Origin of the sequence: Pontibacter silvestris (genome assembly GCF_020907275.1) — a bacterium.
Lineage (GTDB): Bacteria > Bacteroidota > Bacteroidia > Cytophagales > Hymenobacteraceae > Pontibacter > Pontibacter silvestris.
On the sequence record NZ_JAJJWI010000005.1, the window covers coordinates 1 to 57,671 of the forward strand.

General features: G+C 42.6%; 50 protein-coding genes (1 of these 50 running past the window's edge). 22 read left to right on the forward strand and 28 right to left on the reverse strand.

Annotated features, from left to right (window positions below):
- Window positions 1–23 precede the first annotated feature (23 nt).
- Complete coding sequence (locus tag LN995_RS05730) at window positions 24–566, reverse strand: NUDIX domain-containing protein (protein WP_229959296.1); 543 nt, start codon at window positions 564–566, stop codon at window positions 24–26.
- A 196-nt stretch (window positions 567–762) separates the two neighbouring features.
- Between LN995_RS05730 and LN995_RS05735 the strand changes: the two genes are divergently transcribed.
- Window positions 763–1,062, forward strand: a complete 300-nt coding sequence (locus tag LN995_RS05735; protein WP_229959298.1) for a hypothetical protein — start codon at window positions 763–765, stop codon at window positions 1,060–1,062.
- A 70-nt stretch (window positions 1,063–1,132) separates the two neighbouring features.
- Here LN995_RS05735 and LN995_RS05740 read toward each other — a convergent pair whose 3' ends face one another.
- The 4 genes from LN995_RS05740 to LN995_RS05755 form a co-directional block, all read right to left on the reverse strand.
- Window positions 1,133–1,456, reverse strand: a complete 324-nt coding sequence (locus LN995_RS05740; RefSeq protein WP_229959301.1) for a 2Fe-2S iron-sulfur cluster-binding protein — start codon at window positions 1,454–1,456, stop codon at window positions 1,133–1,135.
- 2 nt (window positions 1,457–1,458) lie between these two features.
- On the reverse strand, window positions 1,459–2,469 hold the full coding sequence (locus LN995_RS05745; protein ID WP_229959303.1) for an NAD(P)/FAD-dependent oxidoreductase: 1,011 nt from the start codon (window positions 2,467–2,469) through the stop codon (window positions 1,459–1,461).
- A gap of 145 nt (window positions 2,470–2,614) precedes the next feature.
- Window positions 2,615–3,358, reverse strand: coding sequence for a DUF72 domain-containing protein (locus LN995_RS05750; RefSeq protein WP_229959305.1), 744 nt, complete (start codon window positions 3,356–3,358; stop codon window positions 2,615–2,617).
- 344 nt (window positions 3,359–3,702) lie between these two features.
- A complete protein-coding gene (locus tag LN995_RS05755) occupies window positions 3,703–4,623 on the reverse strand; it encodes an isoaspartyl peptidase/L-asparaginase family protein (protein WP_229959308.1) in 921 nt (306 codons plus the stop codon).
- A gap of 381 nt (window positions 4,624–5,004) precedes the next feature.
- On the opposite strand from LN995_RS05755, the gene LN995_RS05760 reads away from it, so the two are divergent.
- The gene (locus tag LN995_RS05760; protein ID WP_229959310.1) at window positions 5,005–6,177 is read left to right on the forward strand and encodes a hypothetical protein; all 1,173 of its coding nucleotides are present in this window, start codon (window positions 5,005–5,007) and stop codon (window positions 6,175–6,177) included.
- A gap of 287 nt (window positions 6,178–6,464) precedes the next feature.
- On the opposite strand, the gene LN995_RS05765 is transcribed toward LN995_RS05760, so the two are convergent.
- Window positions 6,465–6,815: an STAS domain-containing protein gene (locus LN995_RS05765; RefSeq protein ID WP_229959312.1), complete on the reverse strand. Its 351-nt coding sequence runs from the start codon at window positions 6,813–6,815 to the stop codon at window positions 6,465–6,467.
- A 461-nt stretch (window positions 6,816–7,276) separates the two neighbouring features.
- Here LN995_RS05765 and LN995_RS05770 point away from each other — a divergent pair, with 461 nt between their 5' ends.
- Both LN995_RS05770 and LN995_RS05775 read left to right on the forward strand, forming a co-directional pair.
- A complete protein-coding gene (locus tag LN995_RS05770) occupies window positions 7,277–7,936 on the forward strand; it encodes a response regulator transcription factor (protein ID WP_229959314.1) in 660 nt (219 codons plus the stop codon).
- A 219-nt stretch (window positions 7,937–8,155) separates the two neighbouring features.
- Entirely contained in the window at window positions 8,156–9,487 is a 1,332-nt protein-coding gene (locus tag LN995_RS05775) for an MFS transporter (protein WP_229959316.1), read from the forward strand.
- 102 nt (window positions 9,488–9,589) lie between these two features.
- On the opposite strand, the gene LN995_RS05780 is transcribed toward LN995_RS05775, so the two are convergent.
- Complete coding sequence (locus tag LN995_RS05780) at window positions 9,590–11,239, reverse strand: amidohydrolase (RefSeq protein ID WP_229959318.1); 1,650 nt, start codon at window positions 11,237–11,239, stop codon at window positions 9,590–9,592.
- 226 nt (window positions 11,240–11,465) lie between these two features.
- The gene (locus LN995_RS05785; RefSeq protein ID WP_229959320.1) at window positions 11,466–12,239 is read right to left on the reverse strand and encodes an AMP nucleosidase; all 774 of its coding nucleotides are present in this window, start codon (window positions 12,237–12,239) and stop codon (window positions 11,466–11,468) included.
- 88 nt (window positions 12,240–12,327) lie between these two features.
- Here LN995_RS05785 and LN995_RS05790 point away from each other — a divergent pair, with 88 nt between their 5' ends.
- The 3 genes from LN995_RS05790 to LN995_RS05800 all read left to right on the forward strand — a co-directional run bounded on the left by LN995_RS05790 (window position 12,328) and on the right by LN995_RS05800 (window position 13,343).
- On the forward strand, window positions 12,328–12,774 hold the full coding sequence (locus LN995_RS05790; protein ID WP_229959322.1) for a type I restriction enzyme HsdR N-terminal domain-containing protein: 447 nt from the start codon (window positions 12,328–12,330) through the stop codon (window positions 12,772–12,774).
- Window positions 12,775–12,936: 162 nt separating this feature from the next.
- On the forward strand, window positions 12,937–13,107 hold the full coding sequence (locus LN995_RS05795) for a hypothetical protein (RefSeq protein ID WP_229959324.1): 171 nt from the start codon (window positions 12,937–12,939) through the stop codon (window positions 13,105–13,107).
- Window positions 13,108–13,184: 77 nt separating this feature from the next.
- A complete protein-coding gene (locus LN995_RS05800; RefSeq protein ID WP_229959326.1) occupies window positions 13,185–13,343 on the forward strand; it encodes a hypothetical protein in 159 nt (52 codons plus the stop codon).
- A 256-nt stretch (window positions 13,344–13,599) separates the two neighbouring features.
- Here the strand turns inward: LN995_RS05800 and LN995_RS05805 are convergent, their stop codons facing one another.
- From LN995_RS05805 to LN995_RS05815, 3 genes are all read right to left on the reverse strand, one after another.
- Complete coding sequence (locus LN995_RS05805) at window positions 13,600–15,483, reverse strand: LTA synthase family protein (protein ID WP_229959329.1); 1,884 nt, start codon at window positions 15,481–15,483, stop codon at window positions 13,600–13,602.
- Window positions 15,484–15,643: 160 nt separating this feature from the next.
- Window positions 15,644–16,756 (reverse strand): alanine dehydrogenase, encoded by a 1,113-nt coding sequence (gene ald, locus LN995_RS05810; protein ID WP_229959331.1) that lies wholly within the window; start codon window positions 16,754–16,756, stop codon window positions 15,644–15,646.
- Between the two features lie 228 nt (window positions 16,757–16,984).
- Window positions 16,985–17,767, reverse strand: a complete 783-nt coding sequence (locus LN995_RS05815; protein ID WP_229959333.1) for a DUF1573 domain-containing protein — start codon at window positions 17,765–17,767, stop codon at window positions 16,985–16,987.
- Between the two features lie 203 nt (window positions 17,768–17,970).
- Here LN995_RS05815 and LN995_RS05820 point away from each other — a divergent pair, with 203 nt between their 5' ends.
- Both LN995_RS05820 and LN995_RS05825 read left to right on the forward strand, forming a co-directional pair.
- The gene (locus LN995_RS05820) at window positions 17,971–20,379 is read left to right on the forward strand and encodes an alpha-ketoacid dehydrogenase subunit alpha/beta (protein WP_229959335.1); all 2,409 of its coding nucleotides are present in this window, start codon (window positions 17,971–17,973) and stop codon (window positions 20,377–20,379) included.
- A gap of 465 nt (window positions 20,380–20,844) precedes the next feature.
- Complete coding sequence (locus tag LN995_RS05825) at window positions 20,845–21,090, forward strand: hypothetical protein (protein ID WP_229959337.1); 246 nt, start codon at window positions 20,845–20,847, stop codon at window positions 21,088–21,090.
- Window positions 21,091–21,270: 180 nt separating this feature from the next.
- Here LN995_RS05825 and LN995_RS05830 read toward each other — a convergent pair whose 3' ends face one another.
- Both LN995_RS05830 and LN995_RS05835 read right to left on the reverse strand, forming a co-directional pair.
- A complete protein-coding gene (locus LN995_RS05830) occupies window positions 21,271–21,534 on the reverse strand; it encodes a hypothetical protein (protein ID WP_229959339.1) in 264 nt (87 codons plus the stop codon).
- Window positions 21,535–21,950: 416 nt separating this feature from the next.
- On the reverse strand, window positions 21,951–22,496 hold the full coding sequence (locus LN995_RS05835) for a hypothetical protein (protein ID WP_229959341.1): 546 nt from the start codon (window positions 22,494–22,496) through the stop codon (window positions 21,951–21,953).
- Window positions 22,497–22,571: 75 nt separating this feature from the next.
- Here LN995_RS05835 and LN995_RS05840 point away from each other — a divergent pair, with 75 nt between their 5' ends.
- Window positions 22,572–23,567 (forward strand): long-chain-fatty-acid--protein ligase, encoded by a 996-nt coding sequence (locus tag LN995_RS05840; protein WP_229959343.1) that lies wholly within the window; start codon window positions 22,572–22,574, stop codon window positions 23,565–23,567.
- A 34-nt stretch (window positions 23,568–23,601) separates the two neighbouring features.
- The gene (locus LN995_RS05845) at window positions 23,602–24,522 is read left to right on the forward strand and encodes a zinc-dependent peptidase (protein ID WP_262910423.1); all 921 of its coding nucleotides are present in this window, start codon (window positions 23,602–23,604) and stop codon (window positions 24,520–24,522) included.
- A gap of 53 nt (window positions 24,523–24,575) precedes the next feature.
- On the opposite strand, the gene LN995_RS05850 is transcribed toward LN995_RS05845, so the two are convergent.
- From LN995_RS05850 to LN995_RS05865, 4 genes are all read right to left on the reverse strand, one after another.
- Window positions 24,576–25,742, reverse strand: a complete 1,167-nt coding sequence (locus tag LN995_RS05850) for a sigma-54-dependent transcriptional regulator (protein WP_229959347.1) — start codon at window positions 25,740–25,742, stop codon at window positions 24,576–24,578.
- 113 nt (window positions 25,743–25,855) lie between these two features.
- Entirely contained in the window at window positions 25,856–26,749 is an 894-nt protein-coding gene (locus LN995_RS05855) for a transglutaminase-like domain-containing protein (RefSeq protein ID WP_229959349.1), read from the reverse strand.
- Between the two features lie 241 nt (window positions 26,750–26,990).
- Window positions 26,991–28,118 (reverse strand): hypothetical protein, encoded by a 1,128-nt coding sequence (locus tag LN995_RS05860; RefSeq protein WP_229959351.1) that lies wholly within the window; start codon window positions 28,116–28,118, stop codon window positions 26,991–26,993.
- A 102-nt stretch (window positions 28,119–28,220) separates the two neighbouring features.
- Window positions 28,221–29,012, reverse strand: coding sequence for an FRG domain-containing protein (locus tag LN995_RS05865; protein ID WP_229959353.1), 792 nt, complete (start codon window positions 29,010–29,012; stop codon window positions 28,221–28,223).
- A 275-nt stretch (window positions 29,013–29,287) separates the two neighbouring features.
- On the opposite strand from LN995_RS05865, the gene LN995_RS05870 reads away from it, so the two are divergent.
- Window positions 29,288–30,175 (forward strand): manganese catalase family protein, encoded by an 888-nt coding sequence (locus LN995_RS05870; protein WP_229959355.1) that lies wholly within the window; start codon window positions 29,288–29,290, stop codon window positions 30,173–30,175.
- Between the two features lie 69 nt (window positions 30,176–30,244).
- Here the strand turns inward: LN995_RS05870 and LN995_RS05875 are convergent, their stop codons facing one another.
- The 3 genes from LN995_RS05875 to LN995_RS05885 are packed head-to-tail and all read right to left on the reverse strand — an operon-like array spanning window position 30,245 to window position 33,101.
- Window positions 30,245–31,306, reverse strand: a complete 1,062-nt coding sequence (locus tag LN995_RS05875; protein ID WP_229959357.1) for a PA0069 family radical SAM protein — start codon at window positions 31,304–31,306, stop codon at window positions 30,245–30,247.
- A 38-nt stretch (window positions 31,307–31,344) separates the two neighbouring features.
- A complete protein-coding gene (locus LN995_RS05880; RefSeq protein WP_229959359.1) occupies window positions 31,345–32,631 on the reverse strand; it encodes a Y-family DNA polymerase in 1,287 nt (428 codons plus the stop codon).
- On the reverse strand, window positions 32,628–33,101 hold the full coding sequence (locus tag LN995_RS05885) for a LexA family protein (RefSeq protein ID WP_229959361.1): 474 nt from the start codon (window positions 33,099–33,101) through the stop codon (window positions 32,628–32,630). The genes LN995_RS05880 and LN995_RS05885 overlap by 4 nt, the downstream gene beginning before the upstream one ends.
- Before the next feature lie 175 nt (window positions 33,102–33,276).
- Here LN995_RS05885 and LN995_RS05890 point away from each other — a divergent pair, with 175 nt between their 5' ends.
- The 8 genes from LN995_RS05890 to LN995_RS05925 all read left to right on the forward strand — a co-directional run bounded on the left by LN995_RS05890 (window position 33,277) and on the right by LN995_RS05925 (window position 42,581).
- Entirely contained in the window at window positions 33,277–34,131 is an 855-nt protein-coding gene (locus tag LN995_RS05890; protein WP_229959363.1) for an alpha/beta fold hydrolase, read from the forward strand.
- 600 nt (window positions 34,132–34,731) lie between these two features.
- Complete coding sequence (locus LN995_RS05895; RefSeq protein WP_229959365.1) at window positions 34,732–35,022, forward strand: hypothetical protein; 291 nt, start codon at window positions 34,732–34,734, stop codon at window positions 35,020–35,022.
- A 190-nt stretch (window positions 35,023–35,212) separates the two neighbouring features.
- A complete protein-coding gene (locus tag LN995_RS05900; protein WP_229959367.1) occupies window positions 35,213–35,680 on the forward strand; it encodes an AAA family ATPase in 468 nt (155 codons plus the stop codon).
- Window positions 35,681–36,145: 465 nt separating this feature from the next.
- Window positions 36,146–36,682, forward strand: a complete 537-nt coding sequence (locus LN995_RS05905; protein ID WP_229959368.1) for a DUF4142 domain-containing protein — start codon at window positions 36,146–36,148, stop codon at window positions 36,680–36,682.
- A 177-nt stretch (window positions 36,683–36,859) separates the two neighbouring features.
- Window positions 36,860–38,107, forward strand: a complete 1,248-nt coding sequence (locus tag LN995_RS05910; protein WP_262910424.1) for a pyridoxal phosphate-dependent aminotransferase — start codon at window positions 36,860–36,862, stop codon at window positions 38,105–38,107.
- A gap of 219 nt (window positions 38,108–38,326) precedes the next feature.
- Complete coding sequence (locus tag LN995_RS05915) at window positions 38,327–40,057, forward strand: glycosyl hydrolase (RefSeq protein ID WP_229959369.1); 1,731 nt, start codon at window positions 38,327–38,329, stop codon at window positions 40,055–40,057.
- 197 nt (window positions 40,058–40,254) lie between these two features.
- A complete protein-coding gene (locus LN995_RS05920; protein WP_229959370.1) occupies window positions 40,255–41,271 on the forward strand; it encodes an NADP-dependent oxidoreductase in 1,017 nt (338 codons plus the stop codon).
- A 146-nt stretch (window positions 41,272–41,417) separates the two neighbouring features.
- Entirely contained in the window at window positions 41,418–42,581 is a 1,164-nt protein-coding gene (locus tag LN995_RS05925) for an iron-containing alcohol dehydrogenase (RefSeq protein WP_229959371.1), read from the forward strand.
- Window positions 42,582–42,651: 70 nt separating this feature from the next.
- Here the strand turns inward: LN995_RS05925 and LN995_RS05930 are convergent, their stop codons facing one another.
- Window positions 42,652–43,269: a TetR/AcrR family transcriptional regulator gene (locus tag LN995_RS05930; protein ID WP_229959372.1), complete on the reverse strand. Its 618-nt coding sequence runs from the start codon at window positions 43,267–43,269 to the stop codon at window positions 42,652–42,654.
- A 343-nt stretch (window positions 43,270–43,612) separates the two neighbouring features.
- On the opposite strand from LN995_RS05930, the gene LN995_RS05935 reads away from it, so the two are divergent.
- The gene (locus LN995_RS05935; RefSeq protein ID WP_229959373.1) at window positions 43,613–44,053 is read left to right on the forward strand and encodes a RidA family protein; all 441 of its coding nucleotides are present in this window, start codon (window positions 43,613–43,615) and stop codon (window positions 44,051–44,053) included.
- 178 nt (window positions 44,054–44,231) lie between these two features.
- Here the strand turns inward: LN995_RS05935 and LN995_RS05940 are convergent, their stop codons facing one another.
- The 7 genes from LN995_RS05940 to LN995_RS05970 all read right to left on the reverse strand — a co-directional run bounded on the left by LN995_RS05940 (window position 44,232) and on the right by LN995_RS05970 (window position 57,082).
- Window positions 44,232–45,530, reverse strand: coding sequence for a dipeptidase (locus LN995_RS05940; RefSeq protein WP_229959375.1), 1,299 nt, complete (start codon window positions 45,528–45,530; stop codon window positions 44,232–44,234).
- Window positions 45,531–45,618: 88 nt separating this feature from the next.
- Window positions 45,619–47,079 (reverse strand): SusD/RagB family nutrient-binding outer membrane lipoprotein, encoded by a 1,461-nt coding sequence (locus LN995_RS05945; protein ID WP_229959377.1) that lies wholly within the window; start codon window positions 47,077–47,079, stop codon window positions 45,619–45,621.
- 24 nt (window positions 47,080–47,103) lie between these two features.
- Entirely contained in the window at window positions 47,104–50,199 is a 3,096-nt protein-coding gene (locus LN995_RS05950; RefSeq protein ID WP_229959379.1) for a SusC/RagA family TonB-linked outer membrane protein, read from the reverse strand.
- A 263-nt stretch (window positions 50,200–50,462) separates the two neighbouring features.
- Window positions 50,463–51,788, reverse strand: coding sequence for an aminotransferase class V-fold PLP-dependent enzyme (locus LN995_RS05955; RefSeq protein WP_229959381.1), 1,326 nt, complete (start codon window positions 51,786–51,788; stop codon window positions 50,463–50,465).
- A 135-nt stretch (window positions 51,789–51,923) separates the two neighbouring features.
- The gene (locus LN995_RS05960) at window positions 51,924–52,370 is read right to left on the reverse strand and encodes a hypothetical protein (protein WP_229959383.1); all 447 of its coding nucleotides are present in this window, start codon (window positions 52,368–52,370) and stop codon (window positions 51,924–51,926) included.
- A gap of 43 nt (window positions 52,371–52,413) precedes the next feature.
- Window positions 52,414–53,883, reverse strand: coding sequence for a SusD/RagB family nutrient-binding outer membrane lipoprotein (locus tag LN995_RS05965; RefSeq protein WP_229959385.1), 1,470 nt, complete (start codon window positions 53,881–53,883; stop codon window positions 52,414–52,416).
- Window positions 53,884–53,923: 40 nt separating this feature from the next.
- The gene (locus LN995_RS05970) at window positions 53,924–57,082 is read right to left on the reverse strand and encodes a SusC/RagA family TonB-linked outer membrane protein (protein WP_229959387.1); all 3,159 of its coding nucleotides are present in this window, start codon (window positions 57,080–57,082) and stop codon (window positions 53,924–53,926) included.
- Between the two features lie 537 nt (window positions 57,083–57,619).
- Between LN995_RS05970 and LN995_RS05975 the strand changes: the two genes are divergently transcribed.
- Window positions 57,620–57,671, forward strand: partial view of a Hint domain-containing protein gene (locus tag LN995_RS05975; protein ID WP_229959389.1) — the start only. Its footprint extends 926 nt past the window's final position; 52 of the gene's 978 nt are visible here — the first part of the coding sequence; the start codon lies at window positions 57,620–57,622; the stop codon falls past the right edge of the window.

Below are 57,671 nucleotides of genomic sequence, written 5' to 3' on the forward strand. Positions count from 1 at the left end.
ACACAGTTCTTGAGATACTGCCTTTAAAGCTTTGCTTCCGGGCTTTTCAGAAATACCTGATGCCGGCTTGCCAGCCACTGTACGGCTATAATGGTTTTGGCATCTAAGAACTTTTTTGTTAGCAGGTCTTCCATGCTCAGGCTAATCACTTTTATCGCCTCATGCTCCTCATCTAAACCACCACCTTTTGATTTTCTTTTACTTACTTCTGCATAAAATAAATGTACTTTTTCAGTGCATGCTCCCGGAGAAGAAAAAAAGTCCCACACATGCTCCAGGTGATCTACGGCATACCCCGATTCCTCTTCTATTTCTTTTCTTATTGTTTTTGCCGGATCACCTTCTTCAACCACCCCGGCAACTGTTTCTAATAATTCCATTTCAGCGCTATAACGGTACTGCTTTACAAAAATGTACTCATCCTTATCCGTGTCATATACAATAGCAGCGGCTGCGTCTCCACTGTCAAATTGTTCTCGTTCGTACGTATCTCCTTTATCTTCTATGGTGAGTTTTCTGAAAGTGTAGAACCCATCATAAATTGTTTCTTTTTGTTTGATTTTCATGCTTTGTCTGTAGTTAAGAGTTTGTCTCTTTTTCAGAACATTTACGTTTTCCAGAGCAGGAGAGATTAACCCGTAGCTGAAATAATGTAGCGATGGTGAAGTGCCTGCGTATAGTACGGGTATGAATAAAGCTGTATTAATAACAAAATTGCAGGGAGTATATTGGGCTGTTACAGGTATATGGCCTTTAATACATATGCCTAGTTTCTTATGGGTGACAGGCCCTAAAGAAGACCTTTGGCTGGTAAGGACAGTAGGACTATTAATAACTGTTATTGGAGCTGTTTTGCTTTTTGCGGGCATCAAGAAGCGGGTAACACCAGAGGTGAAAATTTTAGGCATAGGTGGTGCCGCAGCTATGGCCTTAATCGACTTTTATTATGCATTAAATGATGTTATCTGGGATGTGTATATGCTGGATGGTAGCGCGGAGCTCATCATAATAGCTCTTTGGCTGTGGGCAGGGAATCAAGGAATGGCAAGGGTTAAAGTATAGTTTTTAAGAAAAGAAAAAGCACCTCATTTCGGGAGGTGCTTTCTGTATATTAGAAATTGACTTGTACTTTTTATGCTTCCGGCATCAGGCGTACAACCAAACCATCCAACTCAGGTGTTACCCGTAGCTGACAGGATAGGCGGCTGGTTTCAGTAGCATGCGGAAGCGACTCCAGCATAAAAGCCTCATCATCGCTTGGCTCTGGCAGTTCTCCACTTTCCAATACTTCTACATGGCAGGTGGCGCAAATAGCCATACCTCCACAAATAGCAGGTATATCATATTCACTGGCCTTCAGTATTTCCATTACTGACAGGCCCATGTCAGTGGGAGCTTCTACAGGTACTCTTTCTCCGTTGTCCTGCTCAACATATATTGTTATTGCGTCTTCCATTACTATATTTCCTGTATGCCGTTAACGGTAGTATACTTCAGTACATACTTCTTGTCTGGGTAAACAATATTGTAAGCACTCTGTGCCATCAGGGCGGCTTCATGGAAACCACAAAGTATCAGCTTCAGCTTACCAGGATAGGTGTTAATATCACCGATAGCGTATACGCCAGGTATGTTGGTGGAGTAGTCTACTGTATTTACAACAATAGCATTTTTCTCTAACTCTAATCCCCAGTTGTCTATAGGGCCAAGCTTAGGTACTAACCCAAAAAGCGGAATGAAGTAATCAGTTTCAACTTTATGATGCACTACGCTCTCCAGGTGTACATTAACAGCTTCCAGCTTGTCTTCACCAAACACTTCTGTTACATTAGACTTCAGCATTAGGTTTACTTTACCTTCTTCGGCCAGCGCAGCTACTTTTTCAGCAGATTCTGGTGCGCCGCGGAATGTGGTACCCCTGTGTACCAGTGTTAGTTCTTTACAAACATCTGCCAGAAATATTGTCCAGTCAAGGGCAGAGTCGCCACCACCAGCCAACACTACTCGCTTATCTCTGTATTTCTCAGGGTCCAGCACCATATAGGTAACGCCTTTGCCTTCATAATCCTCAAGGTTTTCGATAGCAGGTTTACGTGGTTCGAAAGAACCTAAGCCACCGGCAATAACTACAGCCTTACACGCTATTTTAGTACCTGCTACAGTTGTTACTATAAAAGAGCCATCCTCTTGCTTATCAAGGTTTTCCACGCGCTCACCTAAGGTAAATGTAGGGTGGAAGGGCTCGATTTGCTTTTGCAGGTTTTTAACAAGGTCACCTGCCAGTACTTCCGGATAGCCTGGTATATCGTAAATTGGTTTCTTAGGATATATTTCAGTAAGCTGGCCACCCACTGCTGGCAATGCATCCACTACGTGGCAGTGCATTTTCAGCAGACCTGCTTCAAATACAGCAAAAAGGCCCACAGGGCCAGCTCCAACAATGCATATATCCGTTTTTATATTCTCCATATATGATAATTAACGTTAAAATACTTGTCGCGACAAATATACTGCCACATGCTTAGCTTGCATAACTCTTTCTGGCTTTTCTTCAGTTATACTCAAAGTATTTGTGAAAGAATGCCAGTGATATACGCATAGGAATGTATAACTGTCAGAGAGATGGTTTTTGTTCCTGTACTAATTCCTGTAGCCTTTTTGCGTTGAAAGCAGCATATCCGTTCTGGTCATTGTCGAAGTAAATGTACACATCGAGGCCTTGCTGCTGCCATTGCAGGCAGTTATTTGCCCACCATGATAATGTTTCGTCGCTATAGCTGCCAGAATACTTATGCTCAGGGCCATGCAACCTTACATAAACGAAATCAGCGGTTACTTCTATGGGCGACATGTGCCACTCCAACTCATAAATACAAAAGGCTGCATTGTGCTGGCACAACAAGTTTAATATTTCTGGTTTATACCAACTTGGGTGACGAAACTCAAAGGTATAGCGATAATAGGGTGGGAGTGCAGCCAGAAAACTTGCCAGCCGCTCTTCGTTTACCTGCCAAAACGGGGGTAGCTGAAAAAGGATAGGGCCTGTTTTCTCCTCCAGTGCATTTACATTCTCAAAAAAGCGGGCTATGCTCTGCTGCGGGTCTTTTAGCTTTTTCATGTGCGTGATAAAGCGGCTCCCTTTTACAGCAAATATAAATTCAGGCGGTACAGATGCCCGCCAGTTAGCGAACGTCTGCGCAGAGGGAAGCTTGTAAAAGGAATTGTTTATCTCTACAGTCCTGAAGAAGTTCATGTAATGATTCGTAAAATCTTTTGGCTTCAGGTCAGGTGGGTAGAAATTGCCCATCCAATGTTTATAGTGCCAGCCAGAGGTTCCTATGTGTATCTTCCGCTCCATAATAAAGCGTATACCACTTTCACATACAGAAGGTTAATGGTAGGTGCTACAGATTCTTCTTATTGTTTATCAGCAGAAGAATTCAGTCAGACTTTGTTTCTAGTTCATTATCAACTAAAGAGTTTTCAAACCCTCAACGTGACTAATGTCTTTCTGTGTGTTTAGTCATTTTTAGGGCTGTAAGTGCTTTACCTGAAGGTTATCTTTTAACTTCTCAGCCTCATAATATCTGCTTTATCTGCTCTTAGTAATCTTAAGTTCAGACAATATTTTAGTGTGCGAACATACATTCATTGATGCGATGCCTTATATGCGCAAGTAAGAGGCTCCACTTATATTAGCTATCAATTACTAATTCCATCTTTGTCTTCTTTCCAAAGGGCTACTACCATTTCCCCGTTGTTAATACGATAAGCTCTTTTCATCATTGTGGTGTTAAAAGCCAGGCTGACATTACCCTTAGGGTCTATGGCAATCAAACCTTTATCTCCCTGCAGGTTCTTATCATAAACTTCTATGGCTTTCTGTGCCGCATTTCGAATGTCTTCGTTGCCATACTTTACCAAGGCGTATACTTCATGGGCTAGCACACCTCGCATAATAACCTCTCCGTCTCCAGTACAACTTACAGCACAAACTTCATTGTTGGCGTAAGTACCTCCACCAAGTATAGGGCTGTCGCCTATACGGCCTTTTAATTGACCGGTAAGTCCTCCGGTGGAAGTAGCAGCAGCCAGGTTCCCGTTCTGGTCTAGGGCAACTGCTCCTACTGTATCGTGTTCGTTTTTTAAAGCTAGCTCCTCCTGCAATGCTTCTTCCTTTTCGTCTGTTTTAAAATATTCCGGTGCTCTAAAAGGTAAATTATATTTTAAAGCATATTCTTCTGCACCTGTTCCCGAAAGAAAAGTATGTTTTGAAGTATCCATTACGATACGGGCTAATGAAATAGGATATTGGATATAGTGTACACCACCGATAGCACCTGCCTGCAGCCCTTTTCCTTCCATAATTGCAGCATCAAATTCTATATCGCCGTCTTTAGTTAAGCTACTACCTATGCCAGCGTTAAACAGCGGGTTTTCTTCCATACTCCTTACAGCAGCCTCTACGGCATCTACCGCACTACCCCTTTTTGCCAATATTTCCCACCCAGCCTGTAATGCTGTTTCAAGCCCATTCCGGTAAGCTCTATCTTTATCAGGATTTACCTTCTTTTTGTCCATGTTTTGAGCCCCTGCATGTATGGCAATAGCAAATTTTTCCATAGCTGTAAGTGATAAATATTTTATGCACGTAAGTGCCTGCGATACCTTTAAAATCAATATTGCAGAGCTACATACGCATCAATAGAAAGATTTTACGGACCTACAGGCAAGAATGGAATGTAAGAAGTTAAAAATCAGTGTTAAAACGGATTTATCAAACAGAGGTAGGTGCTTTGGCCTAATAATATAAAGAACGACTTTGAAAAGTTTATAAAATATTAAGTAATGAAGTTCTCCAATAAAGTTTTAATAAGATATGCTAACTAAATTATTGATTTAATTATTAAGAAGTTTATGTACATAAATTTTAAACCGCACTTAGTCTCTGTCGTTTATAATGATGTATAACGTTCAATTTTTAACCCTAAATCTTAAAAAGCTATGGCAAGAGACAACCAGAATAATTATGAAAGAGGCGACAACGAGTCCTATAATAATTCAGATAACGACAGAGGGTTCTTTGGCCGTGTAGGCGAAACAATAAGTAATGCCTGGGGTAGAGTAACAGGTAACGAAGACGAAGATTACGATAGAAACAGAAACAACGAAGACAGTAACAGACATAACAGAGGCAACTCTGGTGCTGGTACTAGTGGCCCGACTGGCTATGGGGCATCCCGCAATTACTCTTCTCCAAACCGCGGTACTATGGATAGCTTTAGTGGAGGCACACGTTATGGCGAAGGTGGAAGCAACAGCGGGGGAGGCTCTGCTTATGGTCAGTCAAACTACGGATCATCAGGCTATGGCTCCTCTGGCAATACCTTTGGGGGAGGAGGCTCATTTAACTCCGACCGGGGCAGCTCCGACCAGAACAACAGAAGTTATTCTTATGGTTCTTCTATGGGTAACCGTAGTGGAGAGTCTTACCGTCGCGGATCATCATTTGGTACAAGCTCTGACGGAGGTTACACCAGCGATACCAACAGAAATAACTCTGGCTCACCAGGCAGCAATATAACCGGAGGCTATGGCTCAGGCTCTACAGGAGGTTACAGCGGTTCTGGCTATGATGGGGCTAACTACAGCTCGCGCGGACGCTATGTCGGTTCTTCCGACTATGGCTCTATGAGTGGTGGTGATTACGGTTCAATGGGCAGTGATTATGGCTCCAGAGGAAGTAATTATGGCGGGTCAGCTTCAGGTTATAGTTCTGGAAACAGTAATTATGGCTCGGACAGAGACATTTACAGGAGAGGTGGCTATGGCTCCTCTGACTATGGTAACTCACAGAGAGGCTATGGCAGCGGAAGGGGCAATTCGTATGGCGGTAACAGCAGCTATGGCGACAACTCAGATTATGGTTCCTATTCTGCTAATCGTGGTGGGTATGCAGGTAATAGTAACTATAGTAATTACGGACTTTCTTCCGACAACTATGGTGGCAATAACTCTGGAGGAAACTTTAACTACGGTAGCGGAACTATGGGGAGAGGCGACTACAATTCCTATAACAGGAACAGAAGCGGCTATGGCTCATCCATAGGTAGCGATGACTATAGAGGCTCTTCTTACAGAAGAGGTAATTACGACAGAAACGATGATAACCGCTAAGTAAATAGATATTTATATTATAATAAAGGATTGTAGTATCTGCAGTCCTTTATTGTTTTAGTAGAAGCTGCATTTAAAGCAAGGTTAAACTGAGATTCATGTTAATGAATGTGAACGCCTCTTCTATCTCAAGTATGCCAGAGATTTAGGTTTACACGAGCCTAAGGCAAGCAGCAGAACGTCCTAGCGTGCTTAAACAAATGAACATCATCTTTTGCATCTAACAACATTACTTTAATATATCTGATGGAGCACTTGTTCAGGGTGTATACATGCATGCTTACCGTTTATACCTCCTGTCTGTTCCTACAATATATGTAGGCCTCTTTTATAGTAGGTACTATTTTTAAAATGTTGTTAAGGCCGCTGTTCTCAAGCTTCTCCTGTACAACGGGGCAAACATTATATAAAATAAAATTTATATGAACAGCCTCTATCTTACTGGTGTATGATAAGATCATGCGCATAGCTTCAACAGATATAGTGGCCAGGCTGCTGCAGTCTACCCACAGGTTTTTGTGGTTTTCACTGATGGCTTGTTCAAAGGCGTGCCGCATACTTTTGGTATCTTCCGTATCCAAGTCACCATACACCAACACGATAAAACTCTCCGCTAACTTTTGTGTAACTATGGGCATATGCTAAGGTTAATTAAACTTTCTAAAGCAATATTTCCAGTAATTCGTAAAAGGTGAATCGGCTAAATGTCTTTATAAAGATAAGAAATATACAGTAACTTGTTTATCAATATCTTATATAATAAGGCCAGTATGAATATGCTTTTACTATTTACAATTCTGAAACTGTAGCTTTAGTCAAAGGTATACTAACCGATTAGTCTGCTTACCTAGTATAAATACTTGTTTGGGTTGTGAGAAATACTTAAAATAAACTTACATCATTGATTTCTTCTTATTTAGCAACGTGTGTTAAATAAGAATTTCTAATATTTACACTTCGTTAAATAAACCTGTAAAGCATGTTAATATTTAATTCAATGTTAAATATTGACATGCTTTACAGAGCCAGAAACATCAAAAAGCTTTTTAAATTTTCCTGATAAAAGATAAGTGTCTGCACGCTTGTCCTTTTTAAGAACATGATAAATGTTATACTTACAGACGATCACCAAATTATCCGTGATGGAATAAGCGCTCTTCTTGAAATGGAGGAGACAATAAATGTTGTAGGAGAGGCCTCCAATGGAAATGAACTTATAGCATTATTAGCAACAACCCCAGTTGATGTTGTTTTGCTGGATATTAACATGCCGGAAAAAGATGGTTTTGAGACAACAGTATATCTTAGAACTTATCATCCTGATGTTAAAATAATCATACTTACTATGCTAAATAACATAAGTTATGTGCATAGGCTGATGGCAGCAGGTGCTTTGGGTTTCATACTGAAAAGTGCTGGGAGTGAAGAATTATGCGGAGCTATTAAGCTTGTAGCTAAGGGGTTACGATTTGTCTGCGCAGATATAGCCATGCTCTTACTTGATAAAGCACAAGCTAAGGAACTTTTTCCTTCAGCAGAGCAGAAAGGAGATGACAAAGAATATAAAGACCTGTCAAAACGAGAAATAGAGGTGTTAAGTTTAATAGCAGAGGGATATACAAATGCCGAAATAGCTAACAAACTTTTTACCAGCAAGCGGACAATTGAAACACACCGGCAAAACATTCTGGATAAAACGCAATCCAGAAACACGGCGAACCTTATTAAGTATGCCTTAAAGAATGGCATTATTACCTAATTATTTAATTGGGAGAGCAGGGTTGAAGAGAGCTTATTATTTACAAATGTGTTGCAATATTGGTTACGGCACCTTAGTAGCTTAAGCTGAATAAAACTAATGGCAGTAAGCGACTAAAATCCTATCATGAGGGTAATATAAATGCTCCTGATGCTGTACATTTAACACAATCTCAACAGAAGAAAATCTCAGGCAATCGGATTTTTAGTAAATTTCCGAATGCAAAAGAATAATTCTACTGTAACCAAAGCCTGGTGCTTTTATGACTGGGCCAACTCTGTTTACTCGCTGGTTATTACCTCCACCATTTTCCCGATATACTATAGTGCCGTTGCCACAGACCCTGCAACACAAAGTACTATCGTAAATTTCTTTGGCTTTCAGTTACAGAGCTCGGTGTTGTTTTCTTATGCCGTTTCAGCTTCTTTTTTGATTATAGCTGCTTTAAGTCCTTTTTTAACGGCCATTGCAGATTACAGTGGGCGCAAAAAGCTGCTCATGAAGTTATTCTGTTATATAGGGGCTCTGTCTTGTGTCGGATTGTATTTCTTTACCAGGGAAACCTTTAGTATATCAGTAATTTTATTTGTGCTGGCTTCGATCGGGTACAGCGGCAGCATTGTGTTTTACAATGCTTACTTACCAGAGATAGCCACTGAGGATCAATATGATCGCCTTAGTGCGCGGGGCTTTTCGATGGGCTATGTAGGCTCTGTTTTGCTGCTGGTGTTTAACCTGGCTATGATTATGATGCCCGGCTGGTTTGGAATTGCTGCTGATAACACAAGTCTCCCTCCACGTATTGCGTTTCTTACAACTGGTGTGTGGTGGTTTGGGTTTGCGCAATATACATTTTATCACCTGCCTGGCAACTTGTATCATCGTAAGCCTAAAGGAAGCTGGATATTAAACGGCTTTAAAGAACTTAATAAAGTCTTCAATCAGGTAGTGGCACTGCCCTTGCTGAAGCGCTTTCTACTGGCTTACTTTTTCTTTAACATGGGCGTACAAACAGTTATGTATGTGGCTACCATTTTTGGAATAGAAGAATTGCACTTGCCAGATGATGCGCTTATTATTACAATTCTTATCATACAATTAGTTGCCATAGCGGGTGCCTATGCCTTTGCAGCACTGTCGAATAAGTTTGGCAACATAAAAGCACTTATGGTAGCTGTTATTGGGTGGATAGGCATATGTGTGGGAGCCTATTTTATTCAGGGGCAGTTTGATTTTTATGTGTTGGCAGCTGTGGTGGGTACTGTTATGGGAGGCAGCCAGTCCTTGGCCAGATCTACTTACTCTAAACTTATTCCTGCCACTACCCTGGATCATGCTTCTTTCTTTAGCTTTTATGATGTAACAGAAAAAATCTCTATCGTGCTTGGAACGCTTGCTTACGGAGCCATTGCGCAGCTAACAGGTTCTATGCGTAACAGTATATTAGCGTTGATGGCTTTTTTTGCACTTGGCCTGTTGTTTTTATTTCTGATTAAAGACAATAAAAACTTAGCTCCAAAAAAGAAAACAGCAAGCGAAATTATAAGTTGAAGTCATGGATGGTGATAAGCCTCTTTATCTGTAGAAACAAAAAATAAGAGCCACTGTTATTTGCAGTGGCTCTTGTTTTTTTATGATGTCGATTTTTTTAAACTATCTCTTATAAACTTGTTTACCGCCAACATATGTCTGCAGTACTTTTACATTTCGCATCTGTTCCGGAGCTATTGTCATTATATCCTGATCCAGGATAACGAAGTCTGCAAACTTGCCTGCCTCCAAACTGCCTTTCTCCTTTTCCTCAAAGTTTGATTTAGCAGCCCAGATGGTCATACCTCTTAAAGCTGCTTCACGGCTCAGAGCGTTCTCCATCTGGAAACCACCATCAGGATAGTTCTTTGCATCCTGTCGGGCCACTGCCGCATGGAAACCATAAAGTGGGTTAATATCTTCTACAGGGAAATCGCTGCCTAATGGAATGTAGCCATTCTGCTCCAGTAATTCCTCGTATGGATAAGCATGCTTCAAACGCTCGCTTCCTAAACGGTCTCCTGCCCAATACATATCAGAGGTAGCGTGTGTAGGCTGTACAGAAGGAATAACGTTATATCTGCCGAACTTATCCATGTCCTCAGGGTTAACTATCTGCGCATGCTCTATGCGCCAGCGGCGGTCGTTTTTGTCTTTCAGAAGATTACCGTAAATGTCAAGCAGCAAGCGGTTCGCAGAGTCGCCAATGGCATGCGTGTTCATCTGGAAGTTGTGCTCGTACAGTTTTGCAGCTATGTCCCGAAATTCTTGCTCAGACGCCAGTAGGAAACCATGATGTCCGGCTCGGTCTGCGTAAGGCTCTATTAAATTAGCTCCTCTTGAGCCTAAAGCACCATCTGCATAAATTTTAAAAGACCTTACATTAAGTCTGTCTGTTTTATAAGGACCATTTTTAAAGTAGTAGTCTTGGTTTTCCTGCGATGGGTTCAGCATAGCGTAAACGCGCATCTGCATGTCACCTTTCTTCTGCAGTTCGTCCATCAAGTCTACGGTTGCTTTGTCCAGTCCGGCATCATCCAGCGTAGTAATACCAACGGCAAAACAGTTATGTTCGGCATTTAGCAGTGCCTGGCGCTGTTCATCGGCATCTGGTGCAGGAATTTTATCTGTTATCAGGTCTACAGCATTATCAATCAGGATGCCTGTCAGCTTTCCGTTTTCTACCTCCACAACGCCTCCTGTAAGAGTAGTTCCTGCTGTTACGCCTGCCAGGTCAAATGCTTTCTGGTTGGCAAGGGCAGCATGGCCATCTACACGTGTAAGAATAACAGGTGTGTCAGGGAAAAGTAAATCCAGGGTGTCTTTTGTCGGGAACTCTTTTACTGCCCAATCGTTCTGGTCCCAGCCTCTCCCGGTAATCCAGTCTGTGTCAGGGTATTTTTCACGCTGCTCCACCACTTTCTGTACTACTTCTTTATAAGATTCAGTACCCACTAAATCAGCTGACTGAAGTGCAAGGCCATAGCGGTAGAAGTGGCAATGAGCGTCTATAAGACCAGGATAAACAGCTTTACCCTCAGCATCTATTTCTACTGAGGCATTATACTTCTCCCGTACTTCTGACGTGGTGCCTACTGCTATAATTTTACCGTCTTTTACGGCAAAAGCTTGTGCCTTAGTAAAGGCATCATCTACAGTATAAACGTTACCATTGTAAACAATAAGGTCGGCTTGCTGGGTGCTGGTACAGCCGCTTATAAGGGCGCTGCCTAGTAATATAGCGGCAGTAAAGGTGCGCAATGTTTTGGTCATTAATTTAGGGTGTTTAAGTGCATTATTTTAGGCGGATGAAGGAAAGCCTTTCTGCTTCCTGCCAAGACAAGAGAATGTACTAAAGCTGTATTATTGGGAATAGCTTTTACAACTGTATTCTCCAAACTACTTACTAATAGCTTTAAACATCAAACCCAAGGTAAGAAAATAACTCGGGCTATGTCCTTATCTTGGGTTTGATACTGCTCACAGTTTAGCTGCAAGCTTATTCAAAGCGCATATGTTTTACAGATTCTCCTGAGTTGATCAACTCCAGCAAAGAATCAATACCAATGCTTAAGTGTTTTTCTGCAAAATTGGCCGTAACATGCTTGTCGCTCTCTGACGTTTTCACTCCTTCCGGAATCATTGGGTTATCAGAGACGAGTAGCAGTGCGCCATGAGGAATTTCGTTTATGAAGCCAACCGTAAAAATAGTTGCTGTCTCCATATCCACGCCCATTGCTCTTATTTGTCGCAGGTATTCTTTAAATTCCTCGTCATGCTCCCACACGCGACGGTTAGTTGTATATACTGTACCTGTCCAATAATCCATTTCATGCTTTTTTATCATAGATGAAACAGCACGTTGCAGGCGGAAAGATGGAAGTGCCGGAATTTCAGGAGGCATGTAATCATCTGAGGTACCTTCGCCACGAATGGCAGCAATAGGCAGTATTAAATCTCCGATCTGTGTTTTTCTCTTCAAACCACCGCATTTACCTAAAAATAATGCTGCTTTAGGCTTAATGGCAGAAAGTAAGTCCATAACAGTGGCTGCCATAGCACTACCCATACCAAAGTTTACGATGGTTATGTTGTTGGCCGTCGCTGTCTGCATCGGTTTATCCAGACCTTTCAGCTCCACATCAAAACGATCGGCAAACATGCGTACGTAATTTATAAAATTAGTGAGCAGTATATATTCTCCGAATTCCTCCAGTGGCACACCGGTGTAACGGGGGAGCCAGTCGTTTACAATTTCTTCTTTAGTCTTCATGTTATCAATATAAGAAATAGATATAAAAAAGCCGCCTTGGCAGCTGTCACTTACTAGGGCGGACTACAAAAAAGTATAATTTAGCAGGATGGATACGTTAAATCTACCTCCGTTTGATTACAAAATTAAGAAATCTGGCGCTAATTCCCTGATTTTTGATGAACTACGGAAAAAATATGTGGTACTGACGCCGGAGGAGTGGGTGCGGCAGCATTTTCTGCACTACCTGATTCAGGCCCTCCATTACCCTAAAGGCCTTATTAGCGTGGAGCGTGGCACTACCTATAACCGGCTTCAAAAGCGTACTGACCTTTGCGTATATGACCATCATGGAAAGCCACATTTACTTGTGGAATGTAAAGCTGCTCATATTCCTATTACCCAAGAGGTAGTAAAGCAGGTATCTGTTTACAACCAGACATTGCAAGCTAAATATGTGGTGATAACAAACGGGTTACAGCATTTTTGCTGGCACGTTGATTTTAGTGCCCAGCAGTATCACCCGCTACAGGAAGTGCCAGCTTTTAAACCTTAGAACCTCAAATAGCTTCAGAATATCAAAGCCTTGTCTTTATACATACATAACTCTTTCAAACCAGATGTGAATAACACAATGCAGGAGTAAAAATGGTGAAAAATACCTATAAATTAGTATTTTTTTCAAGTTTGTAGAAGATGCATCTTTGTTAAAACAGATATGAATCACAATCTTATGAAGAATGCCTTTACTACTGTAGTTGTCTTGTGCTTAGTTGCGCAGGCCTGTGTTGCGGAGGCTGCCAGTTCTTTAGTCGCATCAAGTAAAGATACGCTTCAAGCAGAAGCAACGGCTATGCTCGGAAGAACTATAAGTATGCTTATGAAGTAGCCAGAGAAATATATGATAATGGAGGTGCAGTTGTTGACTATAGTTATGAAACGTACACTCTTCCTATTCAAAGTTCTATGAAAGGCTTTGGAGGAGGTTTAATGATTGGAGCTCAATGGCTGATTGCCAAAAGAGTTGTACTGTATTGGTATATTATTGGCGCTCACTATGGTAAATTAAAAGGTGATGGCAGTGCAGTAACTGACTTGGATAGTCATAGCGCAAGCGAAAAGTAGGACTTAGAAGATGATCTTGATAGTTTAATAGTAATAGGAGACACTTCATATATTAGCTCCATTGTTACCGATAACAGTGCGAACCTAAAAGTTGATGGTCCTTTTTTTAGGTATTAGAGGCTTAGGGTTTAACTTAGGAATTGCTTTCTGATAAGATATGTTTGATATTAAAAAATAATGGTGAAGACACTTACATGCTTGAAAACGTGTGAGTGCCTTTACCATTATGTCTATTTATAAGTTGCTCTTATTGGCTTTACTCATTCAGCCAAAAGTATAGCTTGTTACCGATTAACCCGTTTCTTAAATACTGCACATAAGCTTTTAGCTGTTGCTCAGAGGTGGTACTTTTGCTTTGGATTGGGACAGAACTAAAGCCAGGAAATGTGTAAAATCTGACTTGATCGTCAGCTGATAGCTCTGTTACGCCCTGCTGCTGTACCATATAGTAAGAGTTGCCGCTGTAGAACAGTGCTTTTCCCGTTACCGTGGTGTCCAGCATAGACTGTCCGAACGGAAGCACCTTATTTGTCTTAATATTCAGGTAATCTACTACCGTCGGAAAAATGTCTGCCTGCTGTACTACCTGTTCTGGATTTAAGTTTTCGAAGCTTTTGTTTGGGTGAAATAACATGATTGGTATCCGGAAGTAGCCAGGCTCATTCTGGTATGCCGGGTTGTTACCCATTTGAGTGTGGTCGGCGGTAAGTATGAATAGCGTGTTGTTGTACCACGGTTGCTTAGAAGCAGTTTTAAAGAACTCCCGAAGGGCATAGTCGGCATAACCAACAGATTCATGTATTTCCAATTCTCCTTTCGGAAACTGACCTTTATGCTGCGCCGGTATGGTATAAGGGTGGTGCGAACTCAGCGTAAATAAGGTTGCCATAAAAGGCTGTTTAAAGGTCGTTAATTTTTTGGCTACATGTTGTAAGTAGGGCTCATCAAAAATACCCCACCGTCCGTCAAAGTCTTGCTCTCGGCGTTCTGAAGGATACTCATCCAAACCATAATAGTCCTGTATGCCTACCAGGTTCGAGAAATTGTTAAAGCCCATTGTTCCGTTAGCTGCTCCATGAAAGAAAGCCGTATGGTAACCAGCTCCTTGAAGTACTGTGCCCAAACCATATAAAGTATTGCTTTGATATGAAGAGGTAATATAGGGCTCCTGCAGGAGAGAGGGTAAGCCAGCCAACACTGACGGAAGTGCCTCAATAGATTTTCTTCCGTTAGCAAAACCATTACGGAAAAGCAGCCCATGAGCTGCCAATGAGTCCAGGTAAGGAGTATAGCCTTTACCATTGTTTAAAGCGCCTACATATTCTGCTGCAAAACTTTCCAGTACAATGATCACAATATTTTCCTTTACAGGAACACTATCTTGTAGCATGTACTGTTTTGGATCAAACGGCATAGCGGCAAGGGTTGCTTCGTCTGAGGGAAAATAATGCTTCTCCTCCAGCCTTGGCTGCCCTATGCTTTTTATGAAAGTAAAAGGACTGTTCAATGTTAAATGACCCAGTATGGCAGGTTCCAGTACAAAAGCATGGCTTACCCGTAGCGGCTTTAACTGTAAACCTCCACGAATACCCAATACTATAAAGGCAGCCACTACTAACAGGCACAGGTAGCGCCACAGAATATGAGGTTGCTTCAGGTTAAAGTTTCGCTGCCTTGGATACGCTTTGGCTACTGCCATTACGAGCAGCAGAAAAAGCAACACTAGGTACAAGTAGTATTGAATTAGTTGCCCCAGCTGATCCAGGATATCACCTGTAATAGTAAACACTTCATTAGAAGATCGCTTGCCTACAAACTTAAAGAACTCTGCATCTACCAGCGACAGGGCTACAAAGGGCATATTCAGAAGCAGAAACAGTACTAACAGCACCTGCTGATATGTTTTATTAGCCGTATTGCCATGCGGAAAGAGCGAGAGCAGGATAAAGGGAGAGTTGATAATACAAAGTGCCGCTACATCAAAACGCAGGCCATGCACGAAAGCCATTAAGGTAGTAGCTACATCGGCAGAGGCAAAGGTCTTGTAATTAAAAAAATAAAAAGCTATCCGCAGCAGCGTGTACAACCCCAACAGGAGGCCCAAGCGCTTTAGCAGCAGTTTAAGTGTGTTATTAAACATTTTGAGTCAAGTCAGATTTATTTTACTCTCACAGGAAGAATTTTGTAAAGCCATCATTCTGCTCATGCTATTCTCAAATCTAGCCTATATAGTGCTGCAAAGTAAGAGCGCCTTCCTGACATTGTCAAAAAGGCGCCCTCTTTATTAAGATCTGTTCTTATTACAGAACGCTATCAACTTCAGTATATTCCAGGTTAAATGCTTCGGCCACACCCTGGTAAACTACTTGGCCTTTTACTACATTCAATCCTTTCTTTAGTTCATTGTTGTCGGCACAAGCTTTTTTCCAGCCCTTGTTTGCCAATTGGATAGCATAGGGGAGTGTAGCGTTGGTAAGAGCCAATGTAGATGTGTAAGGTACAGCGCCTGGCATGTTAGCAACGCAATAATGTACTACATCGTCAATAATATAAGTTGGGTCTTCGTGCGTTGTTGGCTTACAAGTCTCTATACAACCTCCCTGGTCAACTGCTACGTCGATAACAACAGTGCCCGGTCGCATCTCTTTCAGCATATCGCGTGTAATCAGGTGAGGAGCTTTGGCTCCTGGTATAAGCACAGCTCCGATAATAAGATCGTGTGTAGGCAGCAGTTCACGGATGTTGTATTCATTAGACATGAATGTGTTCACGTTCGCTGGCATAATATCATCCAGGTAACGAAGGCGCTGCAGGTTTGTATCTATAATGGTTACATCGGCACCAAGACCCGCAGCCATTTTAGCAGCATTAGTTCCTACCACACCACCACCAAGAATTAAGACTTTAGCAGGACGAACACCTGGTACACCGCCTAATAATATACCACGGCCCTTCAACGGTTTCTCCAGGTATTTGGCACCTTCCTGTATCGACATACGGCCAGCAACCTCAGACATAGGAATAAGAAGAGGTAAGGCTCTGTCTGCTCTTTCTACTGTTTCGTAAGCCAGGCAAACCGCTTTACGCTCTATCATAGCCCGTGTAAGAGGCTCATAAGAGGCAAAGTGGAAATAAGTGAACAACAATTGATCTTCCTTGATAAGGCTGTACTCAGACTCAATTGGCTCTTTTACTTTAATGATCATTTCAGCGATGCCATACACTTCCTCAATACTTGGAAGAATGGTGGCACCAGCCTGCGTATAAGCTTCGTCGGTGAAACCACTGCCTTCGCCTGCACTGGCCTGTACATAAACAGAGTGGCCATGGCGTAGCAGTTCTACCACCCCGGCAGGAGTAACACCTACACGGTTCTCGTTATTTTTAATCTCCTTAGGAACACCAATAATCATGTCGTTCAGTATAATATAGAGTTATGTTAATGCTAGCGCAAATATACCACAACTTACCTGATTTTAAAGCACAATTCCTTAAGGCTTCTTCTAGCCTGGAGTAAGAAAGAAAGAGAGTAAAAAAAGTGCAATATGAAAAACATTGCCTAATGAATTCAGCCGGGATAAAATGAAAAAAGGCAGCGATAAAATCACTGCCATTAGTACAAAATAAAACTATGAAAAAAACTATCTGAAAGGTGAAGGCTGTGTACCTTCCCTTAACATATTTTTTGAAGCCAGACTTTCTACTACTTCTGCTTTTAGCATGAGTTTAAGTCCTGGCATTACAATATCATTTGAAAGAACGGTTACTACCTCGTTTTGCTCTTTTAACAGCATTGGAGTGTAAGTTAGTTCCAAAATTGCCTGCTGTCCTGCTTTAATTTCTGGCTCCGAAACTTTGTAGCTGACACAGTTACAAGCCGATCTTACACCTTGGATAATTAGCGGCTTTAAGCCGTTGTTTTTTATGGTGAACCTGGCTATTGCTTTTTGTCCTTTTTCAAGTTTTCCAAAGGTATAACTGGTTCTGCCAACTGCCAAACGAGGAGAGTTTAATTTTTGTTCCTCAGTGTAATTAGTTTTTAAATCTTTTGGACCAACCTCTCCTTTAATGTACAAAACATGGCTGGGTGTTTCTGCATTAGATGTAATCGTAATTGATTTATTGAAAGGTCCAGGGCGTCCTGTGCTATTATACATAGCTTTTATTTTCGCTATTTTACCTGGTAATATCGGGTCTTTCGGCCATTCTGGGGTTGTGCAGCCACAGGATGGCTGCACATTCGCAATTATAACCGGTTGGTCTCCTACATTTTTCACAAGAAATTCGTAAGAAGCTAAAGTGCCCTCTGCTATTGTGCCAAAATCGTGAGACTCATTTTTGTAAATAAGTTTACCTTGTGCATTTACCTTGTAACTTGCTATTAGGAAGCAAAGCAATAAAAGCAAATATAGCTTTTTATTCATAAGTACTAGTTTAGCTTAATTTAACTAATTAAACAAGAAAATATAGTCAATCCTTAACAAGGCAAATATAACTAAAATTTACAAAAACAACAGTTCCCAAAAGTGTGCCAATAAGTGTCAGGATGCCGCTAAATTTGAAAATAGTGGATTAATCCGTAATTTTGATTGGAAAAACTTACTACCTACGCTTACACCGGAGAAACATGCAAACTGCAGAAGTATCTATTACTCAAAAGATAACTACAGAAGAAATACTCAACGATTACCGAATTGGATGGGAAAGCCGCCTGGCTAGCCTCACCGGCCGGAAGGAAGTATTTATGGGGAAAGCGAAGTTTGGCATTTTCGGCGATGGTAAAGAGCTGGCGCAATTGGCTATGGCTAAGTTCTTCCGGAATGGAGACTGGCGTTCAGGTTATTACCGTGACCAGACGTTTATGTTTGCCATTGGTGAGCTTACATTGCAGCAGTATTTTGCACAGCTGTATGCCCATACTGATGTAGAAAAAGACCCTTCGACGGCTGGGCGTTCAATGAACGGGCATTTTGGTACGCGCTCACTGGATGAGGAGGGAAAGTGGAAGAACCTGGTAGAGCAAAAGAACTCTAGTGCAGACATTTCTCCTACGGCGGCTCAGATGCCCCGTTTAGTGGGGCTGGCTTATGCTTCTAAGTTGTACCGTCAAAACCCTGAGCTTCATAATATGAAAACCTTTTCCAATAATGGGAATGAGGTTGCTTTTGGAACTATAGGAAACGCATCGACTTCAGAAGGTCCTTTTTTTGAAGCTATCAATGCAGCCGGGGTGTTGCAGGTGCCTATGCTGGTTTCTGTTTGGGATGATGGCTATGGAATTTCGGTGCCTTCAGAGCACCAGACTACAAAAGGAAGTATATCTGAAATATTGTCTGGTTTCCAGCGTAACAGTAAGAACGAACAAGGCTATGAAATCTTTCGCGTTAAAGGCTGGGACTATATTAGCTTGTGTGAAACTTACGAGGCTGCTGTACGTGTCTGCCGGGAAGAGCATGTGCCGGTACTTATACATGTAGAGGAAATGACACAGCCGCAAGGCCATTCCACATCAGGCTCGCATGAACGCTATAAGCCGAAAGACCGACTGGTGTGGGAAGCAGAATTTGACTGCCTTAAAAAAATGCGGGAATGGATTCTTGAAAATGAGATTGCTACTGAAGTACAACTGGAGGTAATTGAGGCTGATGCCAGAGAGGCTGTTCGCACTGCACGTGGAAATGCCTGGAATGAATTTATGGCTGATGTAAAAGTTGACCATAATGAGGCACTTCGCCTGATAGATAATTTAGCCCAGTCAAGTGAGCACACCGCAGAGATTGCAGCTATAGCCGAAGAGCTTCGCAAAACAACAAACCCTATACGAAACGATGCGGTGAAAGCCGTACGCAAAGCCTTACGTTATGCACGTAAAGAACGTAGTGAGGCCAGAAGAGAGCTTGTTGGCTGGATTGAGCAGGTGTTAGGTGAAAACGCGGAGCGATATAACTCTTACCTCTATAGCCAGTCTGATGAGTCTGCTTTACTAGTAGAAGAAATCAAGCCTGAGTATAATGAAAGCTCCCGTTTGGCCGACGGACGGGAAGTGCTGCAGGCTTGCTTTGATGAGATGCTTGCGCGGGACCCCCGGGTTTTTGCTTTAGGTGAAGATGTTGGTTATATAGGGGATGTTAACCAAGCCTTTGCCGGCTTACAGGATAAGTACGGCGATATGCGTGTAACCGATACAGGTATACGGGAGTGTACTATTATAGGACAGGGAATTGGTGCCGCCTTGCGGGGACTGCGTCCAATAGCCGAAATTCAATACCTGGATTACCTGCTATATGCCATTCAGATTATGTCTGATGATTTGGCTAGCCTGCAGTACCGTACCAAAGGAGGCCAGAAAGCCCCTATGATTGTGCGTACCCGTGGGCACCGTTTGGAAGGTATATGGCACTCAGGGTCTCCTATGGGTATGATTTTGCATAGCATAAGAGGTATGCATGTGCTTGTGCCACGTAACATGACACAGGCAGCAGGCTTTTATAATACCATGTTACAGTCTGATGAGCCCGCTTTGATTATTGAATGCTTAAATGGTTATCGTTTAAAAGAGCAGATTCCTAGTAATGTGGGTGAGTTTACAGTGCCTCTAGGGGTGCCTGAGATATTGAAGCGTGGTACCGATGTAACTGTAGTGACATATGGCTCTATGTGCCGCATTGTGATGGAAGCTGCCAATCAATTGGAGGAGCTTGGTATTTCCTGTGAAGTTATTGATGTGCAGACGCTGTTGCCATTTGATCTGGAGCATGTTATTACAGATTCTATCCAGAAGACAAATCGAGTGTTGTTTACCGATGAAGATGTACCAGGTGGAGCCACTGCTTATATGATGCAGCAGGTAATAGACGAACAGGAAGCGTGGCGCTATTTAGATTCAAAGCCACAGTGCCTTTCAGCTCAAGCTCATCGACCAGCCTATGCCACAGATGGAGACTATTTTTCTAAGCCAAATACAGAAGATGTGTTTGAGGCAGTATATGGTATTATGCATGAGGCAGATCCTGAAACTTATCCGGCTATTTTCTGATGTGAGTTAATTTTATAAAACAAAAGGCCTGTGGTCACAAACCACAGGCCTTTTGTTTTATAAAGATGTATAAGTTATTTCTAACTTGTATGATTTAAGCAGTCCTCCATAAAAGAAAAAGGCAGCTATAAGCTACCTTCTTAACCTAAACCAATTTAATAACCTGTTTTACGCAAAAAAGATATCTGAGGTTTTACATTTTGTGTGAAACTTTGAAAAAATAACATACAAAAAGCCCTGCAAACACAGGGCTAATGCTCCTCCCTCTAAAGGAAAGAATGGTTTAGGTTAGAAGGAACTGCAATACAGCCTTTCTTACTTAAATTAAATATATCAGATATAGATAAGATAAGCAAGCAGAAGTAAACTTATATTCTTATGTAACCATAACTAGTAAGCCTGCCTGTAAGATTTTATACTAAAGTTTTGCATACTATTGGTTTATATCTGCCGTATACTATGTACATGGATTTACACCAGTTTATATACAAGCCTTTTGATCAACGAGCAGCAGATGTATTAAAATATGGTACATTTCTGGCTGCTCGTATAGAGCGTGGGTATCATGTTTTGCTTTATGATATGAGAGATTTTTATGCCGAGGCATGGTACGATCCTACAAAAAGCAAGATAACGGTAGTAGTTGGGTTTGCTAGCGTCTTGTGTTTAGAACCTTTTCTTGAAGCTATTGAGTTACCCGGGGTAATTTAACAGTGGTTCAGTACATTTCATTCCTCGTTATGTAAACCAGAAACATTTTTGCAAAAGAATATCATATCTAGCGTGTACCTCAAATACTATAAAGTATAAAAGACAAAAAAGGAAACATAATGTTTCCTTTTTTGTCTTTTATACTTTATAGTATTTGTTAAACTTCAAAATTAAGCTTAATTAGTCGTTGCCTTGTAGCTTTACAAGTTTATTATAAACACCTAAAAGTAGAAAAGATGGAGCCCATTGTCCAACGAATAAAGCTTCCTCGTCTTTTTTAATTATTTTAAGCGTTGCAGAAACTGCCATAGAACCTAATGCAGCCCACAAATATACGTCTGAAGGTATTTTTGCTGTCTGGTTCTCAATAGCTGTAGCTACAGGTCCTTCTTTTTGTTCTGGATTAATCTTATCTACTTTATTTTTTACGTCTGATGCATCCATAGTTTTTAATGTTAGTTTTAAAGTTTGCTAATTTATGTTAATAACGGATTAAGAATTATATGGTTTACAAATTCCACTTTTATTGAAAATCTGGCGTAAGCTTAATAGCTTTCGAACCTGTTGTTAATATGTAAGTCGCCCTATTCAAATAATATTTTAACATACCTGAAAACACATTCGTAGCATAATCGGAGCAAGAGCTTTATAGGTTGATGCTTTTTGTTCTGCTGCAAATGGGCTTAAGACGAGAAAAGTGGGAGTCAGTTATTCTGTATACTGATTAAGGGTAAGGGAACAGGATGCACTAAAACAACAAAAGCAGAAAAGCCCAAAGAATCTGCTACCACTTTAGTAGTAAATTCTTTAGGCTACCTTATATAGCAGAATACCGAGTGATCTGTTAATTTAACAAGCAGTTATTCACCACCACTAAACAATATTATATCACTTGTAGTTACTGTGTTACTTTTATTTAAAGCTCTGTCGTAAATAAAAACCTCAAAGCGGATAGTATCACCTGGGTTAAAAATATCTGAAGTAAAGCTGGGGATGGAGTATCTTATCTCGCCTTCCAGTGCTTCGCTTCTATCGTCACTGGAAAGCCTTGGGAAACGGCCGTTAAAGTTTAGCGATGAACCTCCTGAAAAGTAAGGCTCGTATTGTCCATTTCGCTTTACCTGAAGTTCAGCAATAAAATTATTCTCATACTCCGAGCCAGTATCAAAAGGAGGGTCCCTATCTACACCTTCTTCACGAGCCAGGCCTAAATCTCCGTTTCCATCCTGATAACCAATTACTAAAACAAGAGAGTCTTGTTGCACTCTGTTTTTCTCAAATGTGTATTGATCCACCCGCCGGAATTCAATTTGTGGCGGGTCTGGATAAGTCGGTTCCTTACGGCAGGAACTGAACGCTAATAGTAGAAACAACAAAGGTGCACTATACTTTAGCATATATTTCATGTGTGATTTCAGAAAATGAAGCTAAATTTACTAAATCAAACGAATACATATAGAAATTGTTATAAGATAATTTGGATGGATTTTAAGACGCAGCACATCCGGCTTCTACACCAAAATACTCATTTAGACTTCAACGCTACAGCTCTCGATTTATTTCGCTACCAGGCTCAGCACAATCCGGTTTATAAACTGTATTTGCAATACCTAAAGGTAGAGCCACAGCAGATAGAAAAGCTAGAGCAAATCCCTTTTCTTCCTATAGAATTCTTTAAGAGCCATGAGATAATAACAGGAGAGTTTGAGCCTGAGGTAACTTTTTATAGTAGCGGCACTACCCAAATGACGCGCAGCAGGCATTTAGTTTCTGATCTTAGCTGGTATACGCAGACTACAAAACTGATATTTGAACAGTTCTATGGTCCTTTACAGGATTATGTCGTGCTGGCACTTTTACCGTCTTACCTAGAGCAGGGGGGCTCTTCATTGGTAGCGATGGTAGATTATTTTATAAAGCAGACAGGGCAGCAGGAGGAGGGCTTTTACCTGCGGGAGCATAATAAACTCTTACAGGCTATGGAACATGCAAGGCAGAAAGGCAAAAAGGTGCTGTTAATAGGTGTCTCTTATGCTTTGCTTGACTGGGCTGAGGAGCTACAGGGAAAGAAAGACTTTAGTGATGTAACGATAATGGAGACAGGTGGTATGAAAGGCCGCCGCCGCGAAATGACACGAGAGGAACTTCATGCACACCTGCAGCAGGGGTTTAGTGTGGAGGCCATTCACTCGGAATATGGAATGACTGAATTACTTTCGCAGGGATACTCTAAAGGCAAGGGCATTTTCTGGCCTGGTTATACAATGTGTGTTTTGCTGCGTGACCTTAACGACCCTTTTGACATTAGGCCTGACTTACGCTCTGGTGGCATTAATGTCATCGATTTGGCCAACATAGATTCCTGTGCTTTTATAGAAACAAAAGATATTGGCCGGGTACATGCAAATGGCAGTTTCGAAGTATTAGGCCGTTTTGATAATTCGGACATCAGAGGGTGTAATTTACTTATTTCGTAACATCTTTCTGGGCTTATGAGCGTTTAAGTGGCGCATGGGGTATCTATTTTTTATTGTCTTTATAGGAGGGCTCTGTTTTCTTTTATACAGATGGGCTACGCGAAAAGAGCGTAGGCGTAAGCAAGTGCTGACACAGGAATTTCCTGTAGAATGGCGAAAAATTTTGCAGGACAGAGTTGGCTTTTACCATACGCTAAAGGAGGAGGAGCAGCAGCGGTTTGAGAAAATGCTGCAACTGTTCTTAGCAGAAAAACGCATTACAGGCATTGATACCGTGGTGGACGATACAACTAAAGTTTTGGTTGGTTCCAGTGCTATTATTCCTATTTTCGGGTTTCAGGATTGGGAGTACAATAACCTGGGAGAGATTCTGATTTTTCCTGGTAGCATAAAACGTTACCAAGAAAAAGATAATGAAGCTGTTTCAGAGGTGCTGGGGCGGGTGAATCCTTTTCAGAACGACCACTATGTAACACTATCTAAACCTGCTTTGGAGCGAGGCTTTAATGATATGCAGGATCGTAAGAATGTGGGTATACATGAGTTTGCGCATATGCTCGACCAGGCAGATGGTGAAATAGACGGTATACCGAAGGCTTATTTACCGGAAGAATTGCTGAGGCCCTGGCAGGAGCTCATGTACCGCAAAATAAAAAGCATAAACAAAGGCAACTCCGATATTGATAGTTATGGAGCTACCAGCGAAGCTGAGTTCTTTGCCGTAGTTACGGAGTACTTTTTTGAGAAGCCAGACCAACTTGCTGAGAAGCACCCTAAACTATATGAATTACTGACTAAGGTGTTTCATCAGAAATTAAAGCGCCGTTTTCGTATTAACTTTAGGAAGCTGCTAAACCCCTATGGCAAACGGATTGGCCGGAATGAGCCATGCCCGTGCGGGAGTGGAGAGAAATATAAGAACTGCTGTCGGTTGAAGAAGAAAGCAGCAGCTTAAAAAAAGCCCCTCTGTTGTTTGTACAGCAGAGGGGCTTTTCGAAATTAGTTTAATCAACTTACTACTGGCCGGGCATAAGCCTTTGCATCTTCAGCAGTTACTTCGGGGCCGCTCATAATTACAAGGCGCTCTACCACGTTACGTAACTCCCGGACATTACCTCTCCAATCCAGTCCTTGTAAATATTCCAGCGCGTCAGGAGTGATCGTCTTAGGCTTGTTGCCATAATCATTAGCAATGTCGTTCAGGAACTTCTGCACCAGGTCTGGTATGTCTTCGCGCCGGTCGTTAAGAGGCGGCACGTGTATCAGGATCACGCCCAGGCGGTGGTACAAGTCTTCCCGGAAGTTTTTTGCTTCAATTTCTTCCAGCAGGTTTTTATTGGTCGCAGCCACAACGCGTACATCTACCTGTATATCTTTATCTCCGCCTACGCGTGTAATTTTGTGTTCCTGCAGGGCACGTAGTACCTTAGCTTGCGCCGATAGGCTCATATCGCCTACTTCGTCCAGGAACAAAGTACCTCCGTTGGCCTGCTCAAACTTGCCAATGCGCTGCTTTACCGCTGACGTAAAGGAGCCTTTTTCATGGCCAAACAGTTCACTCTCGATAAGCTCGCCGGGTATGGCCGCGCAGTTTACTTCAATTAAAGGACCGTTGCTGCGGTTACTGTTCTCATGTAAAGCGCGTGCTACCAGTTCCTTGCCTGATCCGTTAGGGCCTGTTATCAATACACGGGCATCAGTAGGGGCTACTTTTTCAATGGCCTGCTTTACCCGCCCCAATGCTTCTGACGCGCCAACCATCTGGTAATTCTTGGAAATTTTCTTTTTCAGAATCTTTGTTTCCGTTACCAAACTAGCCTTATCCAGAGCATTGCGTACCGTTAACAGCAGGCGGTTCAAGTCAGGTGGTTTCTGCAGAAAATCATAGGCTCCCTTTTTAGTGGCCTCTACGGCTGTATCTATAGTGCCATGCGCAGACACCATAATAAATGGTGTGTCTGGTACTTGTTCCATGGCTTTTTCCAACACTTCGATACCATCCATGCCAGGCATTTTAATGTCACAAAGTACCACATCGTACTTTGACTTGCCTAAGAGCTGTAGTCCTTTTTCACCGTCTTCCGCTTCATCTACAGTATAGCTTTCAAACTCAAGAATCTCTTTTAATGTGCTACGGATGGCCCGTTCATCATCAATAATCAGGATTTTGGGCATATGTGCGTTTTGTTTTGTGTGGGCTAATTTTAAAAAATAAACAGCCGCTTGTCAAGCGGCTGCCATAATGTACGTGTAAAATCTGTTTATAGCTATATTTATTGCTTTGCTTTTTAGTTGTTAAAGGTGATTACACTGTAAAGCTCCGGATCCAGAAAAGGGCCTCCAGGGTAACCAGCAGTATAATCAAAGTTAATCCAGAGTTCACCACCTGTTTCGTGGAAGTGTATTTTCCCCCCGCTCACTTCATCTGGGAAGAGTGTGCGAATAGCAAGGCTTACTTTTTCCAAATCATCAATAGTGCCTACTTTCACTTCTGTGTACATGTGCCCGGTAGTAATTACGACACGGGCTTCACCTCCAATAGACATGATGGATGAGGCCATTAAAATAGAATAATCATCACAGTCACCTGCCAGCAAGCGAAGGCTTTCTGTAGGAGGAGAGTAGTAATCCATGCCTAATGGGTCGTTTACATACCGCCAGTTCATGCGCACATGTTTAAATAAAGAGAAGTACCGGGTTATTTTACCAAACCTGCGATAATACTCATCATTAAAATAGCGTGTAGAGTTTTCTACTGCAAAGGCGCGTACCTTAGGGTGTGTGGACTGTACGGCACTTTTTACCCGGTGCTCCTGAAAATAAGTGCCTCGCACTGGTTTGAAGTAAGAAACCTTATGTGGGTTACTTGTCATGTTCACAAGCATGGCATTATAATCAGAGTAAATGCCTTCCAGATTTGTATCGTAGAAAGTGCTGTTGTACACCAAAGTGCCTAGTATGACGACAAACAGTAGTACAGTAAGTTTCGGGCTAACTTTTGTAATGATTAGCGACACAACAGTAGCTACTACGAGGCACAGCATAAAGTGGAGCTCATAATCCATAGAGCCATAAGGTGGCACATAAAAGCTTAGCAGTACCGCCATCGGAAACACGATGATGATCTGAATAAATCGGATTACGAACTGTTTAAGTAAAGAAGGCTGAAATAACCGCGTCATATATTCCCATGTTCTAGGTTTCTGGCGCTCTCTTATGCCTTTAAAATTCTGTAAAAGTATAGCGAGAGATTGCTCTATAGACTTAACGCAAATTTCAGACCTTTTTACTCTTTTCAGACCTGTTTTTTGTAAAAAGTTATTGCGGCTAACTCTTAGTAAACTTATTATTCTTTAACCCTGTATGGCTAAGCTGTCAGCAAGGCTGAATAGTTTCTTTTAAAAAGCAGCGTTAATTCTCCTCTTACTGGTATTGAATGTACAAAGGCTTAGGTTCTAAGGCTAGGATCTCTTCAGGAGTCATCATGCGAGAGCCATTTTTGAGATCGTTTTTATAGAATAGTTTAAATCCTGTGAATTGTACTGGTTCCTGCTGAATATAGCGTCTATAGGTATCGGTTTTCAACTGTGGGCGGCCCCAACCGTCCATGTGCATAACAATTTGTACTTCTGGGTGCAATTTTATGTTCTCACTGTTTGTGATCATGCCTTGTGTGAAACGGTGCACAATCAACAGTTTAGGTGGCAGGTTATGCTCTCTTACCAACTGTGCCAGATAATCAGCAGCATAGTTAATATCTTCGGCATCATACGTTCCGATTTTCTTACCAGGCACATTTCCGCCTTTCATAGAAAATTCAGGGTCTATACCTAAATGCACATTTGGCAGTTGCAGGTAAAGAACCAGCGCAGGAATCTCTTCCTGTAAAGTGCTTTGGCCAACCTGTATATCCAGAAAAACAATAGCATTACGTTTCTTTGCTATCTCCAGCACATCATCAATCATTTTGTTGGTCATCCGCAGCCTGTATTTGCCGCCAGCACTCGGATGCCCTTGTGCCGTTACGACGATGGCATGTAACGCAGGTTGTACAGGTGTAAGAGAATCGGCTGCTTCCCATTGGGCAATTTCATTATCCATTTTCTCCAGCATCTGTTCTGGGGGCAGTTCCCCTAATATGCCCATACGCTTCGAAAGCAGGTTGCCATAATAAGCTATAATACGTTTATGCGGAAGTATAGCCCCTTTAAGTGGTCGCGGGCCCGGGTAGTTCCAAGTGGTATCTTCTGGTACAGCAGCCTTTTCAGGTGCAGCAGCAACTGGTGCTGTGGTGCTATCTGGTGGAGCAGTTATAGAAGCAGATGGCTGTACTGTAGAAGTAGAATCTGCTCTTGTTTCATCTTGTTTTGCTGCCTGTTCTGGTTCCTGGCTACAAGCACTTAACAATATCAGGCTGCAGAGTAAGACTGAAGCAGACTTTAGTATATTGTTGTACTTCTTGTATAAGAACCAGAAGCTGTCTTTTTGCAGGGTAAGTGTTTTCTTTGTTTTAAAGTAAGAGGTATTACCAATCAGCCAACGCAGATTCATCAACATCAATCATAAGGGTGTAACGTGGAGTGAAAATAGGAATTATTTCTGACGTATTTTCTTATTTGTTCACATATTCAGAAAATTACAGGCTATAAAAATTTATATGTGTGTATAATGCCGCTTCAACCATTCGCTGAGCCCTGATAGCCCAGGCATTAGCACCCGCTCTGTAATATTGGCCTGATCCAACTTGTCTCGTATCTCCCACTTAACCTCTGCCGGGATAATCACTCGGAAATACAATTCCTTATGTCGCTGCAGCCAGTTACTAAGCTCAGCCTTTACATCTGACATCATAGAAAACAGCGCATACTGATGCACAATGCGGGCATCCAAAGATGGAGGCTCCATAAATAAAACAAAGTCTTCTTCCTGAAAATTGGCTAACGCTTTTAACGAGGGGCAAACAGGCTCCAGTACTTCTGGTGTAAAAACGTTTGACCCTTCTTCCTGTAAAGCTTTTTTGAGGGGCATAGGCAGAAACTCTCTTGACTTTACATAATTCATACACCATATAGCCCCGTCTTCATTATACTTTGACAAATCCTGCGTTGCAAAGTGCAGTGCTACTAAAGGAGAGTAAGTCCAGTCCAGGAGCCGGGTAGGCAGGCCATGATGCTGTGCTACTGCCAGCCAGTTCCAGATGGAATCGCCAGGAGAGGCGTTATTGTGGGCATATTTCCTGAAGTTACGTAAAATATGTGGCTCCAGCTTGTCGTGCTGTGGCCCTAAACGGGAGATACTTGTGCTTAGGTCAAAGTTCATGTTTCCTGTGCCTCTAAACACATAATTAGATCTGAACCGATGGATTTTGTCGTTCCAGCTATGATCAAAAAGTGTTGATTGTGCTTCTGCCCAATTTTTGACAACAACGTCTGTACCTTCTTGCATGTGTTAGTCTGTCTTTATTAGTAGAGGTGCTGAGTTGTGGGATGTGGCCCTGCATACATACTATAATGCTAAACAGAGGTTACATTGGTTTGGGTTGTTATCTTTAATTGTTAAGGCGTAAATAGTTGAATATATTTACTTTATTATTCAATTATATAGATTATTAATTATTGATTTTATCTATGTTGTATAGACAAAATCAATACGGCGTTGCAACAACAACTGCAGCCTTACCGCGTATCCTTTGATATGTTTAATCTAAACGAGACAAATTTATGTTTTATCACGATGGTAAATTACAGTACAAAGTAAGAGTGGATAAACCAAATCCAGCTTTTGCTAATATGCTTCAGCAAGCTATAGGGGGAATTGAAGGTGAGATAAGAGTTTGTTTGCAATATCTATTTCAGGCCTGGGGGTCCAGAGGTCCTAAAAAGTACCGTGACATGTTAATGGAAACAGGTACAGAAGAAATAGCACATATAGAAATGCTGGCTACTGCAGTCGCTCTGAACCTGGAAGGCGCACCAATGTCTATGAAAGATGAAATGGCCAAAGATAGCGTTATTGGAGCTGTTATGGGTGGTATGAATCCAAGACACGTTTTATCATCTGGTTTGGCAGCGTTGGCGGTAGATAGTAATGGAGTACCTTTTAACGGCTCTTGGGTAGTAGGTAGCGGAAATTTGGCTGCGGACATGTATGCAAACGTACAGGCAGAGTCTACAGGACGTACCTTGGCTACCCGCCTTTGGGAAGCTACTGATGACCATGGTATGAAAGACATGCTGGCGTTCCTGATTGCGCGGGATACAATGCACCAGAACCAATGGCTGGCGGTGTTGGAAGAATTAGGCGGACTGAATGGTGTACACCCTATTCCGAATAGCTTCCCGCAAACTGAAGAGAACAAAAATTTCAACTATGCATTCGTATCAACCAAAGTAAATGACCTGGAAGATGATGCCAATGAAATGATGAATTCTCGTTGGGCGTCAGGTCCATCTATGGACGGTAAAGGCGAATTTAAATTTAAGCGTGCTATGCCAGAAGGTGGCGAGCCTCAGCTAGGACCACCAGATCCAAGAGGTCATGCTCAGACAGAGCAAATGACTGGCTCTATGGGCGCAGGCATGATTAACAAAATCAAAGATGCTTTATAAGCCAGTCCAAAACTAATGACTAACAACAAGAGCGGAGGTACAGCTAAAAAGCTGCCTCCGCTTTTGCTTTTAAAACAAACCCAATTGCTTACCTGCTTTTGTACAGAAATGGTTGTAGTTGTAAGGCCTCATCTGGCGGTTGGGCATAAACTTTTGCCTGCTTATTCTGAAAAGTTTGGCAATGGTTTCTGCAAACTGTCCTTCTCCACGCATACGGGTACCAAAGCGGCTGTCGTTTAACTGGCCACCGTGGCAGTCGGCAATTTGCTTTAGTACTTTTTCTGCTCTGTCTGGAAATGCCTCTTTTATCCAGTCTTCGAAGACAGGACCGATATTACCATTAAGGCGCACTATATTATAAGCCGCATTGCTGGCGCCAGCTTCGGCAGCGGCTTTTATAATGGCGGGAACTTCTGAGTCGGTAAGGCCCGGAATAACAGGGGCTACCATAACATTTACTGGCAACCCTGCCGTGCTTAATTGCCGTACTACTTCCAGCCTTTTAGCTGCTGAAGCCGTTCGTGGCTCCAGTTTTTGCCTTACTTTCTCTTCCAGGGTAGTAATACTAATATTCACATGCACCAGGTCCAGCTTACTTAACTCCTGCAACAGATCCAGATCCCGAAGTATAAGTGCATTTTTGGTGATAATACTAACTGGGTGGCGGTACTGTAGGAGCACTTCGAGTATGCGCCTGGTCAACAGTTTTTTAGCTTCTATGGGTTGGTAGCAGTCGGTGTTGCCTGCCAGCATAATTGGCATTACCTTCCAGTTCTGGTTTTCTAACTGCTGTGCCAGTACTTCTGGAGCATTTTCTTTGATGATGATTTTACGTTCAAAATCAAGCCCGGCACCATAGCCCCAGTACTGGTGCGTGTTACGGGCATAGCAGTAAATGCAGCCATGTTCACAGCCTTGGTAAGGGTTTAAAGAGTAGCCCAAGCCAAGGTCGGGGCTATCTACTTTGTTTACTATTTTCTTCGGATGCTCTTTAAAAAATTGAGTTTTAGAGTTGGATAGCATAGGCTCATCCAGCCCCTCTATGTGCTCTGCCACGTACTCTTGTTTCAGGTACGGGTTTGCAGGGTTGTACTGAGCTCCCCGGCCTTTTAAGTATTCTTCTGATTTCACAGCTTGTATCAAGTTAACTGAAAATAAATCAACAGCTACTATGCCTGCACGCACAGCAGTTCATTAAGGTGTGTAGTATAGCGTTCTGACCTGTACATACTCTTCATTTCCCAGGGGTTAGGTCGTTTCTCCTGGTCATACACACCTTGTGCTGCGGTTGTAACTGTATCCCTGCCCCAGGTACTGTTGATACTGTCTACTGCCTGCATCAGGCGTTGGTGCTTACTTCGGTCTATTGTGTCTAATAGGGGGAGTTGTGCGTTTGCCTGCGGGCAAATCTCTGATACAATCACGCCGCTTTTTTTGTAGCGATAGCCTTTCTTGTAAAGAGGCTTCAAGGCCATATTTGCATACTTTATTAACTCTAAGGTACTGTTTGTGGCTACAGGCAGCATAATAGTTTTACTGTTGTAATAAGCAGGTTTGTTCTTGAAGGGATAAGCTTGCAGGTACACCGTAAGTACTTTGGCACAACTCTGCTGACGGCGCAGTTTGGCAGCACATAGTGTTGCATAGTAAGCTGTTGCTTCCTGTATATGTTCCAGGTTAGTGGTAGGGTTGCCAAAAGAGCGAGAGGTGCAGATGTTTTGCTTGCTGTCCGGTGTCTGCTCCAGTTCTATACATGGTTCTCCTCGTAATTCTTTAGCGGTGCGGAGGCCTACTACTGTCAGGTGCTTTTTTACAAAAGCATCTGAGGCCTGTGCTAAATCAAGAGCAGTGTGTATCCCAAAGCCTGCAAGCTTGTGTGCATTACGTTTCCCGATTCCCCACACATCACCTACTTTCGTGCGGGCTAATATATCTTCTATCTCCTTCGTGTCCTGTAGTATGGCTACCGCTTGTTTTTCTCCTGACTTTTTAGTCATTCGGTTTGCCAGCTTAGCCAGCGTTTTAGAGGGTGCTATACCTACAGACACAGGTATACCTGTCCATTTAACTACAGTTTGACACAGTTTCATAGCATGTTGCTGTAAATCCTGTGAGAGCAGATTACTTAAATCAAGAAAAGCCTCATCAATAGAATAAACTTCTATACCAGGAGAGAACGTAGCCAGTATTTGCATCACTCTGGCTGACATGTCGCCATACAAGGCGTAATTGCTGCTAAACACTTTTACATGATGCTGCTTCACCAGTTCTCGTGTCATAAACTCAGGCTGCCCCATAGGTATGCCCAGTGCTTTAGCCTCTGCGGAGCGGGCAATAATGCAGCCATCGTTGTTAGACAGCACTACAATGGGCTTTCCCTCTAGTTTTGGCTTAAATACCCGCTCGCAGGAGGCATAGAAGTTGTTACAGTCTACCAAGGCAAATAGCTTCTTCATAGGTTTCTTTTTATTTTATGCAGCGACCACACCACCACACCCCAGGGTTTGAAATCCATTTCATCGGTTAGCTTCAAAGGTGGGTACTGTTGGTTTGCCGGTTGCAGATAAAATACATCTCCTCGGAGTACCAGCTGTTTTACTGTAAACTCTCCGTCCACTACCCCTATAATCACCTGCCCACTTTGGGCCTCTAAGGAACGGTCTACCACTAGCAGGTCTCCGTCATACAGCCTGGCATCGATCATAGACTCACCTCGTACCCGTACCAGGTAAGTAGCAGATGGATTGCTGATGAGCAGGCGCTGCAGATTTACATGATCCTCCAGGTAATTATCAGCGGGAGAGGGAAAGCCAGCTGCTACACAAGACTGCATTAGCGGTAGCTCCAGATCACTTTCTTCCTGCAACGACAAAATCTCAAAGGGCAGAGGTATGTTGGTTTGTAATGTACAAGGTGATTCTCTCATAGTTCCAGTTTTTTCATCTAACAAAGGACAAATATATATATAGTTTACTAATATTTTTAGTTTATTATACTAATAATATTAGCTTTTGGTTTTCATCTACCTGTTGTTCATGCTTAAAGGAAGTGCTGTTTTATCTGATATCCGTAGTAAGTAACTCAAACCAATTAATTAAAATATGGATGTGCGTGAGAAAGAATACCTCGTTAATGGCATTAGCTTACATGTGGCAGAATCCGGCAAAGCTGAGGGAGACCTTATTTTGTTTCTGCATGGGTTTCCTGAGTTCTCGTATGGCTGGAATAAGCAGTTAGCCTACTTTTCTGAAAAAGGCTTTCGGGCAGTAGCACCAGACCAGCGAGGATACAATTTAAGCAGTAAGCCTTCCGGCGTGGAATCATATACTATCAAGAATCTGACAGACGACATTGTGGCTCTGATCCGGCAGCTGACTGACAGAAAGGTTTACCTGGTGGGACATGATTGGGGCGGTGCGGTGGCCTGGACACTAGCTATGCTGCATCCGCAGCTATTGGAAAAGCTCATTGTTCTTAATATGCCGCACCCGGCAGTAATGAAGGAAAACCTGAAAAAGAACCCTAAACAGATGTTGATGAGTTGGTATACAGGCTTTTTTCAGCTACCTGCGCTGCCAGAGTTTGTTAGCGGTGCTTTTGACCATGAAATGCTGAAAAAAAGCATGCTATCTACTGCTAATGACAATACCTTTTCTGAGGATGATCTGGCACATTACAAAGAAGCCTGGGAGCAGCCTGAAGCTTTAACCAACATGATAAACTGGTACAGGGCTTATAAGCTTAGTGAATTTGATTTAAATGAAGATGTCAGTATTCCTACCTTAATAATCTGGGGTAAAAAGGACAAGTTCCTAAACCAAGGAATGGCAGCTCAAAGCATAATAAGGTGCAAAGACGGACGCTTATTAGCTCTGGAAGATGCCACACACTGGCTTCACCACGAAAAGCCGGACTTGGTAAACAAAGCAATACTTTACTTTGTACAGCAAGAGTAAAATATGTGGTAAGACACGTTTCTGCCAGACGTAAATATTTGAAAGGGGAGAGGTGAATGTGCTACGTAGAGGTTACAAAACCTCTGCCAAAGTTGGCTAACAATATAAGTTCTTTTGCTTGTATAAGTGGTTCGTTAACTAGTAGTTGTAGTTATGTTGATGTGAATTAATTATATTTAATATAATTAATGTTGTATATTTACTGGTCATCAGTAAATAAGCCTTGTCTTTATATAGTTGATAGTAAGGGATAAACGATGGCTTAAGCCAAACATTCTGCCTTAGCCTTTTACTTATTAAAATACAGATTCAGATAAGATTAATTACTGTACTATAACCTGTAGCAAATTCCTGAGAATGAATCTGTACAATGTACTGGTGGTACAATATTAATCATTAATTTTTTTGTCGTAATGATGCCTGCCATAACAGCTATTTTTAGCTGAATACGTATACTCTTCTTGATAGGTCATTTGCATCAGATTAATTGCTTTTACTATTCGGATTTTAAAAAGCAGATAATTCTTCTGCGTGTAGTATTATAATTCTGCGTGTAGTATCATAAATAACTATTTAAATAACCTTTAATCTTGATGATGCATGGAAGAAGTAAGGGGACAGAAAGGCTATGCTAGTTTAGGCTCGGCACCTGATTACGAGTATTTTCTAGGAGCAGGCAATGACGACATGGAACAGGGTAGTCTGAGATATGGTTCAGGATGCATGCGTGGGAACGATGTGCAGGGAAGAAATGGAAGTTGCTCACAAGGTACACTAGCAGGCTCTTCGGGAGCCAGAGTGAATAGTGTGAACTACAAAAGCTTAAACATCTACAGCAGCCGGGATAATACTTTTGGCAGAACAGGAAACCAAACAGAAACGAATAGTTAATGCTATAGCACAGCTCTGGTTTTTCTCTTTAGTATCAAAAAGCCTTTGCAAAGCCCCTAAGGGTAACTTTGTGGAGGCTTTTTGATTTGTGAAGTTGTGGCAGCGGTTGTGTATTTAAATAAATCTATAGGCAACGAATGTAACCCGTTGTTGCTGGTGTAGTAAACAGTAGCAACTGACAGTAAACTTCATGCAGGCCATTATCTTCTGTGGCATACAAGCCAGTGGTAAATCAACTTTTTATAAAGAACTTTTCTTCAATACACATGTCCGTATTAGCCTGGACCTGCTGCGGACACGCTATCGGGAGAACCTGTTTTTGCAGGCTTGCCTGAAGACACAACAGCGTTTTGTGATAGACAATACAAACCCTACAGCAGAAGAGCGGAGAAAATACATAGAACTAGCCAAAGCAGCCCGTTATGAGGTGACGGGATACTATTTTGAAACAAGTGTGAAAGAAGCCTTAGCACGAAACAGCCAACGCACAGGTAGATTCCTGGTGCCAGATAGAGGCATTTATGGTACACATAAGAAGCTGCAGATACCAACTGTGGCTGAAGGGTTTGATTACCTGTACCTGGTACGTTTGAAGCAGGGCAGTGGCTATGAAGTTTACCCCATCCTTTCTGAACCTGGTTCATTCTGGCAACCCTAAAGTAATGATTCTCAACCTAGCTGGGAGCCTTTAGGATAATCCGTTACTAAAAGCTTCTGTTTAGTTTAACTCTATCGGACACGTTTATCAATAAATACCGTTTTGTACTGGTTTTCAGGAATGAAGCCTTTATGATGGTTTTATGTATTTGTACTTTTTTTTGTTCTTATAATTTACCGAATACCGACTCACCAGTTAGCTTGCTGTGCTTTTAGTTATGGTAGTGGAGGTCATAATTCTCAAGTAGTTTACAGTAACTGTAGCTTTTATTCAGGTATAGACTTTTATTATAAATGAATATTCAGATAAGTAAATTACGTATTTATTCGGGTAACGAGAGAAGGTTGTGCCCGTTTATACATCAAGCGGAACAAGAGAGAAAGATCAAGACAGCAGAGCGATTCCCATTATCCAAACTCCGAACACTTTAGCTATTTATACTATCACAAACTTAAAAATTGAATTATGAAAAAAACAGTATTTGAAAGTTGGAAAATATTTGCATTGTTGGTATCTCTTGTGGCTGTAACTTCTTGTGATGATGATGACGGTGATATTGGACTGAACCTAAGTGCGGAAGAATTTGTACAGCAAGCTGCTGTAACAGACATGTTCGAAATCCAGACAGGGCAGATGGCTGTAGACAAATCCGAGACTTCTATGGTAGTAGACTTCGGGCAAATGATAGTAGACGATCACATGCAGACAAACACGCTTCTTAGTACGTTGGCAGATGAAAAGAACATTACTATGCCCACCGCCTTAACAGAAGAAAAAAGAGCTATCAGAGACAGGCTGGCAGGTAAAGATGGTGTAGAGTTTGATAAAGATTTTGCAGACTCACAGGTGCAGGCACACGAAGAAGCCGTGGAGCTTTACGAAAGAGCAACTAACGAGTTAGATGATGACGAACTCAGAGCGTTTGCAGAAACTGGCTTGCCTATTTTACAACAACATTTGCAGGAAGCCCGCGACCTTAAAGCAATAACAGATGCCATGTAAGCATCTGTGGATGAATAAATAAAAAAGCACGTGCTATATTAAATATAGCACGTGCTTTTTTATGACCTTACTGTAAAAAGCATCGTTTTATATAATTTCCTGCTTTTTGAAACACAATTTATACTCTTGCTGTTGGTGGAGTGCCCCAAATCACTATTTTTGGGAAACTTCATTTATATGATACAGCGGAGCACACGGCTGGATAACGTATTTTACGAAATCCGCGGGCCAATTTTTGAAAAAGCACAGGAGCTAGAGCGTCAGGGGTACAAAGTTACAAAGTTGAACATTGGGAATCCGGCACCTTTCGGTTTTGACACACCTGATGAGATTATTCATGATATAATACTGAACCTGCGCAATGCGCAGGGTTATACAGATTCTAAAGGCCTTTTTGCTGCCCGCAAAGCCATTATGCATTACGCCCAGAGCAAAGCCATCCGCAATGTAAATATTGATGACATTATTATTGGTAATGGGGTTAGTGAGCTGATTTTACTGGCCATGCAGGCGTTATTAAATACAGGTGATGAAATACTTGTTCCCTCTCCTGACTACCCACTTTGGACAGCCTCGGTAACGCTATCCGGGGGAAAGGCGGTGCACTACTTTTGCGATGAGCAGTCAGACTGGTACCCGGACCTGGAAGATATGGAGCGTAAAGTAACAAGCCGCACAAAGGGTATTGTCGTTATCAACCCCAATAATCCTACAGGTGCTGTTTATCCGTCTGACGTGTTGGAAAAAATAGTACGACTCGCTGAAAAGCATAAGCTTATTGTGTTTTCGGATGAGATCTATGACAAGATTTTGTATGATGACACAGCACATTACTCAACGGCTGCACTTTCGGACGATACCTTGTTTCTAACTTTTAGTGGCTTGTCTAAAAATTACCGGGCGGCTGGTTTCCGTGCAGGTTGGGTAGTTATCAGCGGGAAAAAAGGTGATGCCAGATCTTATATAGAAGGTTTGAATGCCTTGGCCAGTATGCGCCTATGCAGCAATGCGCCCTCTCAGTTTGCCATTCAGACAGCGCTGGGAGGCTACCAGAGTATAAACGACCTGGTGTTGCCAAACGGCAGATTACGCCGCCAGCGCGACATGTGTTACGAAAAATTAACATCTATTCCGGGAATTACCTGTGTAAAGCCAAAGGGTGCTTTTTACATGTTTCCCAAGATTGATGTAAAGAAATATAATATCTTGGATGACCAGCAGTTTGTGCTTGATTTCCTGTGTGAGCAACGGGTACTACTGGTGCAGGGGAGTGGCTTTAACTGGCGCAAGCCTGATCACTTCCGGGTGGTGTACCTGCCTACAGTGGAGGAACTGAATGAAACAATGGATAAGCTGGCACTGTTTTTACAAACCTACAAAGGAGCGCAGAATTTTAAGCTGCCTAAAGCGTTAGAGGTTATCTAACTTCATGTTACTTATCAGCAAGAAAGGCTTCTCTAGAGAGAAGCCTTTCTTGCTTTAGCAGGACAGGATAAAGAAGGCCCTTGTACGCAGCATGTAAATAGTTGACCATTTTTAGCAAATGTTTGTACGGACCTTACTGCTGTGCTCTTATCTGATACAGTCAAGTTTTAAGATTTCTTTATTTTCTGTATCCTTATTCATTAAACAGAAACTTTACCCATGGAAAAAATACTTTTTACGCTTACACTTTTGTGGGCCTATAGCTCCTACGGAAGTGATTATTATGTATCACCTACCGACACTACTAATCTTTCAAGAGCTATCCGTTCTGCTATAAGCCTAAAAAATCATATCAAAGAGGGTATTGGCGAGGGAGAATATCCCAACGGATCTAAAGAAATCATTCAAAAGTCTATTAATAGCGCAAAGGTTTTACTGGCTAAAGTTAGCAGCTTGGAACAGAAGCAGCTAGATTCTGCTGCTTACAGTGTAGCAGATAAGCTTGTGCTGATAGAGGCTTCTGTTAAGCTTTCTGATAACCCTTTAGTTGACTCAAAAGCTACAAAAGAAACCGTTTACCTTTATAAAAACCTGGGGAAGTTAAGTAGCAATCATAACTATCTGTTTGGCATGCACGATGCAACGGCTTATGGTATAAATGCCGATAGCACTAACTGGCACGACGATGGGACAGGCGAGAAATCAGATGTAAAAGAGGTGACAGGTTCTCATCCGGCCTTGTTTAGTGAAGATGTAAGCGAAATAGCCAGTGAAGAACTGTATGAAATACCTGACAACTTTAACCAGATGGTAAAAGCTTATAACTGGGGAGGAGTGGTTACTTTTTGCTGGCACATGCGCGACCCGGTCAATAACACGTTCTACTGGAACGAGATCAAACCAGAATATAATGTGGTGAAATCTATTTCTCCGGGAGGCAAGCACCATGAATGGTATAAGGACAATCTAAATAAACTGGCCTTTTATATGAAAAGCCTCCGGGGCAGGAACGGAGAAGCTGTTCCTGTTATTTTCAGACCTTTTCATGAGCATAATGGTAGCTGGTTCTGGTGGGGAAAGCCACACGCCAGCACAGAAGAATACAATGACATCTGGAAGTTTACAGTACGTTACCTGCGGGATACCCTGAACGTGCATAATCTGATCTATGCTTATTCTCCTGACCTGGGGCCGATTCAGAAGAAATCAGATTACATGGAGATTTACCCGGGAGATGACTATGTAGATATGTTTGGAGTAGATTACTATTTCGGAGACAGTACAGCAGCTACCAGAGAGAAGTTTCAGCAGGGTTTGGCTGGTATAGTGGAATATGCGGATGAAAGAGGTAAAATAGCAGCGCTAACCGAGTTTGGCGACAGATTGAACGACGATGGTACAGATATGTTGGAAATAGATAATTTCTACACACAAACGATACTAAATACTATACAGGCCAGCCCCAAAGCAAGCCGTATTGCTTTTCTGGCTACCTGGCGAAACGGACATACCAAACACCACTTTGCACCTTACCCAAGGCATAAAGAAGCTGATGACTTTGTTAGATTTTACGAAGATACCGCAGCCGTTTTCCTGGACGAGATGGTAAACATGTACGATGGCGTAATAACAGGAAAACCCAGAAGGTTAAGTGATGTAACTGAAATCTATTCTTTTAGAACTTCCAATAGTGACAGTACTACTATCAATGACAATGCCATTGTGGTTTATGCTCCTAAGGGTGCTAAGCTTAAGAAACTGGCTCCCGTATTTAAGGTAGCAGATGGTGCTACGGTTAGAGTAAATGGCGTTGTGCAGCAAAGTGGCGAAACCGTTCATAGCTTTAAGAAGCCGGTAACATACACTGTTATAGCAGAAAACGGAAAAGAGGCCAGAGAGTACACTGTTGTAGCTAAAAAAGTCAAATCAAGCACCTACATTAATAAATAAGCTTTAAGGCTGGCAATTTATAAAATGCGTTGGCGTACGAAACGTAAAGCCGGAATAGCTACTTGCTTAGGGTCGCTATTCCGGCTTTACGTTTCAATAACAAATTTGCAAGAAGCCTGGCTTCTTGCTTCATGACTTCTTTAATATAACTCATGTTGCTGGTTCTGCGTGTAACTATAGTTATCAATAAGCAAATTATGAAAACAAGAAGCATTTTACTGAACAGCCGCCCACAAGGCATGCCGACGCAGGAAAACTTTAAATTTACAGAAGAAGACTTGCCAGAGCTACAGGAGGGAGAGGTGCTGTTAAAAGCTCTTTATGTTTCTGTAGACCCGTATATGCGTGGTCGTATGAGCGATGCAAAATCGTATGCGGCACCTTATAAAGTGCATGAGCCTATAATGGGAGGCATTGTGGCAGAGGTGGTAGAGAGCCGGAATAATCAGTATAAAAAAGGAACCATAGTGGAGGGGCGCCTGCCCTGGCAAACCTACAGCATCTCTCAGGGCAAAGGCCTGAATGTAATAGATCCGGACCTGGCACCACTTGGGTATTACCTAGGTGTATTGGGTATGCCCGGGCTTACGGCATATTTTGGCTTGCTGCGCATCGGCGACCCTAAAGAAGGTGAAACAGTAGTGGTATCCGGGGCAGCAGGTGCAGTAGGTACCGTAGTCGGGCAGATTGCTAAAATTAAAGGCTGCCGTGTAGTCGGTATTGCCGGATCAGATGATAAAATGAAGTACTTGCAAGGTAAACTGGGCTTTGACGAAGCCATCAACTACAAAACCACAGATAACATAGCAGCGGCTCTGGAAGCTGCCTGCCCGGATGGGGTAGACATCTACTTTGATAATGTGGGCGGAGAAATCTCTGATGCAGTTTATCCGCTGCTCAACAACTTTGCCCGAATTGCTGTTTGTGGCCAGATTTCTCTTTACAATACTACCACACAACCAACAGGGCCTCGTGTTGAACCAATCCTGTTAAGAACCAAATCGCTTATGAAAGGCTTTATTGTGGGCGACTACGCCAGTGATTTTAGACAGGGCGTAAAAGAGTTGGCTGCTTGGGTAAAAGATGGAAAGCTACAGTATGAACAGACTATTACAGATGGTTTTGACCAGATACCAGATGCATTTCTGGGCTTGTTTAAAGGCGAAAACACAGGTAAGCAATTAGTACACGTAGCAGACCCAGGCGAAGAATAAGTTTGCAGATAATTGTTGTAACTAATTTTTATTCCTCTTCCGGATGCCTATTTTTGCGTAACAATTGTATATACAAATATCTGCTGTCAGTTTAGTTATTGTTACAAGTGGCAGTAGCATCTTAATAATTTAAAGTTTACAAACAGATGAATAATTTTAAATTTTATAATCCTGTTAAGATCATTTTTGGGAAAGGCCAAATTGCAGAGCTTGCTAATGAGGTACCTAAAGGAGCCCGTGTGCTAATGACCTATGGTGGAGGAAGTATTAAAAAGAATGGCGTTTATGACCAGGTACTGGCAGCGCTAAGTAATAACACAGTTGTGGAGTTTGGTGGTATAGAGCCAAACCCTCATTACGAAACCCTTATGAAGGCTGTAAAGCTGGGGCAGGAGCAAAACATTGATTTCATACTTTCTGTTGGAGGAGGCTCAGTACTGGACGGAACAAAGTTTATTGCAGCTGCTATGAAGTTCGAACATGGAGACCCATGGAAGCTGTTATCAGAGAAAGCAACCTACAAAGCAACAGCAGCTGTACCATTCGGTGCCGTGCTTACATTGCCTGCTACTGGCTCTGAAATGAACTCCGGAGCCGTGATTACCCGCGTAGAAACAAAAGAGAAGCTTTCTTTTGGTAGCCCTTTTACGTTCCCCAGGTTTTCAGTGCTTGACCCTGAGACCTGCTTCACCTTGCCTCCACGCCAGATCAGTAATGGTATTGCCGATGCCTTTACACACGTAATGGAGCAGTACCTGACCTACCCTGTTAACGCTCCATTGCAGGATCGTATAGCAGAGGGTATTCTGCTAACATTGATAGAGGAGGGGCCAAAAGTCCTCAAGAATCCTTCTGATTACGATGCAATGGCTAACTTTATGTGGTCGGCCACGATGGCACTAAATGGACTGATTAGCACAGGTGTACCTGCAGACTGGGCTACACACATGATTGGACACGAGCTAACGGCCCTGCATGGCATAGATCATGCGCGTACCTTAGCTATAGTACTGCCATCTTTGCTGCGTTACAAGAGCGAGGCAAAAAAAGAGAAACTGTTGCAGTACGGCGAGCGCATCTGGAATATTACAGAGGGTAACGAAGCTGAAAGGATAGAAGCAACTGTTCAGGCTACAGTTAACTTCTTTGAATCCCTGGAGATACCAACAAAGCTGAAAGATTACGATGTAAATAGGGACACCATTAAAGAAATCGTAGATCGTTTTCAGAAAAGAGGCGTGAAAAACCTGGGCGAACGAGCCGATATTCAGGCAGAAGATGTAGAGAAGATACTGGAGATGAGCCTGTAAAGGTAGTTAGTTTAAACAAAAAAGAAGCCACTGATGAGCAAGTTCAGTGGCTTCTTTTTTATGAAACTGTTTATATGGTATGGGGCTTATCCAGTATACCATTGAAAAGGACTTTTGTAATCCCTTCAAATACAGCGGCGGGTGAATCAGGTAATTCTTGTAACAGCTCTTCAGGAATTTGGCGGACAAAATCAGGATCAAACATTTTTTCTAAGGCACAAGCATAAAGCAGTACAGTAAGAGGTTGGTTTATATCATTTCGTATACACCCATCGCGCACTCCCTCATCAAGCAAGACACTAAAACGCAGGAAAGCAGATTCAGCTTTGAGTTTCTGCATGAGCTCCCAGGCGACCGGAGCATTCCTCTTTACATCTTCCACAAAAGATGGAGAAATCTCAAGCATTCTGATGCCAGCAAGAGTAAATATTTTACTTATTTTTTCAGGATAAGAGAGCATCTCTTCTTTCATTATACCAGCAGCCATTTCCTGTATCTCTGCATTATATTCTCTGATAACAACACAAAGTAACTCCTCCTTACTCTTAAAATGCTGGTACAATGTTTTTTTGCTCATTCCTAACTGGCGGGCCAGTTCTGTCATCAGTATCTTACTGTAGCCCTGGGTAAAGAACATCTGTTGGGCTTGTTGTACTATCCTATCCCGACTTTTAACAGGTTCTTTCATTAACTCTTTTTTTAATTTTTAAATGCCTTTACTCAACATAGCCTTGCTTCAGATGATGTTAGGGAACATGAACGTTCTTCATGGCTTATGCAAAGGCACAGAGGATAGTACGACGTTAAGTAGTATAAGTATTTTAACTTTAATTATTTCTACGGATAAAACATAGTTCTTCTACTTACCCAAAGTTAGAGGTGTTTCTCGAGCTATTTAATGGAAGCTTCAGAAACAGGTGCTTGTACAGTAGCAGTTATATAAACAGATGCTTATATTGCATAAAGGTCTTTTTATTATTCAGAAACTAAACTAACAGGAAACAATGCGTTCTGCTTTCTCTCTTCTGCTTATGTGTCTGCTACTTTCTTCTGCCTCCTTTGCACAGAGCAAAATCAAACAAAAGGAGCCCGCCAAAAGAATTATTAAATCAGAGCAGGCTCCCCAACCTATAGGACCGTACAGCCAAGGTGTGTTGGCAAAGGGATTTTTATTTGTAGCTGGCCAGGTGGGGGCTAACCCTGAAACACGGCAGTTGGTAACAGAAAGCTTCGAAGCTGAAGCCAAACAGGTAATGGAAAATCTGCAGGCAATTCTAAAAGCGGCTGGGTTGGATTTCAACAATGTAGTAAAGACTACTATCTATATGAAAGATATTTCTCAGTTCTCCAAAGTAAATGAAATCTACGGGAAGTATTTTACAGCTGATCCCCCTGCCCGTGAAACAGTTCAGGTAGCTGATTTGCCGGGCGGTGCTAATGTAGAAATTTCGGTGATCGCAGTAGTGGAATAGGAGGTGAAGGCTCATGTATAAGCAAGAAGGCTGCAAACGTTACTTTGCAGCCTTCTTGCTTATACATGAGCCTGTTTAAAATCAGAGTTGATCAGGCGGAGGTTGAAAAGCTTGTTGCATCAAAGTTGCCATAGGTACGGTTTTCAGCGGAAGCTTAGAGATAACTCCTAAATCAAGCTTAGTCAAAGCTCCTGCTAAGGGAACCAGTGCCATTTTCAGCGGCTTGCTCGTTTAGTTGCATCGCTACTTTCTCTACATTTTTCATCACTCTGAACAGGTTTCCACTCCACACCTTTTGGATGTCTTTGGCCGAATAACCTCGCTTTACCAGTTCCAGTGTTACGTTGCCCATTTCACTTACATCGTACATGCCTTCAACACCGCCGCCGCCATCTAAGTCTGCACCAATGCCAACGTGGTCTATACCTACCAACTGTACAATATGATCGATATGGTCGACTACCTGCTCCAGTGTAGCCAGTTCCTGCGGGTACTTATGCCTGATCTCGCTGAACTCAGCAGCCCTTTGCTTTTGCTCTTCTTCGGTTAAGGAAGATCTATTGCCGTACTTTTCCCGCAACGCTTGCATGGCAGCATCACGCTCTGGATTTGGAGCAGGCTTGATTAAGTACCCACTAAGCATGTTCATCTGAATCACGCCTCCGTTTTTAGCCAAGGCTTTTATCATATCATCTGTCATGTTACGTGGGTGATCACTTAAGGCTCGGGCAGAAGAATGGGAAGCTATCACCGGAGCTTTAGAAAGCTTGATAACATCATAAAAAGTAGAATCAGAAACGTGGGAAATGTCTACCATCATTCCTAACTTATTCATTTCTGCTACTACCTGTTCTCCAAAAGAACTTAGTCCATTGTGTTCCGGCCCATCAGGGTCTGTAGACGAGTCGGCTATGTCGTTGTTAGAAGAATGAGCCAATGTTATATAGCGGGCTCCTAAGTCGTAGTAAGTTTGCAACAGCGATAGGTCTTTGCCGAGTGGCCAGCCGTTTTCTATGCCAATGAATACCGCCCGCTTTTCCTTTTTTACAATCCGGTAAGCATCTTCGGGAGAGGTTGCCAACTCAGCCAGTTCAGGATTGTCATTTACAGATTGATGTATGCTGTCAAATAGTTTTAAGGCATACTCTTTTGCATCGGCATATCCTTTTTCTGAGCGTTCGCCCTGCCCCAGGTACACGGCAAAAAACATGGCATCCAGTCCGCCTTGCTTCATACGCGGAAAATCAATTCTGGAGCCGGTTTCGTGGGCATCATGCTCTTCTGCTATGTTAAAATCTGTGTGAGACTGCATATAAGTAGGCACATCACCATGGGTATCTATGGTAAGTGCTTTCTCATGTATTTTCTGTGCTTTACGACGAAGTGCTTCGTCATTAGTTGTTTGCCCATAGCTGCTGATGGAAGCCAAACTAAGTAAACCTAAGCAGTTGGCAATTAAAATCGATCGACGTATCATACGGATGCTCTTAGTGTAGTTGAAAATATAAAGTCATCTGGTAGTTAGAGCTACCAGATGACTTATTTAAACCTGTTGCGCTTATTAGCTACTTAGCCCACCATAGCTTTAGCTTCATATCGTTATCACCATTCTGCTGGTCTAACGCTTCTCTGAAATGCACGTAGTTCAATGATTCTTCAGAAGATGGATAAGGAAGCCGTGTCGGGATGATGCCCCCGTTGGTGCTTGCTGCAGGAGCAACCAAAGCAGGAACACCTGTACGGCGCTGTTCTGTCCAAGCTTCAAGGCCCTGACCGTATAAGGCTATCCATTTTTGTTCCATAATCTGTTGGTAGCCTTCTGTGCCACCTTTATAGGCTGTTGTGGCTAAGTAAGCATCATCGGCTGTTAGGCCATATTGCTGGAAAGATGCTTTGATACCATCAGTGTAATTTTGTGCAGGATCACCGGCAGCTGCTACGCCCTTATAGGCCGCTTCAGCTTTGATAAGCAATAGTTCGGCATAAGACATTAACACCGCTGGTGCAGTAGCTGCTGTAAAGTAAGCGCCAACTTTAGATGTTTTACTTAAACCTAAGGCATTGGCATCACTGGCTTGTAACCCGTTTGGAATGCCTTTATAGTCGCCACCATCCTGAGGAACATCAGCATAAACAGCAAGGCGCTCATCACCTAAAGACTTTAGTTTATCAACCAATGTTGCACTTACTCTGTGATCGTCGCGCGAAATTCTGTTCTGGTTGATGGGGTTGTTGTTAGGCTGAGCCGCCAGGTATTGTAAAGCTGTAATATCAGCATTGCTGGACATAACAGGATACTGTGTTGGGTTGCTTAGAATACGCTCCATTTCAGCTGCTGCGTCAATAGGGGAGTCGGCTTTGCCCAGCATGCGGTTAAGCAGACGCAAGCTTAGAGAGTTGGCAAATTTCTTCCATTTGAGCATCTGGCCGTTAAAGAGAATGTCGCCGCTTACAGATGATCCGTTTACTTGTATCATGTCGTTGGCGGCTTTAAGGTCGGCTATCATGCCCGCATAAACATCTTTTTGAGCATCATAAGCCGGAGCCAGGTTGTTGTCCAGCCCTTGCACTGCCTCAGTATAAGGAATATCTCCGTAGATGTCGGTAAGAAGCGAAAATACCCAGGACCTCATAATCATGGCAATAGCTGTGTAGTTGGCGTTGCCCGACTCCTGTCCCAGTTCATAAACTCTCTGGAAATCTGCCAAAGACTCAATGTAAAAGTCTCGCCAGCTGTCGTCCACCACATCCTGAGAAATCACATAACGGTCAACATCGGTGTACTGAATGCGAGCCCAATACTGTGCATACAAGTTGCCAACATCGGCTCCAAGGCTGGTTACGCCAGACCCCCAATACAGATCTACTGCACTTTCAATTCCGTGTGGCAGCAGCAAATCTGGTGTTACAGTTTCGGGTGCGTTGGGGTTGGCGTTAACTTCCTCAAAATCCTTGTCACAGGCTGTGGAAAGGAGGCAGGTTAAGAGTAGTGCCGGGATATATTTTGGAATGCGAAATTTTTTCATTTTGATGCGAGTTGTAATTTAAAACTAGAGCTTGAAATTGATGTTAAAGCCAAGGCTTCTGGTAGAAAGGATCTGGCCGCTTTCTACACCCTGCACATTGCTTTCGCTGCCGTTGTAGCTGGACTCAGGGTCGATGTGCGGCACGTTGCTGTGTAGCAGCAGCAGGTTACGGCCAACAATAGCCAGGTTCACATCTCTGAAAGGAAGCTTGCCAAATAACCCATTAGGCAATGTGTAGCTTAGCCTTGCTTCGCGCAGCTTTACATAGGTACCATCAAAAATAGCTACTTCATTATTGGTAAGGGCATAATAGGCATGGTGCCACTGCTCCGATGATACCCGCACGTCATTTGGTACATACTGTGGGTTTTCTGCTGTACCGACGTTCATCACACCTTCTCCTACGATGCCTTCTTCACGGCCTCGTGTTGTTTCTTCCATCACGCCTGTGTAGCGCCCAATATTAACAGTCTGCGAAAAAATGTCTCCGCCCCATTTTACATCTACTAAAGAATAAAGGGTAAAGCCTTTATAGCTGAATGTGTTGGCGATGCCTCCTGTCCAGTCTGGTGTTACGTTGCCAAGTATGGTGCGATCTGCAGCACGCTCAGGTAACCCATTACTATAAACAATCTGTCCATCCGGGGCGCGTAAGAACTGGCTGCCAAAGAATGCTCCGTAAGCTTCGCCAACACGAGCCTCAATGCCCATACCTCTGATGGTTCCTAGCTGGTAAGTAACCAGACCATCTGCCAACTCAACAACTTTGTTTCTGTTGCGGGCATAGTTTAAACCCAAGTCCCACTGGAAACCATTTGCCAGTTTAACAGGGGTGGCATTAAGCTGTAGCTCTATCCCTTTGTTGGTAAGTTTACCTGCGTTCAACAGTTTTGCGCTAAAACCAGAAGCATTGGAGATATTAACATTCAGGATCTGGTTTTTAGATGTCTGGTCGTAATAGGTGAAATCAATACCTAAACGATCATTAAAAAAGCGGATGTCAAAGCCTGTCTCAAAAGATGTTGTAATTTCTGGCTTCAGGTCAGGAGACAGTAAGGTGTTGTTTTCTGAAACTGATGGCGTGCTGCCCCATGCTGGTTCAAAGTTGAAGGTTTGCATCAGTCTGTAAGGATCGGTATCATTACCTACCTTTGCCACACCTGCACGAACTTTAGCAAACGAAAGCCAGCTTGGCTGGAAGTTTAACATATCAGAAAGTACAGCACTAACTGAGGCAGAAGGGTAGAAGTAAGAGTTGTTATTTGAAGGCAATGTACTGGACCAGTCGTTACGTGCTGTTACATCAAGAAACAGGTAGTTACGGAATGCCAGTTGAGTTGAACCGTATAAGCTGTTTACTTCTTTCTGTGTTGAGCTGTTTTCAGCAGTAGGACGCTGGCGGGAGTTACCCAGGTTGTAAACATTAGGTATAGCCAGCTCAGAGGCATACATATAGTTTCGCTGATAATAGTTTGTACGGTGGTTGCCGCCTACGCTAGCTGTTAAGTTAAAATCAGAAGAAACATCTTTGTTGAAGTTAAGCAGGAAGTCGGAGTTGTTTTCTTCTACAAATATCTGCTCTTCGCCATAGTTGCCAAATCGCGTTGCATTAAACCGTGCACCTTTGGTTTTACGTCTGTCTTCCGAAAAGTCGGTACCTGTGCGAACCATTAAATCCAGCCAAGGCGTAAATTTATAGTTTAAGGTCAGGTTGCCGTATAAACGATCTTTGTCGTTTGCACGCGTGCTTTCATACAGCGCGTAGTAAGGGTTGCTCCAGTAGTTGTAGTTCCAGTTGTACTGGTCTATGCTGCCTGGTAACAAGTAGTTTTCCAACTTGCTGATGTCTACTTGCCTGCCGAACCAGATGGAATACAAGCCCCAGTTCTGTCTGTTATCGCTGCCGTCTTTTACGTAGTTGCCTATGGCCCGTACCGATAGTTTAGGAGTAACCTGATACCCGGCATTAAGCGAGATGGTGTTTCGGTCGTAGTTGGTGTTAGGCAGAATACCCGTTGACTCCAGATTCGTTAAAGAAAGTCTGAAATCTGCTTTTTCACTTCCTCCGGTAATAGCTATGTTGTTTGTGAAGGTTTTGCCAGTTTCATAGAAATTCTTCCAGTTGTCCGGGTGAGCTACCCAAGGTGTTGGGATTCGGTTGCCGTTTTCATCCAGCGGGGAGTCGAACTGTTCAATTAAGCGGCCATCCAGGGCAGGTCCCCAGCTTTCGTCAACCCCATCACCAACACCGCCGCCTTTGCCATCTACATACTTAAAGTCGCCTTTCGTGCCTTGCCCGTAAGAGTCCTGGAAGTCAGGAAGACGGAAAGGTGTTTCAAAGCTGGTGTTAGAGTTTACAGATACGCCAATGCCTTTTGTGCCTTTGCCGTTTTTAGTCGTGATCAGGATAACACCGTTGGCCCCACGAGAGCCATAAAGTGCCGCTGCTGCAGGGCCTTTCAGCACACTCATAGAGGCAATATCGTCCGGGTTAATGGCTGCAGCTCCGTTTCCGTAGTCTATAGAAGTAGTAGAATTGTAGTTGCCGTTATCTATTGGTACACCGTCCACCACAAATAAAGGCTGGTTATTGCTGCCAATCGAGCTGGAGCCACGAATAGTAACACGAGAAGATGAACCCGGAGCTCCATTGGTGCTTGTTACCTGTACACCTGCTACTTTACCAGACATAGCGTTAAGCAGGTTAGGTGTTCGGGCCTCGTTCAAGTCTTCGCCGCTTACTTCCTGTACAGCATAGCCCAAGGATTTTTTCTCTACCTCCCTACCTAAGGCTGTTACCACTACTTCTGATAGTTGCTTTGAGTCCGGGGCCATGGCAACGTCGAAGCTTGACTGGTTTCCGATAGGAACTTCCTGCTGTAGCATTCCAATAAAAGAGAAAACCAAGGTGCCACCTTCGGCAGGTACTGTAAGGTTAAAGTTGCCGTCAATGTTAGTAATTGTACCTGTTGTTGTACCTTTTAAAGCAACACTGACTCCAGGTAGAGCCGAACCATCCTCTGTAGAGGAAACCTTGCCGGTAACTGTCCGGCTTTGAGCTACTGCATACGTACAGTGCAGTAACCAAATAGCCATTACGACTAGTAAAGCTTTCTTCATGTAATTTAGTTAGTAGTAAGGTGAAAATAAAAGTTAGTAAGGGTATAAATAATTGCACAGCTATAGTATTTGTTCAAATACTATAGCTGCCGTTAGATAAAGTAATAATATTGATTATTTTTAATTAATGAAACATAATTATATTTTTATTTTAAAAAATGGCCTTATTAAATATTAATATTTTACTTGGCTTTCATTTTGTTAATCAGATTGCTGTTGTGAATATTATAATAATGTCGGGTATTAGTAGGATTGAGTAAGATTTAGTTCATACTTGTGTTAGAAGGCTGTTCTTTCGCTATGGCGTGTATTGTATCAACTAACCTGTCCAGGTCTTTTAGCGGTGTGTATACGTGAGGCGTTACGCGTACCCCTTTTATATTTTCCCATTCAACGCTTGTGGTGTGTATCCTGGATCTTTTGAATAGTTCACTGCCTATCTGCCCAGGTGCCATGCCTTTGATCAGAAAAGTAGCGATGGCTCCGGAAAATTCAGGCTTCAGAGATGTTTGTGTACTAAAGCCAGGAATGTTCAGGCACTTTTCCATCCAATAGTTTTTAAGATAATGCAGCCGTTTCTCTTTACGGTCACTGCCTATAGCGTTATGGAAATTTACAGCATGTCCTGTGGCCATTTCAGTAGGAAAGGAACGGGTCCCTAGCGACTCAAACTTTCTGATGTCGCTGCTCTGGGGGGCGTTTGCGGCAAACATAGGCCAAATATTTTTAATCTTTTCTTTCCGGATGTACAGCATGCCAGTACCAAAGGGAGCCGAGAGCCATTTATGTAAACTGGTGCCTAAGTAGTCACCTCCCAATTCCGGAATTTTGTAGTTAATATGGGCAAAGGAATGTGCCGCATCAATTACCACGTCTATGTTTGGGTTGTGCTTTTTAGCTGCCTGGCTGATAAGGGCTGCAGGCATGATTTGCCCTGACCAGTTTATCAGGTGCGTGATCATCACTACTTTGGTGTTGCTTGTAAATGCTTCTTTATATATGTTTACAATCAGTTTGTTATCCTCAATAGGTAAATCTAAATTAATAAACTTAAGCACGATTCCTTCCCGCTTCTCCCGCTGCCGCCAGGCATTTATCATGTTTGGGTAATCCTGCTTGGTGAGTACTACTTCATCTCCTTTTTGAAGGTTAAGCCCAAAAATGACGGTTTCAAGTGCCTCCGATGAGTTACGGTTGATAGCTATTTCTTCAGGTGAGCAGCCTGCCAGGTCGGCTAGTTTTATGCGCAAGGATTCCCGGCCTTCATCTAACGTGCGCCACATGTAGTAAGAGGGAGCCTCGTTGCTTAAGCGGTTGTACCTATCCAGCGCATCCTGTACTACAATCGGCTGAGGGCTTACACCACCATTGTTGAGATTAATAACATTAGGAGAGACAGAATAAGCCTGCTGTACCCATCCCCAATAATCCTCATTGGTAGTGGCATCCTCATCTGGAGAGAGGCTGGGAACTGAAAAATTTAACTCATTTGCCAGTGTTGAAAGACTAGGTGACATTGCTAGCATACCAGCCATGCTACCAAACTTTTTTACAAAGCTTCTTCTGTTTTTCGTAATGTTTTGGTTCATAGGTAGTAGTGGGTAAAGATAAAGTGAGTATTAAGTTATGGGACAGGACTGGCACCCATAGCGAGTGCCAGTCCTGATGCCGGGGATTTAAAAAGAAAGCTCTGTAATTCTTTCTAACGCTCCTGTTTATGGGAATTACTCCTCCTTTACCTGAACTTTAGATAGCTTTGTAAAAGCTTGTCCCTGGTAGCTTCCTGACCACTCCAGGTTTACTGCGTTTCCTGCCTGGGGAGAAGAAAAGCCTAGTTCTGCCCAGGTTTTGGTAAGGTTTACTTTCCCTGCGGCATCGGTTGTTAAATCACCCATAGCCATACCGTTGGCTATTATTTTTAAAGGAAGGTTTGAGACAGGTATAGAGTCAATGCCTACTGTATGATCTAAAATGCCGCTTTTGTCCAGTTCATACACAGTGGCTGTCACGTTTACAGGCTCACTTGCTAAAAAAGATGTGCCTGAGATAGTTATTAATACAGGAGACTCTACACGATCTACGACCATACTTTCCTCTTTGTCGCAGCTCATCAGGAAAAAGCTCAAAGTAAACAGGGCGGCAAATATTTTATTTGTATGTTTGATTTTCATCTCTTTATAATTTTAAATAAAAAACATTCTTAAGCTTTGCTGATTATTCGACCCACCACATTTTAGTCTTCTTGTCGTCTGCTCCACTGTTCAGCGTGATACCTTGTTCCAGCTGCGTTGCGTTTAAAGAATATTCTGAAGAAGGATACTGCAGGCGTGTTGGTAGCACACCGTCGTTCATGAAGATGGCTCTGGTATCAGGTGCTGGTAAAACAGGATAGCCTGTTCTGCGATATTCTGTCCAGGCTTCAACTCCTTGCCCAAACAAAGCGATCCACTTTTGGGTCAGGATGTTTTCTTTGGTAGCAGAGCCGGCTGCCGTTACGTAATCGCTTGGCATGGTTAAGCCATACTGGTCAAAAGAGGCAGCAATGGCTTGTTCATAGTACTCCTGCGCATCGCCGGAAATATCGCCATCCAGAGCAGCTTCAGCCAATATAAACAGCAGTTCAGAATAGGTCATGATAACGCTGGGCGTAGTCGGTTCTGTAAAATAAGTGCCAAGCTTAGCACTGCTAGCCAGATAGGTGGTAGCTATGGCATCAGGCAAGCCATTTGGCACACCGATATACTCTCCACCTACCGCTTCGCCATACACTTCCAGTCGAGGGTCATCAAGATCCTGTAATTTGTCTACCAGTGTTTTACTAAGGTTCCAGTCGGTACGGCCATCCTGAATCATAACCTCATGCCATTCGTTGTTGCTGGGTCTGACACTGGTGTGGTGAAGCGCAGCAAAATCTTCATTGCTGCTAAAGATGGGGTAAGTGGCTGGGTCGCCTAATATTTCAGCCATTACTGCTCTCGACTCTGTTGGTTTTTTAACAGCCTGCCGGTTAGCTAGTTTTAGTCTTAAGGAGTTTGCAAATTTTTTCCAGCGGAGAATGTCGCCGTCGAACAAAATATCTCCGCTTATAGCCGGGCCGCCTACTGTTAATTTCTCATTTGCCAGCTTCAGGTCATTCAGTAAGCCAGCATACACCTCTTCCTGTGAATCATACTTGGGAGTATAGATAGGTTCTGCTTCCGTGCCTTGTAAGGCCTCGGTGTAAGGTATGGCACCATATAAATCTGTTAATACTGAAAACACCCAGGAACGCATCACAAGGCCAACGCCTTCATAATTAGTGTTGGGAGCAGTTCCTTCGGGGCCCGACTGCACGATTATGCGCTGAAAGTTTAACAAGGCATCGTTGTAAAAGCCTTTCCAGTTGTTTGTGTAATAAGCTGGGCTCATATTATAGTTATCTCCCTCATCAGAGTAGATATTTCGAGCCAGGTACTGCACCCACAGCATTCCGCCATCTAGGTTTATGCGTTCGAAACGGTCGCGGTGCCCCCAGTAACGGTCTACGCTTGACTCTATGCCAGCAGGCAAAAGAACTGCCGAGCTTACCGCATTTGGTTTGTTGGGGCTGGTGTTCATTTGCTCGAAGTCATCTGTACAGGAGCTTACCGCAAAAGCTCCAGCTGTTATAAAAATTGTTGCAACTATTTTAGTATATATTTTCATATTGATGATCCTGATTAAAATAAGAAATTGATGTGTTTAACTAGAACCGGATATCCAGGCTTACTCCCATGCTTCGGCTGTTTGGTAACTGCCCATAAGTAAAGCCTTGGGCATTGCCACCTTGCGAATCTACTTCTGGGTCAATGTGTGGATTGTTTTTGAACAGAATGGCTAAGTTTCTGCCTACAAAAGATATTCTGGCCGATTGAGCTTTAATTTTGTCAGTCAGGAAAGAAGGTAACTGATAGCCCAAGCTTACTTCCCGCAGTTTCACATAACTGGCATCAATCACGGCTGACTCATGGTAAGTGCGCGGGTTATTATAGCTATAGAAAAGCTTGGCATCAGCAATCACATCGTTTGGTACATATACAGGAGCTTCATCTGTGCCAATGTTTTTAACTCCTTTGCCAATTACGCCTTCTTCGCGTCCTACAGCGGTTTCGGCATACTGGCCAGTCCAGCGGGCTGTTCCGGTTCCTTCATCAAAAATGTCCCCACCTTTTTTGATGTCGATTAAAGCGCTTAAAGTAATTCCCTTGAAAGTAATAGAGTTAGAGATGCCTCCTATCCAATCGGGTTGAATGCTGCCTAACACTTGCTGCCCGGGTGCTACCTGAGGCAGTCCGTCTTTATAAACAATCTGCCCGTCTGGTGATCTGAGGAAGGCGGTGCCATAAAAGGTGCCGTAAGGCTGCCCCACACGCGCTTCTGATGACATGCCCCGTGTAGAATAAAGCGTATAAGTTGTTAGACCTTCGGCTAATTCTACCACTTTGCTACGGTTGCGGGCATAGTTTAAAGATATATCCCATTGAAAGCTGTTGCCTAACTGCACTGGTGTACCAGTCAGCATTACTTCTACTCCTTTGTTTGTAACTTCACCAGCATTCAGAAAGCGGCGGTTATAGCCGCTGGCTTTAGATATTTCTACCCCAAGAATCTGGTCTTTTGTGCTTTTAGTATAATAGGTTGCATCCAGGCCAATTCTTCCGTTTAGGAACCTGACATCTACTCCGTATTCCGTACCGGTAGTAATTTCAGGTTTCAGGTTTGTGTTATTGATGTCAGTGCTTTCGCCAAAGCTAGGTAAAGAGCCATCCCAAGGTGTTTTAGCATCGTAAAGCTGGTAGAGTTGATAGGGGTCAGCATCGTTTCCAACCTGTGCCCAGCTTGCCCTTACTTTGGCAAATGACACTATGTTGCTGTTCAGGTTCAGTAGTTCTGTTACTACCGCACTTAAGGACACAGAAGGGTAAAAGAAAGAGTTGTTATTGGTAGGAAGCGTGCTGGACCAATCGTTTCGGCTGGTCACATCAAGGAACAGGGAGTTGCGGAAACCAAACTGAGCAGCCGCAAAAAGGCTTTGTACATTAAACTCTTCAACAGCACTTTCGTTTGTGTTTGGAACAGCATTGTTGTTAAGCGTGTACAATCCGTCAATAACCAATTGTGTTACGGCAGCATAGTTTCTCTTATAATAATTTTTACGGTATACACCACCTGCCTGTGCGTTAAATGAAAAATCCGGAGTAAAATCCTGCTGATAAGATAGAATCATGTCGTGGTTGGTTTCCTGATTCCGGAGCACCTCTTCACTGTAAGCTCCATATAATTGGGTGCTGTTGGATATTCTTTCCCAGTTGTTAACATTGATCCTGGTGTCAGTCCAGAAGTCGGTACCGCTTCTTACCATCAAACTTAACTTGTCATTAAAAGAATAAGTTAATGAAACATTGCCTCGAAGCCTGTCTTTGTTATTGCTATTTGGCAGAAACTCCTGTGTATAGAAAGGGTTTGTGAAGAACGTGTGCTGCCAGTTTGGAGGTAAATTATCGCCTTCTTTCTGAATATGCGTATCAACATAATCACGCCAGTTCTTTATCTGATCCCAGGATACATGGCGATGCGACCAGATAAACTGTTGCCCGGATTGGTAGGAACGGTTATCTGATTCAGATTGGATATATTCTCCGCTTACGACAGCTTTTAATTTGGGGGTAATATTATAAGCTGAATTAAGGTTTATGTTGTTACGCTTGTAATCATTATTATACATAATGCCTTTTTGGTCTAAGCGACCACCTGATAAGCGAAAGCTGCCTTTATCGTTACTTCCGGTAAGTGCTACCGAGTTAAAATAAGTACTGCCAGTTTCCCAGTATTCATCCCAGTTATCCGGTTGTGGAGTTAAAGGAGCTACGTCTGTTCCTGTCCACCATTGGCGTACGAGGCGGCCATCCATAGGGGCTCCCCAGCTTTCATCTGTACCTGCTGTTCCGGTTAAAGGGGCATCGGGGCCATAAGCCGCGCGATACTGCTCAATCTCAAGTGGATCTGTAATGGCACCGCTTCGGCCATTGTTGTACCAGGTGCGGTACCCGTTGCCGCCGCCATAGATGTTCTGAAAGTCGGGTTTAACCAGTGGCCTCTCGAAGGTGGCACTGGAGCTTATTTCAACGCCTATACCTTCGGTACCCGATCCATTTTTAGTGGTGATCAAAATAACACCATTGGCAGCTCGTGAACCATATAAGGCAGCAGCATTTGGCCCTTTTAATATAGACATGGAAGCAATGTTTTCTGGGTTAACTTCCGAAATACCTCCACCATACCGATTGTTGTTAGATTGCTGAATGGGTACGCCATCAACTACCACCAAAGGTTGGTTGTTGCGGCTAACTGAACCCATACCTCTGATAACAATGTTGGAACTGCTACCTGGTCCGCCATTACTGCTGACCTGTACGCCAGCTACCCGGCCTGACAGATTGTTGACCACGTTAGAAGTTTTTACCTCAGCCAGCTTTTCTCCACTTACCTCTTGTACAGTGTATCCCAGCGCTTTCTTCTCCCTTTCAATACCAAAGGCAGTTATGACGACCTCAGAAAGCTGTTTAGAATCTGTGGCCATGCCCACATTTATCTCTGACCTGTTATCTATGGGAATTTCCTGTTGTAGCATGCCTATAAAGGAAAAAACTAAAGTACCGCCCTCCTCAGGAACAGAGAGTTTATAAATACCATCAATATCTGTGACTGACCCTGTGCCAGTTCCTTTTAAGGCTACGCTTACTCCTGGAAGCGGGGAGCCATCATCTTTGGAGGTTACCTTTCCTGAGACTACTCTGTTCTGGGCTATTGCATAACTACTATGTAATAGCCAAATAACCAATACTGCTAGTAAAGCTTTCTTCATAAGGAAAACAGTTAAAATTAATGGTTAAAATGTGTAATTGTAGATGTCGAGTACTAAGGGTACCTGTGGTATAAGAATGATGCGTGGTATAAGGTTTCTAAATATTATTCAATACGAGTTTTAGAGTACCTCTTTTTTGATCTTTTATCAATAATAAGTTGTTGTTTTTATAAAAGCAAGATATTTATTATTTTATTTTCATAAATAGCGTTGTTTTTTTAGTGAATAAATAATAATAGTGGCTTTTTTGTTTAAAATATATGTTTGTGTGGGTAGTGTATGAGCTGTATAAGGGATTTAATGTTGTTTTGCTGATTACCCCCATGTTTTATATAGCCTGATTGGTAAATAAACTATATAATTTATGATATAGGGTATAAAAAAATAAGGGTATATTAGTTGATGTTATGATCTTTTAGTATTAATATTGCCTTAGTGGAAAATACTTAACACTCTTGCTAAAAACAAATGCTTATGAACTTAAGAACTACTAAACTTTATTATTTAATATTTAGGTCTTTAAATAGAGCTTCTGCTATGAGAATTGGAGTAATTGCTCTTGTATTGACATTGTTTGCTGCTAAAGATG

Excerpts from the sequence above, each read along its gene's own strand:
- LN995_RS05730 (WP_229959296.1), bottom strand. The coding sequence starts at position 566 with ATGAAAATCAAACAAAAAGAAACAATTTATGATGGGTTCTACACTTTC.
- LN995_RS05735 (WP_229959298.1), top strand. The coding sequence starts at position 763 with ATGCCTAGTTTCTTATGGGTGACAGGCCCTAAAGAAGACCTTTGGCTG.
- LN995_RS05740 (WP_229959301.1), bottom strand. The coding sequence starts at position 1,456 with ATGGAAGACGCAATAACAATATATGTTGAGCAGGACAACGGAGAAAGA.
- LN995_RS05745 (WP_229959303.1), bottom strand. The coding sequence starts at position 2,469 with ATGGAGAATATAAAAACGGATATATGCATTGTTGGAGCTGGCCCTGTG.
- LN995_RS05750 (WP_229959305.1), bottom strand. The coding sequence starts at position 3,358 with ATGGAGCGGAAGATACACATAGGAACCTCTGGCTGGCACTATAAACAT.
- LN995_RS05755 (WP_229959308.1), bottom strand. The coding sequence starts at position 4,623 with ATGGAAAAATTTGCTATTGCCATACATGCAGGGGCTCAAAACATGGAC.
- LN995_RS05760 (WP_229959310.1), top strand. The coding sequence starts at position 5,005 with ATGGCAAGAGACAACCAGAATAATTATGAAAGAGGCGACAACGAGTCC.
- LN995_RS05765 (WP_229959312.1), bottom strand. The coding sequence starts at position 6,815 with ATGCCCATAGTTACACAAAAGTTAGCGGAGAGTTTTATCGTGTTGGTG.
- LN995_RS05770 (WP_229959314.1), top strand. The coding sequence starts at position 7,277 with ATGATAAATGTTATACTTACAGACGATCACCAAATTATCCGTGATGGA.
- LN995_RS05775 (WP_229959316.1), top strand. The coding sequence starts at position 8,156 with ATGCAAAAGAATAATTCTACTGTAACCAAAGCCTGGTGCTTTTATGAC.
- LN995_RS05780 (WP_229959318.1), bottom strand. The coding sequence starts at position 11,239 with ATGACCAAAACATTGCGCACCTTTACTGCCGCTATATTACTAGGCAGC.
- LN995_RS05785 (WP_229959320.1), bottom strand. The coding sequence starts at position 12,239 with ATGAAGACTAAAGAAGAAATTGTAAACGACTGGCTCCCCCGTTACACC.
- LN995_RS05790 (WP_229959322.1), top strand. The coding sequence starts at position 12,328 with ATGGATACGTTAAATCTACCTCCGTTTGATTACAAAATTAAGAAATCT.
- LN995_RS05795 (WP_229959324.1), top strand. The coding sequence starts at position 12,937 with ATGAATCACAATCTTATGAAGAATGCCTTTACTACTGTAGTTGTCTTG.
- LN995_RS05800 (WP_229959326.1), top strand. The coding sequence starts at position 13,185 with ATGAAAGGCTTTGGAGGAGGTTTAATGATTGGAGCTCAATGGCTGATT.
- LN995_RS05805 (WP_229959329.1), bottom strand. The coding sequence starts at position 15,483 with ATGTTTAATAACACACTTAAACTGCTGCTAAAGCGCTTGGGCCTCCTG.
- ald (WP_229959331.1), bottom strand. The coding sequence starts at position 16,756 with ATGATTATTGGTGTTCCTAAGGAGATTAAAAATAACGAGAACCGTGTA.
- LN995_RS05815 (WP_229959333.1), bottom strand. The coding sequence starts at position 17,767 with ATGAATAAAAAGCTATATTTGCTTTTATTGCTTTGCTTCCTAATAGCA.
- LN995_RS05820 (WP_229959335.1), top strand. The coding sequence starts at position 17,971 with ATGCAAACTGCAGAAGTATCTATTACTCAAAAGATAACTACAGAAGAA.
- LN995_RS05825 (WP_229959337.1), top strand. The coding sequence starts at position 20,845 with ATGGATTTACACCAGTTTATATACAAGCCTTTTGATCAACGAGCAGCA.
- LN995_RS05830 (WP_229959339.1), bottom strand. The coding sequence starts at position 21,534 with ATGGATGCATCAGACGTAAAAAATAAAGTAGATAAGATTAATCCAGAA.
- LN995_RS05835 (WP_229959341.1), bottom strand. The coding sequence starts at position 22,496 with ATGAAATATATGCTAAAGTATAGTGCACCTTTGTTGTTTCTACTATTA.
- LN995_RS05840 (WP_229959343.1), top strand. The coding sequence starts at position 22,572 with ATGGATTTTAAGACGCAGCACATCCGGCTTCTACACCAAAATACTCAT.
- LN995_RS05845 (WP_262910423.1), top strand. The coding sequence starts at position 23,602 with ATGGGGTATCTATTTTTTATTGTCTTTATAGGAGGGCTCTGTTTTCTT.
- LN995_RS05850 (WP_229959347.1), bottom strand. The coding sequence starts at position 25,742 with ATGCCCAAAATCCTGATTATTGATGATGAACGGGCCATCCGTAGCACA.
- LN995_RS05855 (WP_229959349.1), bottom strand. The coding sequence starts at position 26,749 with ATGACGCGGTTATTTCAGCCTTCTTTACTTAAACAGTTCGTAATCCGA.
- LN995_RS05860 (WP_229959351.1), bottom strand. The coding sequence starts at position 28,118 with ATGAATCTGCGTTGGCTGATTGGTAATACCTCTTACTTTAAAACAAAG.
- LN995_RS05865 (WP_229959353.1), bottom strand. The coding sequence starts at position 29,012 with ATGCAAGAAGGTACAGACGTTGTTGTCAAAAATTGGGCAGAAGCACAA.
- LN995_RS05870 (WP_229959355.1), top strand. The coding sequence starts at position 29,288 with ATGTTTTATCACGATGGTAAATTACAGTACAAAGTAAGAGTGGATAAA.
- LN995_RS05880 (WP_229959359.1), bottom strand. The coding sequence starts at position 32,631 with ATGAAGAAGCTATTTGCCTTGGTAGACTGTAACAACTTCTATGCCTCC.
- LN995_RS05885 (WP_229959361.1), bottom strand. The coding sequence starts at position 33,101 with ATGAGAGAATCACCTTGTACATTACAAACCAACATACCTCTGCCCTTT.
- LN995_RS05890 (WP_229959363.1), top strand. The coding sequence starts at position 33,277 with ATGGATGTGCGTGAGAAAGAATACCTCGTTAATGGCATTAGCTTACAT.
- LN995_RS05895 (WP_229959365.1), top strand. The coding sequence starts at position 34,732 with ATGGAAGAAGTAAGGGGACAGAAAGGCTATGCTAGTTTAGGCTCGGCA.
- LN995_RS05900 (WP_229959367.1), top strand. The coding sequence starts at position 35,213 with ATGCAGGCCATTATCTTCTGTGGCATACAAGCCAGTGGTAAATCAACT.
- LN995_RS05905 (WP_229959368.1), top strand. The coding sequence starts at position 36,146 with ATGAAAAAAACAGTATTTGAAAGTTGGAAAATATTTGCATTGTTGGTA.
- LN995_RS05910 (WP_262910424.1), top strand. The coding sequence starts at position 36,860 with ATGATACAGCGGAGCACACGGCTGGATAACGTATTTTACGAAATCCGC.
- LN995_RS05915 (WP_229959369.1), top strand. The coding sequence starts at position 38,327 with ATGGAAAAAATACTTTTTACGCTTACACTTTTGTGGGCCTATAGCTCC.
- LN995_RS05920 (WP_229959370.1), top strand. The coding sequence starts at position 40,255 with ATGAAAACAAGAAGCATTTTACTGAACAGCCGCCCACAAGGCATGCCG.
- LN995_RS05925 (WP_229959371.1), top strand. The coding sequence starts at position 41,418 with ATGAATAATTTTAAATTTTATAATCCTGTTAAGATCATTTTTGGGAAA.
- LN995_RS05930 (WP_229959372.1), bottom strand. The coding sequence starts at position 43,269 with ATGAAAGAACCTGTTAAAAGTCGGGATAGGATAGTACAACAAGCCCAA.
- LN995_RS05935 (WP_229959373.1), top strand. The coding sequence starts at position 43,613 with ATGTGTCTGCTACTTTCTTCTGCCTCCTTTGCACAGAGCAAAATCAAA.
- LN995_RS05940 (WP_229959375.1), bottom strand. The coding sequence starts at position 45,530 with ATGATACGTCGATCGATTTTAATTGCCAACTGCTTAGGTTTACTTAGT.
- LN995_RS05945 (WP_229959377.1), bottom strand. The coding sequence starts at position 47,079 with ATGAAAAAATTTCGCATTCCAAAATATATCCCGGCACTACTCTTAACC.
- LN995_RS05950 (WP_229959379.1), bottom strand. The coding sequence starts at position 50,199 with ATGAAGAAAGCTTTACTAGTCGTAATGGCTATTTGGTTACTGCACTGT.
- LN995_RS05955 (WP_229959381.1), bottom strand. The coding sequence starts at position 51,788 with ATGAACCAAAACATTACGAAAAACAGAAGAAGCTTTGTAAAAAAGTTT.
- LN995_RS05960 (WP_229959383.1), bottom strand. The coding sequence starts at position 52,370 with ATGAAAATCAAACATACAAATAAAATATTTGCCGCCCTGTTTACTTTG.
- LN995_RS05965 (WP_229959385.1), bottom strand. The coding sequence starts at position 53,883 with ATGAAAATATATACTAAAATAGTTGCAACAATTTTTATAACAGCTGGA.
- LN995_RS05970 (WP_229959387.1), bottom strand. The coding sequence starts at position 57,082 with ATGAAGAAAGCTTTACTAGCAGTATTGGTTATTTGGCTATTACATAGT.